The sequence below is a fragment of the Pseudidiomarina sp. genome (assembly GCF_033722695.1).
GTDB lineage: Bacteria > Pseudomonadota > Gammaproteobacteria > Enterobacterales > Alteromonadaceae > Pseudidiomarina.
The window spans coordinates 1-50,021 of record NZ_JAWVYM010000016.1; the positions used below are offsets into that span (position 1 = coordinate 1).

General features: G+C 52.3%; 59 protein-coding genes, 1 tRNA gene and 1 rRNA gene. 48 read left to right on the top strand and 13 right to left on the bottom strand.

What is annotated here, in order from left to right:
- Window positions 1-93: ribosomal RNA gene (gene rrf / locus R3196_RS07190) — 5S ribosomal RNA — on the top strand; the annotation flags it as partial.
- Window positions 94-153: 60 nt separating this feature from the next.
- Here rrf and R3196_RS07195 read toward each other — a convergent pair.
- Window positions 154-3,555 carry a translocation/assembly module TamB domain-containing protein gene (locus tag R3196_RS07195; RefSeq protein WP_318936097.1) on the bottom strand — a complete coding sequence of 1,134 codons (3,402 nt, stop codon included), beginning with the start codon at window positions 3,553-3,555 and terminating at the stop codon, window positions 154-156.
- The gene (locus R3196_RS07200) at window positions 3,552-5,345 is read right to left on the bottom strand and encodes an autotransporter assembly complex family protein (protein WP_318936098.1); all 1,794 of its coding nucleotides are present in this window, start codon (window positions 5,343-5,345) and stop codon (window positions 3,552-3,554) included. The genes R3196_RS07195 and R3196_RS07200 overlap by 4 nt, the downstream gene beginning before the upstream one ends.
- Window positions 5,346-5,491: 146 nt before the next feature.
- On the opposite strand from R3196_RS07200, the gene R3196_RS07205 reads away from it, so the two are divergent.
- The 3 genes from R3196_RS07205 (at window position 5,492) to rimI (ending at window position 6,429) form a co-directional block, all read left to right on the top strand.
- A tRNA-Trp gene (locus tag R3196_RS07205) sits at window positions 5,492-5,568 on the top strand.
- Between the two features lie 37 nt (window positions 5,569-5,605).
- Window positions 5,606-5,974 (top strand): hypothetical protein, encoded by a 369-nt coding sequence (locus R3196_RS07210; protein ID WP_318936099.1) that lies wholly within the window; start codon window positions 5,606-5,608, stop codon window positions 5,972-5,974.
- On the top strand, window positions 5,953-6,429 hold the full coding sequence (gene rimI, locus R3196_RS07215; RefSeq protein WP_318936100.1) for a ribosomal protein S18-alanine N-acetyltransferase: 477 nt from the start codon (window positions 5,953-5,955) through the stop codon (window positions 6,427-6,429). The genes R3196_RS07210 and rimI overlap by 22 nt, the downstream gene beginning before the upstream one ends.
- Here the strand turns inward: rimI and R3196_RS07220 are convergent.
- Window positions 6,380-6,712: a metalloregulator ArsR/SmtB family transcription factor gene (locus R3196_RS07220; RefSeq protein WP_318936101.1), complete on the bottom strand. Its 333-nt coding sequence runs from the start codon at window positions 6,710-6,712 to the stop codon at window positions 6,380-6,382. The genes rimI and R3196_RS07220 overlap by 50 nt on opposite strands.
- 181 nt (window positions 6,713-6,893) lie before the next feature.
- On the opposite strand from R3196_RS07220, the gene cdd reads away from it, so the two are divergent.
- The 7 genes from cdd to R3196_RS07255 all read left to right on the top strand — a co-directional run bounded on the left by cdd (window position 6,894) and on the right by R3196_RS07255 (window position 14,171).
- Window positions 6,894-7,322 carry a cytidine deaminase gene (cdd, locus tag R3196_RS07225; protein ID WP_318936102.1) on the top strand — a complete coding sequence of 143 codons (429 nt, stop codon included), beginning with the start codon at window positions 6,894-6,896 and terminating at the stop codon, window positions 7,320-7,322.
- A gap of 6 nt (window positions 7,323-7,328) precedes the next feature.
- Window positions 7,329-8,096, top strand: coding sequence for a deoxyribose-phosphate aldolase (gene deoC / locus R3196_RS07230; protein ID WP_318936103.1), 768 nt, complete (start codon window positions 7,329-7,331; stop codon window positions 8,094-8,096).
- Window positions 8,097-9,419: a thymidine phosphorylase gene (gene deoA / locus R3196_RS07235; RefSeq protein WP_318936104.1), complete on the top strand. Its 1,323-nt coding sequence runs from the start codon at window positions 8,097-8,099 to the stop codon at window positions 9,417-9,419.
- A 15-nt stretch (window positions 9,420-9,434) separates the two neighbouring features.
- Window positions 9,435-10,658 carry a phosphopentomutase gene (locus R3196_RS07240; RefSeq protein ID WP_318936105.1) on the top strand — a complete coding sequence of 408 codons (1,224 nt, stop codon included), beginning with the start codon at window positions 9,435-9,437 and terminating at the stop codon, window positions 10,656-10,658.
- Between the two features lie 312 nt (window positions 10,659-10,970).
- On the top strand, window positions 10,971-11,675 hold the full coding sequence (deoD, locus tag R3196_RS07245) for a purine-nucleoside phosphorylase (protein WP_318936106.1): 705 nt from the start codon (window positions 10,971-10,973) through the stop codon (window positions 11,673-11,675).
- 102 nt (window positions 11,676-11,777) lie between these two features.
- Window positions 11,778-13,367, top strand: a complete 1,590-nt coding sequence (prfC, locus tag R3196_RS07250; RefSeq protein ID WP_318936107.1) for a peptide chain release factor 3 — start codon at window positions 11,778-11,780, stop codon at window positions 13,365-13,367.
- 3 nt (window positions 13,368-13,370) lie between these two features.
- On the top strand, window positions 13,371-14,171 hold the full coding sequence (locus R3196_RS07255) for a TatD family hydrolase (protein WP_318936108.1): 801 nt from the start codon (window positions 13,371-13,373) through the stop codon (window positions 14,169-14,171).
- Here R3196_RS07255 and R3196_RS07260 read toward each other — a convergent pair.
- Window positions 14,117-14,602 (bottom strand): hypothetical protein, encoded by a 486-nt coding sequence (locus R3196_RS07260; RefSeq protein WP_318936109.1) that lies wholly within the window; start codon window positions 14,600-14,602, stop codon window positions 14,117-14,119. The two genes, R3196_RS07255 and R3196_RS07260, sit on opposite strands and share 55 nt — an antisense overlap.
- 193 nt (window positions 14,603-14,795) lie before the next feature.
- Here R3196_RS07260 and serB point away from each other — a divergent pair, with 193 nt between their 5' ends.
- The 6 genes from serB to R3196_RS07290 are packed head-to-tail and all read left to right on the top strand — an operon-like array spanning window position 14,796 to window position 21,066.
- Entirely contained in the window at window positions 14,796-15,464 is a 669-nt protein-coding gene (gene serB / locus R3196_RS07265; protein WP_318936110.1) for a phosphoserine phosphatase SerB, read from the top strand.
- Window positions 15,451-16,815 (top strand): DNA repair protein RadA, encoded by a 1,365-nt coding sequence (gene radA, locus R3196_RS07270; RefSeq protein WP_318936111.1) that lies wholly within the window; start codon window positions 15,451-15,453, stop codon window positions 16,813-16,815. Before serB ends, radA begins: the two co-directional genes overlap by 14 nt.
- Window positions 16,812-17,552, top strand: a complete 741-nt coding sequence (locus R3196_RS07275) for an ABC transporter substrate-binding protein (protein ID WP_318936112.1) — start codon at window positions 16,812-16,814, stop codon at window positions 17,550-17,552. The genes radA and R3196_RS07275 overlap by 4 nt, the downstream gene beginning before the upstream one ends.
- A complete protein-coding gene (locus R3196_RS07280; RefSeq protein ID WP_318936113.1) occupies window positions 17,552-18,508 on the top strand; it encodes an iron ABC transporter permease in 957 nt (318 codons plus the stop codon). Before R3196_RS07275 ends, R3196_RS07280 begins: the two co-directional genes overlap by 1 nt.
- A complete protein-coding gene (locus tag R3196_RS07285) occupies window positions 18,501-19,262 on the top strand; it encodes an ABC transporter ATP-binding protein (RefSeq protein WP_318936114.1) in 762 nt (253 codons plus the stop codon). Before R3196_RS07280 ends, R3196_RS07285 begins: the two co-directional genes overlap by 8 nt.
- The gene (locus tag R3196_RS07290; RefSeq protein WP_318936115.1) at window positions 19,249-21,066 is read left to right on the top strand and encodes a TonB-dependent receptor plug domain-containing protein; all 1,818 of its coding nucleotides are present in this window, start codon (window positions 19,249-19,251) and stop codon (window positions 21,064-21,066) included. The genes R3196_RS07285 and R3196_RS07290 overlap by 14 nt, the downstream gene beginning before the upstream one ends.
- Window positions 21,067-21,068: 2 nt before the next feature.
- Here R3196_RS07290 and R3196_RS07295 read toward each other — a convergent pair whose 3' ends face one another.
- A complete protein-coding gene (locus tag R3196_RS07295) occupies window positions 21,069-22,403 on the bottom strand; it encodes a S41 family peptidase (protein WP_318936116.1) in 1,335 nt (444 codons plus the stop codon).
- 144 nt (window positions 22,404-22,547) lie between these two features.
- On the opposite strand from R3196_RS07295, the gene nagZ reads away from it, so the two are divergent.
- The gene (nagZ, locus tag R3196_RS07300; RefSeq protein ID WP_318936117.1) at window positions 22,548-23,567 is read left to right on the top strand and encodes a beta-N-acetylhexosaminidase; all 1,020 of its coding nucleotides are present in this window, start codon (window positions 22,548-22,550) and stop codon (window positions 23,565-23,567) included.
- Between the two features lie 3 nt (window positions 23,568-23,570).
- Here nagZ and queC read toward each other — a convergent pair whose 3' ends face one another.
- Window positions 23,571-24,224: a 7-cyano-7-deazaguanine synthase QueC gene (gene queC, locus R3196_RS07305; protein ID WP_318936118.1), complete on the bottom strand. Its 654-nt coding sequence runs from the start codon at window positions 24,222-24,224 to the stop codon at window positions 23,571-23,573.
- Between the two features lie 65 nt (window positions 24,225-24,289).
- On the opposite strand from queC, the gene queE reads away from it, so the two are divergent.
- The 13 genes from queE to R3196_RS07370 all read left to right on the top strand — a co-directional run bounded on the left by queE (window position 24,290) and on the right by R3196_RS07370 (window position 34,112).
- Window positions 24,290-24,982 (top strand): 7-carboxy-7-deazaguanine synthase QueE, encoded by a 693-nt coding sequence (gene queE, locus R3196_RS07310; RefSeq protein WP_318936119.1) that lies wholly within the window; start codon window positions 24,290-24,292, stop codon window positions 24,980-24,982.
- A gap of 83 nt (window positions 24,983-25,065) precedes the next feature.
- Window positions 25,066-25,344 carry a pilus assembly protein gene (locus R3196_RS07315; protein ID WP_318936120.1) on the top strand — a complete coding sequence of 93 codons (279 nt, stop codon included), beginning with the start codon at window positions 25,066-25,068 and terminating at the stop codon, window positions 25,342-25,344.
- Window positions 25,344-26,531: a hypothetical protein gene (locus R3196_RS07320; RefSeq protein WP_318936121.1), complete on the top strand. Its 1,188-nt coding sequence runs from the start codon at window positions 25,344-25,346 to the stop codon at window positions 26,529-26,531. Before R3196_RS07315 ends, R3196_RS07320 begins: the two co-directional genes overlap by 1 nt.
- Entirely contained in the window at window positions 26,528-27,061 is a 534-nt protein-coding gene (locus R3196_RS07325; protein WP_318936122.1) for a hypothetical protein, read from the top strand. Before R3196_RS07320 ends, R3196_RS07325 begins: the two co-directional genes overlap by 4 nt.
- Window positions 27,062-27,577 carry a hypothetical protein gene (locus R3196_RS07330; protein ID WP_318936123.1) on the top strand — a complete coding sequence of 172 codons (516 nt, stop codon included), beginning with the start codon at window positions 27,062-27,064 and terminating at the stop codon, window positions 27,575-27,577.
- A 156-nt stretch (window positions 27,578-27,733) separates the two neighbouring features.
- Window positions 27,734-28,516, top strand: coding sequence for a Flp pilus assembly protein CpaB (gene cpaB / locus R3196_RS07335; protein WP_318936124.1), 783 nt, complete (start codon window positions 27,734-27,736; stop codon window positions 28,514-28,516).
- Window positions 28,513-29,730: a type II and III secretion system protein family protein gene (locus R3196_RS07340; protein WP_318936125.1), complete on the top strand. Its 1,218-nt coding sequence runs from the start codon at window positions 28,513-28,515 to the stop codon at window positions 29,728-29,730. The genes cpaB and R3196_RS07340 overlap by 4 nt, the downstream gene beginning before the upstream one ends.
- 1 nt (window position 29,731) lies before the next feature.
- On the top strand, window positions 29,732-30,913 hold the full coding sequence (locus R3196_RS07345) for a CpaF family protein (RefSeq protein WP_318936126.1): 1,182 nt from the start codon (window positions 29,732-29,734) through the stop codon (window positions 30,911-30,913).
- Window positions 30,895-31,767: a type II secretion system F family protein gene (locus tag R3196_RS07350; protein WP_318936127.1), complete on the top strand. Its 873-nt coding sequence runs from the start codon at window positions 30,895-30,897 to the stop codon at window positions 31,765-31,767. The genes R3196_RS07345 and R3196_RS07350 overlap by 19 nt, the downstream gene beginning before the upstream one ends.
- Window positions 31,760-32,551: a type II secretion system F family protein gene (locus tag R3196_RS07355; protein ID WP_318936128.1), complete on the top strand. Its 792-nt coding sequence runs from the start codon at window positions 31,760-31,762 to the stop codon at window positions 32,549-32,551. Before R3196_RS07350 ends, R3196_RS07355 begins: the two co-directional genes overlap by 8 nt.
- Before the next feature lie 2 nt (window positions 32,552-32,553).
- Window positions 32,554-32,922 carry a DUF192 domain-containing protein gene (locus R3196_RS07360; protein ID WP_318936129.1) on the top strand — a complete coding sequence of 123 codons (369 nt, stop codon included), beginning with the start codon at window positions 32,554-32,556 and terminating at the stop codon, window positions 32,920-32,922.
- Complete coding sequence (locus R3196_RS07365; RefSeq protein WP_318936130.1) at window positions 32,915-33,406, top strand: tetratricopeptide repeat protein; 492 nt, start codon at window positions 32,915-32,917, stop codon at window positions 33,404-33,406. Before R3196_RS07360 ends, R3196_RS07365 begins: the two co-directional genes overlap by 8 nt.
- Window positions 33,393-34,112 (top strand): hypothetical protein, encoded by a 720-nt coding sequence (locus R3196_RS07370; RefSeq protein ID WP_318936131.1) that lies wholly within the window; start codon window positions 33,393-33,395, stop codon window positions 34,110-34,112. The genes R3196_RS07365 and R3196_RS07370 overlap by 14 nt, the downstream gene beginning before the upstream one ends.
- On the opposite strand, the gene R3196_RS07375 is transcribed toward R3196_RS07370, so the two are convergent.
- Genes R3196_RS07375 through R3196_RS07400 form a run of 6 tightly spaced genes read right to left on the bottom strand, consistent with a single transcriptional unit; the run spans window position 34,109 to window position 39,882 of the window.
- Window positions 34,109-34,474: a Na+/H+ antiporter subunit G gene (locus R3196_RS07375; protein ID WP_318936132.1), complete on the bottom strand. Its 366-nt coding sequence runs from the start codon at window positions 34,472-34,474 to the stop codon at window positions 34,109-34,111. The two genes, R3196_RS07370 and R3196_RS07375, sit on opposite strands and share 4 nt — an antisense overlap.
- Before the next feature lie 10 nt (window positions 34,475-34,484).
- The gene (locus tag R3196_RS07380; RefSeq protein ID WP_318936133.1) at window positions 34,485-34,754 is read right to left on the bottom strand and encodes a K+/H+ antiporter subunit F; all 270 of its coding nucleotides are present in this window, start codon (window positions 34,752-34,754) and stop codon (window positions 34,485-34,487) included.
- On the bottom strand, window positions 34,748-35,236 hold the full coding sequence (locus R3196_RS07385) for a Na+/H+ antiporter subunit E (RefSeq protein WP_318936134.1): 489 nt from the start codon (window positions 35,234-35,236) through the stop codon (window positions 34,748-34,750). The genes R3196_RS07380 and R3196_RS07385 overlap by 7 nt, the downstream gene beginning before the upstream one ends.
- Window positions 35,229-36,749, bottom strand: a complete 1,521-nt coding sequence (locus R3196_RS07390; protein ID WP_318936135.1) for a monovalent cation/H+ antiporter subunit D — start codon at window positions 36,747-36,749, stop codon at window positions 35,229-35,231. Before R3196_RS07390 ends, R3196_RS07385 begins: the two co-directional genes overlap by 8 nt.
- Window positions 36,749-37,093, bottom strand: coding sequence for a Na+/H+ antiporter subunit C (locus R3196_RS07395; protein ID WP_318936136.1), 345 nt, complete (start codon window positions 37,091-37,093; stop codon window positions 36,749-36,751). Before R3196_RS07395 ends, R3196_RS07390 begins: the two co-directional genes overlap by 1 nt.
- Entirely contained in the window at window positions 37,093-39,882 is a 2,790-nt protein-coding gene (locus tag R3196_RS07400) for a monovalent cation/H+ antiporter subunit A (protein WP_318936137.1), read from the bottom strand. The genes R3196_RS07395 and R3196_RS07400 overlap by 1 nt, the downstream gene beginning before the upstream one ends.
- A gap of 386 nt (window positions 39,883-40,268) precedes the next feature.
- On the opposite strand from R3196_RS07400, the gene rplN reads away from it, so the two are divergent.
- From rplN to rplQ, 17 genes are all read left to right on the top strand, one after another.
- Window positions 40,269-40,637: a 50S ribosomal protein L14 gene (gene rplN, locus R3196_RS07405; RefSeq protein ID WP_034777048.1), complete on the top strand. Its 369-nt coding sequence runs from the start codon at window positions 40,269-40,271 to the stop codon at window positions 40,635-40,637.
- Window positions 40,638-40,647: 10 nt separating this feature from the next.
- The gene (gene rplX / locus R3196_RS07410) at window positions 40,648-40,962 is read left to right on the top strand and encodes a 50S ribosomal protein L24 (protein WP_318936138.1); all 315 of its coding nucleotides are present in this window, start codon (window positions 40,648-40,650) and stop codon (window positions 40,960-40,962) included.
- 20 nt (window positions 40,963-40,982) lie between these two features.
- On the top strand, window positions 40,983-41,522 hold the full coding sequence (gene rplE / locus R3196_RS07415) for a 50S ribosomal protein L5 (protein ID WP_034777036.1): 540 nt from the start codon (window positions 40,983-40,985) through the stop codon (window positions 41,520-41,522).
- 11 nt (window positions 41,523-41,533) lie between these two features.
- Complete coding sequence (gene rpsN / locus R3196_RS07420) at window positions 41,534-41,839, top strand: 30S ribosomal protein S14 (protein WP_318936139.1); 306 nt, start codon at window positions 41,534-41,536, stop codon at window positions 41,837-41,839.
- 19 nt (window positions 41,840-41,858) lie between these two features.
- The gene (rpsH, locus tag R3196_RS07425) at window positions 41,859-42,251 is read left to right on the top strand and encodes a 30S ribosomal protein S8 (RefSeq protein ID WP_318936140.1); all 393 of its coding nucleotides are present in this window, start codon (window positions 41,859-41,861) and stop codon (window positions 42,249-42,251) included.
- Window positions 42,252-42,265: 14 nt separating this feature from the next.
- Window positions 42,266-42,799 (top strand): 50S ribosomal protein L6, encoded by a 534-nt coding sequence (gene rplF, locus R3196_RS07430; RefSeq protein ID WP_318936141.1) that lies wholly within the window; start codon window positions 42,266-42,268, stop codon window positions 42,797-42,799.
- Window positions 42,800-42,808: 9 nt separating this feature from the next.
- Entirely contained in the window at window positions 42,809-43,162 is a 354-nt protein-coding gene (gene rplR, locus R3196_RS07435; protein WP_318936142.1) for a 50S ribosomal protein L18, read from the top strand.
- Window positions 43,163-43,171: 9 nt separating this feature from the next.
- Window positions 43,172-43,678, top strand: a complete 507-nt coding sequence (gene rpsE, locus R3196_RS07440) for a 30S ribosomal protein S5 (RefSeq protein WP_034777026.1) — start codon at window positions 43,172-43,174, stop codon at window positions 43,676-43,678.
- 6 nt (window positions 43,679-43,684) lie between these two features.
- Window positions 43,685-43,867 (top strand): 50S ribosomal protein L30, encoded by a 183-nt coding sequence (gene rpmD / locus R3196_RS07445; protein WP_034777024.1) that lies wholly within the window; start codon window positions 43,685-43,687, stop codon window positions 43,865-43,867.
- Between the two features lie 3 nt (window positions 43,868-43,870).
- The gene (gene rplO / locus R3196_RS07450) at window positions 43,871-44,305 is read left to right on the top strand and encodes a 50S ribosomal protein L15 (protein WP_318936143.1); all 435 of its coding nucleotides are present in this window, start codon (window positions 43,871-43,873) and stop codon (window positions 44,303-44,305) included.
- A gap of 5 nt (window positions 44,306-44,310) precedes the next feature.
- On the top strand, window positions 44,311-45,639 hold the full coding sequence (gene secY, locus R3196_RS07455; RefSeq protein WP_318936144.1) for a preprotein translocase subunit SecY: 1,329 nt from the start codon (window positions 44,311-44,313) through the stop codon (window positions 45,637-45,639).
- A 26-nt stretch (window positions 45,640-45,665) separates the two neighbouring features.
- Window positions 45,666-45,779 carry a 50S ribosomal protein L36 gene (gene rpmJ, locus R3196_RS07460; RefSeq protein ID WP_318936145.1) on the top strand — a complete coding sequence of 38 codons (114 nt, stop codon included), beginning with the start codon at window positions 45,666-45,668 and terminating at the stop codon, window positions 45,777-45,779.
- 130 nt (window positions 45,780-45,909) lie between these two features.
- The gene (gene rpsM / locus R3196_RS07465) at window positions 45,910-46,266 is read left to right on the top strand and encodes a 30S ribosomal protein S13 (RefSeq protein ID WP_318936146.1); all 357 of its coding nucleotides are present in this window, start codon (window positions 45,910-45,912) and stop codon (window positions 46,264-46,266) included.
- Between the two features lie 14 nt (window positions 46,267-46,280).
- A complete protein-coding gene (rpsK, locus tag R3196_RS07470) occupies window positions 46,281-46,670 on the top strand; it encodes a 30S ribosomal protein S11 (RefSeq protein WP_034777015.1) in 390 nt (129 codons plus the stop codon).
- A gap of 30 nt (window positions 46,671-46,700) precedes the next feature.
- Window positions 46,701-47,321: a 30S ribosomal protein S4 gene (rpsD, locus tag R3196_RS07475; protein WP_318936147.1), complete on the top strand. Its 621-nt coding sequence runs from the start codon at window positions 46,701-46,703 to the stop codon at window positions 47,319-47,321.
- Window positions 47,322-47,346: 25 nt separating this feature from the next.
- The gene (locus R3196_RS07480) at window positions 47,347-48,336 is read left to right on the top strand and encodes a DNA-directed RNA polymerase subunit alpha (protein ID WP_318936148.1); all 990 of its coding nucleotides are present in this window, start codon (window positions 47,347-47,349) and stop codon (window positions 48,334-48,336) included.
- A 39-nt stretch (window positions 48,337-48,375) separates the two neighbouring features.
- On the top strand, window positions 48,376-48,777 hold the full coding sequence (gene rplQ, locus R3196_RS07485) for a 50S ribosomal protein L17 (RefSeq protein ID WP_318936149.1): 402 nt from the start codon (window positions 48,376-48,378) through the stop codon (window positions 48,775-48,777).
- Window positions 48,778-48,867: 90 nt separating this feature from the next.
- Here rplQ and R3196_RS07490 read toward each other — a convergent pair whose 3' ends face one another.
- Window positions 48,868-49,656, bottom strand: a complete 789-nt coding sequence (locus R3196_RS07490) for a hypothetical protein (protein WP_318936150.1) — start codon at window positions 49,654-49,656, stop codon at window positions 48,868-48,870.
- Window positions 49,657-50,021 lie beyond the last annotated feature (365 nt).

Below are 50,021 nucleotides of genomic sequence, written 5' to 3' on the forward strand. Positions count from 1 at the left end.
AACCACCTGATCCATTCCGAACTCAGTAGTGAAACGCTTCAGCGCCGATGGTAGTGTGGGGTCTCCCCATGTGAGAGTAGGACACCGCCAGGCTTCAAATAACGAAAGCCCCTGTCAGATGACAGGGGCTTTTTTTATGTCTGAAAGCTTTATCTATCTCTCAATGGTATAGAAGATGTCACCACCCTGGCTTTCACTACTGGTGGCTGATTCAATAATCAGATGCTCAGTTAACTTATAACGAATGAAGAACGTATTGGTATCCTGAAATATCCCCATGCCATATTTCACATATAGTTTAGGCGACAGATACTTGCCAATATAAAAAGAAGTCTCCCGGGGATCGCTGGTGGAATCCAGACCAAACTCATCCAGGCCAAAGGCTTCCTGTACCGAACCGCCGATGGCATCAGTCCCGCGAGAACCCAACATTAACAGTGCTTGTAGCTGTAAATCCGGATCAGGAGCCCCGGAACCTGAACCGCGCCCCAAGATCAGGTAAGAAAGAATTTCAGATTCAGGTAGTGCCGGATTCGAAAAGAGTCGGAAGTCCGGAGCTAATAAGGTACCGCCTATCTGAGCACCTACGGTGACTTCATTAGCTGACCCGACGCCGGAAGAAGTTCGGGCTACCCGCAGGTCTAGGCCAGGATTATCAAGCGTGCCGCCATTATAAATAAGTACACCGCGGTCGATAGTCAGACTTTGCCCATAAATAGTGTATTCGCCGTCCACAACTTTAATACTGCCCGTTACTGTCATCGCTCTTTGCGGTTGTTCAGATACCCGAAGGCTGCCCGTGACCTTGCCGGTAAAGCCATAGGCCTCCACTAAGATATCGTCTCCGAGACTGATCCGTACCGTCGCATGAACCGGATAAATAGCGTCGTCAGTAAGTATTACAGGTTCACCATTGCTCACAACTTGCACATCATCTGAGCGGCTAACCAGCTGGTCACCAAGGTCCGGCTGGTCGATTCTCGCATAAGGAATATGAACCGAGCCCTCCACATTAATTTGTTGGTTCCTTACCTTAATACTAAGATCCGGATTTACGTCGACCCGCGCTGAGGGCAGCTGTACAGCACGGAAATCCTCGCCTTTCACCTGCAGCTCAAGCACCCGGTTTAATGGCTCAATAAAACCATCAATGGTTATCCAGCCATCGCCGGAGCGCGCCTGGCCGGTGATCTCCAGCTGCTCAGCGTTCTGGGCGCGATCAATAGCAGCTATCTTGACGTTAGTTAATAGCAGCCCACTTTGCGCGAAACCAATTTCATCCGCAGCAAGTTCCAGTGAGCCCTGTACTTGCGGCTGGTGTAATGTTCCACTTACCCGGACAGTCCCTATAGCCGTAGCGCCCTCATAACGTAGATCCGGAAGAACCCACTGCAGTAACGTCAGATCATTAAGCGAAAGATCTAAAGAGCCTTCAAGCTGCTGGGTCGTGGTCAGATTATGGAGGCTAAAGTCGCCATAGGCGCTGCCCAGATCGTCGTCCAGCTTCGCCAAAGCAGTAGCAGTCACCAGTTCGCTGCTGCCGTCCCATAGTAACTCCCAGAACGACAGACGGCTGCTGAGCTCCTCGTCTAAAGCAACAAATACCGTATTTTCGCTATATAAGCGTCCACTGGTGGAGTGAATCTGCATTGAATCCGGAACTATGCGGGTCGTACTTCTCAGCTGCAACGTACCCGTTACCCGCTCCGCGGCCGCTTCAGTCCGGAGCCGGTTAAGCAATTGCAATGGTAAGCGTTCGCCAGCGACTGCGACTTCCAGCAAGTCTTCTTGTGGCTGGGCGTTAATGCAAATTTCAGCGGGGTTCTGTTGGCCTTGATAGAGACACAAGTCCGCAACGGTAAGCTGGCTTAGCGGACTGCGTGTATCCAGCCGGATGGTCGCGGGTTGCTGGTTGCTCCAGCGTCCCAGCTCGGCTGTATTAAGATCAAGCGTATTTATTTCGATGGCCAGCTTTTCTTGGTAATGACCACTTATGCGTCCTTTTAATGTCGCGCTGGTTTCGATCATCGTATCGCCCAGCCATTGCGACAAATCAGGCACGGACAGTTCAATGTCGAGAGCGTCCTGACTGCTGATAACGCCATTAGCGATAAGCCGGGTCTCACCGGAGATCAGCCGCAACCCATCAGCGGTAATTTTGCCGTTGGCAATCGCTATCCGGCCTTCGGCTGAAATCGGATAACCTCCGTCAGCGGCAGGAATAGTGGTATTAGCTTCATCAATATCCAGGGTTAGTGCTAAGCCATTTTTCCAGTCAATTTCACTGCTGGCTTTTACGTTAAAGTCCTTATGGGTTGCCTCAAGGGCCGCGAGGTTAAGTGACGTGGTACTGCCGTTACCGGTCAGGCGCACGGCAATGGGATTATCGTCAAGCGCCAGTACACCACCCTGCAGCTGCAGCTGATAGCTGTCAATTCGGCCGCTCACGTTACCATCCACTGCTGTTAGCTGCAGTTGCCGCTCATTGGTCCGATAGGGCAGTTGCAGGTCATTCGCATTGGCGGACAATTCGAACCGAGTCTGCTCGGGAGCCTCCGCCAACATAAGGTAATTGCTAATGCGCCCACTGAGTTCAATGGAACCCCCGGCAGGGCTCACCGGAGCTAATCTGAACTGGCGTAGCTCTACCTGGTTCTGGTTAAGATCTAAAGTTGCGGTTATCAGACTGTCGCGCACCAGTTGGCGGATGTCTTCGGGTTGATCGGCAACCAGGGTTTCAGTAAAGAGCCGCGCCGGAAGTTCATTAACCACCAGTTTCGCCTGCCACTGCGGGTTTGACATCGGCTCGTTTACGCTGGCCTCCAAACTGTTGTTACCGGAGCCCTCATCCACCTTAAAGCGACTACTTAGTGTGAGTTGCTCTAAGTCTCCGCTAACATCGGCTGAGCCTGTCAATTGCTGCACCTTAGCAGGCGCTTCAAAATTACTCAGAGCCCAGTCGGCGCGCAGCGACAGCGCGTAACTATCGGCCATCTCCAGCTCGCCGTCAGCGGTTAACTGCAGTTGCCGGTGATCAAGTTCAAACGTCTGCACGGCAATGTTGGTCTGGTGCCAGCGAAGTTCGGCGTAAAGCCGGTTTATGTGCTGCTGTTGTTCATCATAACGGTACTCAATGTTTGTTACCTCAAGTTGCTTCACCTTGAGCAACCATGGCATGGATATCACCGGTAACGATACCATTTGATCAGGTTCTGAACCGGCTGGTTCAGCCGATTGAATAACATTTACCCCGCTGGCCTGCAGGCGCTCCACGCTAAGCCTCTGGTCAAACAGGTCGGTTGGCGTCCAGCGCAGTGTCAGTTCGTTAATCTGGACATCCAGTTGCCCCGGAGTATAGCGAATATCACCCAGCGTCAGCTCACCGAGCAGATTTCCTTCGATACCTTCATAGGTTAGCGGCAGCTCAGCATATGAAATACCCTGATTGATTAAAAAGCGTGAGCCGTTTGTTGTCATTAGCAGGATACCGGCTACTGTTGGTATCAGAATAAAGAGTCCGACGATGATCCAGGATAACCACTTTATATATCTCATAGATCTGGCCCCAGCGTCAGGTGAATTCGCCACGGGTTGCCCGGCTCGTCAACCGCTTGCGCTACGTCGAAACGCACCGGACCGATGGGGGAGATCCAGCGAACGCCGATGCCGTAGCTTTGCTTAATAGTCACCGGCCAATCCATAAAGCTGTTACCAAAATCACTGAATACCGCAAGCCGCCAGGATTCCGCAACCCTGTAGTCAAACTCGACGCTGCCGGTAGCCAGATAGCGGCCACCGATAACCACGCCCTCTTCATTTCTTGGACCCAACTGCTCGAATTCATAGCCCCGGACACTATAGTCACCGCCAGCGAAGAATCGAAGCGACGGCGATAGTACCGAGAAATCGCTCACTGCCATGCCGCCAAGTTCACCCCGTAGCAACATACGAAACTTGTCAGTGTAGCTATGTACCCATTTCGCCGAGAGCTGGGCTGATACAAAACTGGTTTCGGATAGGACAGATGAACTTGCACCTTGTACGTAAGCGCTTATGCGATAACCATCTTCGACGAGGTTACGGTTATCCCCGAGGCTGGTGCTTTCCACCAGGCTGACTTCCACCGATGGTATTAAGAAATTTGACGAGCGGGTGGGCTGATCGCCAAAGGCAAAATCTTCACGCTGCCAGCCAAGCTGGTAGGTTCGTTGCCAGTTATTAAAGTGGCGGGTGTCGCGGGCGGTAAAACGATAAAGTGTGGAACGCTGTTCCTGGTAGGAGCGGTCCGTTATTTCACCGGTGAGGCTATATTGATCGGTGACCGGATCATTACCGGGAATAATATAACTGACAAACCCCGTGTTCTGTACCTGGGATAGGCGCAGAATACTGTTTAATTTATGGCCTTTGGCGTTAACCCATCGGCGATCAAATCCGACGGTCGCGCGGGCGCCGGTATCTGTGCCGTAGCCGAGACCAAATTGATAGCGGTCACGCTCGTTGGGCTTTATATCGACGGTAATCGGAACTGTGCTGTCCCCCCGATTTTGCCAGTCCGGCGCAACCTCAATGGAACTGAAATACTGACTGCCTGACAGCGCCACCTGCAGGTCCAGTAGTTCGCGTGTCTGAAAAGCATCGCCTTCTTCATAATTGAGAAACCGATGCAGGAAATCATTATTCAGCTCTGAGCAGCAGAAGGTGGTTTCGCCAAACGAATATCGAACGCTGGTATCGTAGTACAGAGTGACGTCCGCAGAGAGATCGGTCAGCTCGACCTGAACCGTCTGTTCGGTAAAGCGAGCGTTATAATAGCCGCGCTCAGTGGCCAGATTGCGTAATCGGGTCTTCAAGGTTTCATAGGCTGAATGACGCAGTATATTCCCTGAGGTCAGACCGTAATCGGTCAATATTTTCTGGAATTTAGGATCGTCCTTACCATCGCCAAGGATGCGGATATCGATTTGATCCAGACGTACAGGTTCACCCGGGGCGATAGAATAGTAAACCTCCCAGTTTGAACCGGTCAGTTCAAGGGATGATTCTATCGTAGGTTTATAGTAACCAAATGGCGCCAGAGCCTCACGAATTTGCTCTTCACCGCGTTGCTGTAAAAAGCGCAAACGGAAGCGGGCCGGCGCAGCTTTGCCGTCAAGTTCCATAATACTAAGGTAGCCCCGGACATTATCCTCAAGTTCGCCATCGACACCTTCAATGGTTACCTTTACTTTCGCGTCCTCTGGAGCGCGTTGCCGCTCTTCAGATTCCTGTGCGAAGCTTGCAGGTATGTGAAGGATGAGTTGGCTTACCAGTAACCAGCCACCAACCGTACCGAGTCGAACCATTAAGTCTCCCGACCAACCTATTGATTTATTAATGAGTATACCAGTTTGCCTTAGAAAATCCGGTGAAAAAAACGGCAATCAGCTGAACTAGCGGTAAAATCGCTTGCCTGGCAAGTATCTGCCAGTATAATTCGGAGTCTGTTTGCAGGGGTGTAGTTCCAATTGGTAGAACAGCGGTCTCCAAAACCGACGGTTGGGGGTTCGAATCCCTCCACCCCTGCCACTTTTCTGGCAGCCGCGAATACGCTAAGCTGGCATCTATGAAAGAATCTAGTCCAACATCTCTTTTTTCACCAGCACAACAGCGCGCCATGGCAGCGTTGGGGTTGCGCCTTTGGGTCCCGCGGCAAACCAATTCAACAAACCTGACAGTTCCTCCCAGATATTACTATCGTTTGCATGACTGGCTGATCATCATGCCATCAGCAATACCTGTTACCGGCTTTTCCTGGTTAAACGACCTATGTGTCACCCTCGCCGACGGTGACGGTGTAATAAAGCCCACTGAAGTTACTGCTGCAGTTCATCAGCAATGGGATGCTAAGCGCGTTATTGATTTGGCTGAATGGCAGGGCGAGCAACTAAACGCGCTGCAAAAGCGTGAAATATGGCAGCTAATCAGTCAGTAATCGGGCCACTTAGCTGGTCTGCAGCTGTTAACGAGCTGGAGCAATTAGCAAGCCCTTATCCGTGGTCCGAAGCAGCCTTAGAATCCTGTTTCGGTGATAGTTATCAGAACTGGGAGCTGAGAACCTCCGGCAGCGTATTGGTGGGGTATGCCATCACCCAAAAGGTTGCTGATGAACTGACCATCATGAATATAGCGGTACACCCTGACTTCCGTCGGCGCGGTTATGCCCGTCAGTTAGTTGAGTGGGTAAAGGAGCAGGCATGGCGAGCGGGCTGCACGTTATGGCTGGAAGTTCGCGCCTCAAACGGGGCGGCGATTGCACTCTATAAGGCCGCTGGTTTTAGCGAAGCTGGCGTCCGTAAAGCTTATTATCCCACCAGGACGGGTACCGAGGATGCTTTAGTTATGCGCTGGTCAAATAATTGTGATGATCCGCGCAAAACTTGTCTTTAATCAACTCCAGAAATTTCCTCATATCGGGGTCAGCGATAGAATAGTAAATAGTCTGGCCTTCTTTGCGGAAAATCAGTAGCCCCTGCTGGCGGAGCACGGCCAGGTGCTGAGAAAAAGCTGAGGCACTGTGGGGAAAAAACTGATTTAACTGACTTACACTTTTTTCGCCGCTGGTTAAGTAACAGAGGATTTGTAAGCGATGCTCATTAGCCAGCGAACGTAAGAATCGAGCAGCAAATTTGGCTTCATCTTGCTGCATTTGACCAAGCGGCAGTGTATCCATAATTATTCGTACTCATATTTATTAAATTTAAGAGGTCGAACTGTATAGTTTAAATAATATACAGCGAGATTAGCACTAACTGATTGTTGGCTCCATATGATCTTTGGCCATTCGGCCAAAACTTGGTTTGATATCAAGAAAAGAGTAAGCTGATGGCCGACTAACAACATGAACTCACCCAATGACTAAACAAATTCAAAATGATGCGTCTGCGCATTTGAAACAGCAGGCAAAATTAGCAAGTGAGCGTGCCTACGCGCCGTTCAGTAACTTTCCTGTCGGTGCCGCATTAGAGCTGAATAACGGTGAAATTATCACCGGTTGCAATGTTGAAAACTCCTCCTACGGACTGTCCAACTGTGCCGAGCGGACTGCTATTTTTACGGCTATTGCCCAGGGTTATAAAGGCGCTGACATTCGGTCAGTGACCATTTATATTCCAGGCGCTGAGGCAGTTGCACCCTGTGGCGCCTGCCGGCAGGTGCTGGCTGAGTTTTTGGCCAGTGATACGCCGATATTTTCTACCAGCGACGGCCAGGAACGGCAATGGCAAATGAAAGAACTGCTGCCAGATGCTTTCAGTTTTAATGTAGCAACCCACCGGAAGTAGACCGCGATGGAATTAAAACAAGCTGCCCGCAGCGCGCTGGCGATGATGGACCTGACCAGCCTGTCAACTACTGACAACCGGCAAACGATTAGCGATTTATGTAACCAGGCACACAGCGAATTTGGCGCTCCGGCGGCACTCTGTGTTTACCCGGAATGGGTGATCTGGGCCAGGCAGGAGCTCGACCGACTGGGTTTGGCTGAGGTCCGTATTGCGACAGTCACAAACTTTCCCGATGGTAGTTCGCAAATCCAGCGCGCCGTCGCTGAAACTGAGCGGGCGGTGGCTGCCGGTGCTGATGAAGTGGATGTGGTCTTTCCCTGGCAGGCGCTGCTGGCCGGAGACCGCAACGCAGGCGCAGAACTGGTGCGGCTATGTAAGAGAGCTTGTGGCGAACAGGCACAGTTAAAAGTCATTATTGAAAGTGGAGAACTCCAGAGCCCTGCTCATATCCGTGCTGCGAGCGAAATTGCAATTGGTGCTGGAGCCGACTTTATCAAGACCTCCACCGGCAAAGTTTCCGTTAACGCGACGCCAGAAGCTGCTGCCGTAATGCTTAACGCAATTAAAGAATCCGGGCGCCAATGCGGCTTTAAAGCCGCTGGCGGCGTGAAAACTGCCGCTGACGCCCGTATTTATTTGCAACTGGCTAGCGACATTATGGGCAGTGACTGGGTTACTCCAGAGCATTTCCGCTTTGGCGCCAGTAGTCTGTTAACTAATCTGATTGCCTTGCTGAGCGGCCGCGAAGACAGTATACAAAAAGGATATTAGATGTTTTTACCGCAGGAAATTATTCGTTGTAAGCGTGATGGTGGTGAGCTGAGCCGGGCACAAATCGAATTCTTCGTAACAGGACTGACAGCGGGTTCTATCTCTGAGAGCCAGATTTCAGCCCTGGCCATGGCGATTTTTTTTCAGGGCATGAGCCCCGCGGAAAAAGTGGCGCTGACCCTTGGCATGCGTGATTCAGGAACTGTGCTTAACTGGCAGTCGCTGCACCTTGATGGGCCAGTACTGGATAAACATTCAACCGGCGGTGTTGGTGATGTCGTGAGCCTGATGCTGGGGCCAATTATTGCCGCTTGTGGCGGTTATGTGCCCATGATCTCCGGACGTGGGCTGGGTCATACCGGCGGTACGCTGGATAAGATGGAATCGATTCCGGGCTATCAGGCTAAGCCGGATCTGGAACGTTTTAAGCAAGTCGTAAAAGAAGTGGGTGTGGCTATTATTGGCCAGACCGGGCAGTTAGCGCCGGCCGATCAGAAGTTCTATGCTACCCGCGATATTACCGCCACGGTTGAGTCGATACCCCTGATTACCGCCTCTATTTTATCCAAGAAACTGGCCGCTGGACTCGATGGGCTGGTGCTGGATGTTAAAACCGGTAACGGTGCGGTTATGAACGAACATGAGCGTGCCCGCGAGTTGGCTCACAGCCTGGTTACTGTTGCGCAAGGCGCCGGCTTGAACACCAGTGCGGTATTAACAGATATGAATCAGGTGCTGGCTGCCTCAGCTGGCAATCGTATTGAAGTTCATGAAGCCATTCGCTATCTGCGGGGCGACTTCCGCGCACCACGACTTCATCAGGTTACCATAGAGTTGGCAGCAGAGATGCTGGTACTTGGTGGGCTCGCGGATAATCTTGCCACCGGCCGCAAGAAGGCACAGGTAGCACTGGATTCTGGTGCTGCGGCTGAATCCTTCGCGAAAATGATTACAGCGCTGGGAGGTCCGGCAGACTTACTGGATAACTACCGGCAGCATCTGCCACTGGCGCCGGTTGGAAAGCCTGTGTTTGCAGCCGAAGCGGGCATTATTCAGCAGATCGATACCCGAGCTGTCGGCATGACTGTGGTAGCGCTGGGCGGTGGTCGCCAGCGTACGAGTGACACCCTTGATTTTGACGTCGGCCTGGAGCAGATTCTGGGGATTGGAGCAACTGCAGATAATCAAACGCCGCTGGCGATGCTTTATGCCCGCGACGAAGCGCAATGGCAGCGGGCTGCCCGGCAGTTGCAGGAGGCCTTTACCACCGGCAATGCCACGCCGGAACAACAGCCGGTTATTTACCAGCGTATTACTGAATAGCCAGGAGTCAGCACTATGGCCAGAGCGATTATTGTCGTACTCGATTCATTCGGTATTGGTGCTGCAGCTGATGCTGCGCGCTTCGGCGATGAAGGCGCCGATACCTTTGGTCATATTGCTGAACGTTGTGCGGCCGGAAAAGCTAATGAACAGCGCTCGGGTCCGCTTTATATCCCTAATCTAACCGCGCTTGGTCTTGCTGAAGCCAGCATCGGAGCAACCGGACAGGAGCCTGCAGGTATTGTTAAACCCGACGCCATACTGGGCTGTTACGGCTGGGCGCAGGAGTTGTCCTCGGGTAAGGATACGCCTTCCGGTCACTGGGAAATGGCAGGTGTGCCGGTGTTGTTTGACTGGGGATATTTCCGCCGCAGCACGGATTCATTTCCGCAGGAGCTGCTGGAATCCATAGTGGCGCAGGCGAACCTGCCGGGTTTTCTGGGCAATTGTCAGGCTTCAGGAACTGAGATCATTCAGCGACTCGGGCAGGAGCATGAACGAACCGGGAAGCCCATCTTTTATACCTCGGCTGACTCGGTGTTTCAGATTGCCGCACATGAGCAAAGTTTTGGTCTGAAACGCCTGTACCAGCTTTGTGAGCAGGTGCGCGAATTACTCGAACCTTATAATATAGGACGCGTTATTGCCCGGCCTTTTGTGGGCTCTGGCCCTGCTGATTATAAGCGCACCGGGAATCGGCGTGATTATGCGCTGCCGCCCCCCGCACCAACGATTCTGGACAAGCTGACCGCCAGCGGCGGCGAAGTGATTAGTATCGGGAAAATTGCGGATATTTTTGCCCATCAGGGGATCACCTCAAAGCATAAGGCTACTGGTATCCCGGCGCTGGTCGAAACAACCTTGTCGGTCATGCAGAATGCACCGGAGCAAAGTATTATTTTTACCAACCTGGTCGACTTTGATACGGATTACGGGCACCGCCGCGACGTATCCGGCTACGCCCGGGCCCTTGAACAGTTTGACCTACTTCTGCCGGATCTCATGAACGCCCTGCGGCCGGACGATGTATTGATTTTGACTGCGGACCACGGCTGCGATCCCACCTGGCCGGGCACCGATCATACCCGTGAGTATGTGCCGGTTCTGGTGTTTGGTCAAAAGGTTGCTCCCGGTTCAATGGGGCGCCGTGAAACTTTTGCCGATATTGGCCAGAGCATTGCCACCTGGCTCGCTCTTGAGCCGTTGGATTACGGCAAATCCTTTCTTAATAAGGCATAACCACGCCCGCTTAGCGGCGTCATTGAAAACTACTCCGCTACCGCAGTTGCTGCACGCCGCTAAGTGCTGCGGCAGCCTGGACTGACACCATTTATGCCCAAGCTGACAAGAGATTAAGTGGGCTGGCGTTGGGTACGCCGGCTGGATCAAAAGTTATAATGACCTGGTGCAAGGTTTCGCTGTCGCTGGTTGCGATAAGATACCCTAGGTTGGGAAGCAAAAATCTTTGCCTATACAGAAGCCGCTGGCAGCGCCAGAGCGAGCTATAGGGGATTGCCTAAGTGATCATTAGAAATTTTGAGGAATGGAGTTATGGGTACGCCACATATCAGCGCCCGGGCGGGCGATTTCGCCGAGCTTTGTTTGTTTCCGGGAGATCCGTTGCGGGCGAAATATATTGCTGAGTACTTTTTTACCCATCCCAGAGAAGTAAATACCACCCGCAATATGCTGGCTTTCACGGGTAGCTATCGGGGCCAGACCGTGTCGGTAATGGGCAGTGGCATGGGCATTCCATCCTGCACACTCTATGCTACCGAGTTGATCCGCGATTTCGGGGTGCGTAAGCTGGTGCGCGTGGGAACCTGCGGGGCGGTGGCTGCGCAGGTGCAACTGCGGGACATCATTATTGCTCAGGCGGCCTCAACCGACTCAGCATTTAACCGCAACCGCTTTGGTGGTTTCGATCTGGCAGCTATCAGCGACTTTGGTTTGCTACAACAGGTCGTGGCGGCGGCAGAAAAGTCGGCGCAACCGGTACACGTTGGCAACGTGTTCTCTACTGACCGATTCTACAGTGAGCCGGAACTGACAGTGTTACTGCAGCGGTTTGGGATTCTCGGTATTGAAATGGAAGCGGCCGGACTATTCTCAGTCGCCGCTGAGTATGGTGCGAAGGCGCTGGCGGTTTTGAGTGTGTCAGATCATCTGTTGCAGGATACGCACCTGGACGCGGTCACCCGGCAAACTGGCTTTACCGACATGATTGAGCTGACATTAAACGGGCTCGTTACCTGAGTAAACTCTGGTGGGGCCCCATCGGCTATTCTTTATTTGTTTATCCCGGCAGGATCGGCGAAAATACGCCTATCAGTTAAAAGACCAGGAAGACAAAGAGTAATGCCCAATAGTGCCCTGCAGAAAGAAGTAGCAAAACGCCGTACCTTCGCCATTATTTCGCACCCGGATGCTGGTAAAACCACCATCACCGAGAAGGTGTTGCTGCATGGTCAGAAGCTGCTGAAAGCGGGAACGGTAAAGGGCAAAAAATCTGGTCAGCATGCCAAGTCAGACTGGATGGAAATGGAAAAAGAGCGGGGCATCTCGGTCACCACTTCGGTTATGCAGTTTCCCTACCGCAACGCTCTGGTCAACCTGCTGGATACCCCCGGTCACGAAGATTTCTCGGAAGATACTTACCGCACCCTGACGGCGGTGGACTCCTGCCTGATGGTTATAGATGGCGCTAAGGGTGTTGAGGATCGCACCATCAAGCTGATGGAAGTCACGCGGTTACGTGACACGCCGATTATTACCTTCATGAACAAACTGGATCGGGATATCCGCGATCCGCTCGAGTTGCTTGATGAAGTTGAGCGCATCCTCAACATTATGTGCGCTCCGATTACCTGGCCGATTGGCTCAGGGAAAAATTTCAAAGGTGTTTATCATCTCATCAAGGATCAGGTGATCTTCTATAAAACCGGCCAGGGACACCGGATTCAGGAAGTCGATGTGGTTGACGGACTGGATAATCCCGAGCTGGATCGGCGCCTGGGTGACTACGCAAAAGATCTGCGTGAACAGATTGAACTGGTCCAGGGAGCCTCTAATGAATTCGATAGCGAACTCTTTCTGGCTGGCGAGCTGACCCCGGTCTATTTTGGCACTGCCTTAGGTAATTTCGGCGTTGATCACATGCTCGACGGTCTGGTGGAGTGGGCTCCGCGGCCGTTGTCACGGGAAACCGATGACGGCCGCAAAGTATCAGCGGCGACGCCGGGCTTCTCAGGTTTTATTTTTAAAATTCAGGCTAATATGGATCCCCGCCATCGTGATCGGGTGGCCTTTATGCGCATTGTGTCTGGTCAGTACCAACAGGGTATGAAGATGTACCAGACCCGGCTGGGCAAAGAGGTTCGGATCGCCGATGCGCTGACGTTCCTGGCCGGTGATCGTGAACATGTAGACGAAGCGTATCCGGGCGACATCATCGGGCTGCATAATCATGGCACCATACAGATCGGCGATACCTTTACCGCGGGTGAACAGTTTAAATTCAGTGGGATTCCGAATTTTGCGCCGGAGCTGTTCCGCCGGATCCGTCTCAAAGATCCGCTAAAGCAGAAGCAGCTACTAAAAGGCCTGGTGCAGCTATCCGAAGAAGGCGCGGTGCAGGTATTCCGCCCCTTGGCGAACAACGATCTGATTGTCGGCGCTGTGGGTGTGCTGCAGTTCGATGTGGTGGTTCACCGGCTGCGCTCAGAATATAACGTTGATGCAGTGTACGAAAACATTAACGTCGCGACCGCCCGCTGGGTTACCGCTGACGATGAGCGCAAGCTGGACGAGTTTCAGCGCAAGGCAAATGCCAACCTCGCACTTGATGGCGGGGACAATCTAACCTATATAGCACCAACTATGGTCAATCTGAATCTGGCCATGGAACGTTATCCGGATATCACCTTTAGCCATACCCGGGAGCATTAACGCATGAGTTATCTGTTCGATACGCACTGTCATCTGGATTTTGAGGATTTCGATGCGGATCGGGCAGAGGTGCTCGAACGCGCCGCGCAAGCGGGGATCCGCACTATTATGATCCCGGGCGTAAGCCGGAAGCAAAGCCAACGTGAACAGGTCCATCATCATGAGGTTTTATTGCTCTATGGTTTCGGTTTGCATCCTTACTTTATCGACCAGCATTGTGCGGGTGATCTGGACTGGATAGGTGAGCAATTAGACGCTCATCCCGGCGCGCCGGTCGGTGAGATTGGTCTGGATGCGACCTGTGCGGACTATAAGCTGCAACAAAAACTATTTCGGGATCAGGTGCAATTTGCAGCAGATTTTCAGCGGCCCCTCATTTTACATCACCGTAATAGTCAGGCTGATTTGCTGGAGATAATTCGTTCCATGCGCGATCAATTGCCGGCTCTTGCCGGTGTGTTACACGCATTCAGCGGTAGTGCGGAACAAGCGCAGCAATGGCAGGAACTCGGCTTTAAGTTGGGTGTTGGTGGCACTATCACATACGAGCGGGCCAGCAAAACCCGCGATGCTATTGCCCGCAGTAAACTTAATGGGCTGGTACTGGAAACCGATGCGCCGGATATGCCGGTGTGTGGCCATCAAGGGCAGCGCAATGAACCACTGCGCTTGCTGGAGGTACGAAAATCCTTGCTCGGATTGCGGAGTGAATCTGAAAATGAAGTCGATGCGGCGCTATGGGAAGGTAGTCAGGAAGTCTTTGCTGGCGCCTTTGCCAGCGCTGAACGATCCGGTCGGCGATAACGCCAGCGATTGAAAGTCACCGCAATAAAGACCCCAGCCAGCAGCGCAAAGCCCAATAAAAACTGGCCGTAGTAACTCAGGTAGGCATGGGTTTTAATCGGTGCGGCCAGTAGCTGACGCTCATCGACCGTCAGTTGCAGATAGCCGGAAATCTGCGAACCATCGCGAATTTCCTCGACCATGACAAAAGGCCGGCTGCCTCTAACTGCCGGACTCGTTGCCGCCCGGCTGGTAAGGCTCTGTCCGTAGCGATTCTTAACAGCAGCGGCGAGAAACATCGGGCGCTGACTGATATCATCAACCAGTTTCTGTAGTCGATCAGTATCATCTTGCGTCAGCCAGTACTGCGCCTCATGCGCGGCCTGTTGCGCGGTCAGCCGCAATAACTGCTGACTGTGCTGCTGCAGTTCCTGCATACTGGTGGTTTGCATAGTGCTCCACAAGTGTTCAATAACAAGAATTAGCAGCACAGCCAGTGCAAATCGACGCAGGCGCCGATAGACAAGCTGTGTGATATTGATAACATGGCGTGAGGTACTGTTCATGCAGCAAATATACGCTGTCGCCTGCTATACGGGCAACCCATTTAGCAGCAAATAACCGGAAATAAGGAATCTGCCCGCAATGATCGACTTATCCAGGCCTGGTCTAATCGTGTTTGATATGGACTCCACCCTGATCACCATCGAGTGTATTGACGAAATAGCGGGCCTGGCAGGGCGTAAAGCTGAAGTTAGTGCGATTACCGAAGCGGCAATGCGCGGGCAGCTCGATTTTGCAGCTAGTTTGCAGCAACGGGTCCAGGTGCTGGCCGGGGTCGCTGAGACAGAGCTGACTACCTTGTTCGATCCTATTCCTGTCAGCCCCGGCGCGGCCGAACTGATCGCGTGGTTTAAGCAACTGGGCTGGAAGACCGCTGTGGTTTCCGGAGGCTTTACCTGGTTTACCCAAAAACTGCGGGCTGCGCTAAAACTGGATGCAGATATTGCCAATCAGCTGGAATGGTATCAGCAGCAATTAACCGGTCGTGTCAGCCTGCCGATTGTAGATGCGCAGGTTAAGGCAGACAGTCTGCGACAACTGGCGCAACGTTGGCAGATTGATATCACCAATACCATAGCGGTCGGCGATGGTGCCAACGATATACCCATGCTTCAGGCCGCAGGTTTGGGCGTAGCCTTTTGTGCTAAGCCGAAGCTTAAGGAAATCGCTGACATCGTAATAGAATCACCAGATTTGATGCTGCTGAAAACACAACTGGAACAACGAGTGAATCATCATGGCAAAAGCTAAAACAGCTTATGTGTGTAACGATTGTGGCGCCGACTTCGTGCGCTGGCTGGGGCAGTGCACCGAATGTAAAGCCTGGAACACCATTACCGAAGTAAGATTATCGCCGCAGAAAAGTAGCATAAGCACCGACCGCCGCGGCTTCGCGGGGGCTACCTCCGCCCAGGTACAAACTTTGAGTGATGTGAATCTGGATGACGTGCCGCGCTTTAGCAGCGCCTATCAGGAATTGGATCGGGTGCTTGGCGGCGGCATTGTGCCTGGCTCGGCGATACTCATTGGCGGTTCACCCGGTGCCGGTAAAAGTACGTTGCTATTGCAGGTTATGTGTAAACTTGCCGAGCAAGTTACCGCGCTTTATGTAACCGGTGAAGAGTCGCTGCAGCAAGTGGCGTTGCGGGCGCGTCGGCTGGGGTTGCCGGTAGATAAGCTGAGGATGCTGGCCGAGACTTCGGTGGAGACAATATGCAACCTGGCGGATCGGGAAAAGCCCAGGGTGATGGTAATTGATTCGATTCAGGTGATGCATCTGGCCGATATTCAGTCGGCTCCAGGCAGCGTTGCACAGGTACGCGAATCCGCGGCTTTTTTGACCCGTTATGCCAAGCAAAACGGCGTAGCGATTTTCATGGTCGGCCATGTGACCAAAGAAGGCTCGCTGGCTGGGCCCAAGGTGCTGGAACACTGTATTGACTGTTCGGTGATGCTCGAAGGCTCGGCAGATTCGCGTTTTCGTACCTTACGGGGTAGTAAGAACCGCTTTGGCCCAGCCAATGAGCTTGGTGTATTTGCGATGACCGGGCAAGGGTTGCGGGAAGTCAGTAACCCGTCAGCGATCTTTCTGCAGCGTGGTGAAGAGCATGGCAGCGGTTCAGTTGTTATGGTGATTTGGGAAGGAACCCGGCCGCTGTTAGTTGAACTACAAGCCCTGGTTGATGCTTCGCAGCTGGCTAACCCGCGCCGGGTAGCCGTGGGAACCGAAACCACGCGGCTGGCGATGTTACTGGCGGTACTGCACCGGCATGGCGGTTTGCATATGTCGGATCAGGATGTCTTTGTTAATGTGGTTGGCGGCGTTCGGGTAACTGAAACCGGAGCAGATCTGGCCTTACTGCTGGCTATTGTTTCCAGCTTCCGTGAAGTCGCTTTGCCGCGCGACTTGATTGTTTTTGGCGAAGTCGGTTTGTCCGGCGAAATCAGACCCGTGCAAAACGGTCTGGCACGGCTCAATGAAGCGGCTAAGCATGGTTTCACGCGCGCGATCGTTCCTTCTGCTAACCGCCCGAAAGAAGCCGTTCCAGGCATGACAGTAACCGCAGTAAAAAGCTTGCAGGAAGCACTGGACGCATTATGAGGTGGTATGCGCGCGCTCTGATGCTGCTGCTTATTTTTGCTGCCATGCCGGTGTTGGCTCAGCGCATAGTCGTGCTGAATCCCTGTTACGATGAGTGGTTGCCCCAGTGGCTGCCAGCCAGTTGGCAGATCATCCCATCCGACGCACATAAAAACCGACTGGAGACCATTACCGGGTTGCGGCCGACAGTGGTGGTAGCGGGCAGCTTTACCGATCACCGGTTACTTACAGCGCTGCGAGAGTTCAGCAAAATAATAGTGATTCAACAGCCGTCAGACTTGGCGCAGTGGCACGATGAAGTGCTGCGCGCGGCGCAGTTGCTTGATCAGCAGCAGGCTGCGCAGCAGTGGCTCGGTCGGCAGCAGCAACAATTGAATGAGGCCGCCGCGAATCACCCCCAATCGGTACTTATTATCATGCCTAACCAGTTTACCTGGGGCCCGGACAGCTGGACGGGGAATTTGCTCAGAGCCTATCAGATTCCTCTGGTAACACCGCTTGAACGGGGGCAATTGGGGCAGTTAAATCTGGAACAACTGTTGGGCCTGACGCCAGAGCGGGTGGTGGTTGAGGGATTTTCAGAAGACTACGCCCGGGCCCAGGACTGGCTGTGGCACAGTGCAGTCAGCCATTGGCTGAAGGGGCGCGAGCTGAGTTTTGTGGCTCCTGAAGTGGCTGGCTGCCCAGCCGTAAAAGCCGTGGATTACCTGCAGCAGATAGTCGGAAGTACCAGCTGATGAAATTTTTCATAACGAGTATTCTGCTATTACTGGTTGCGGTTATTTATTTAGGAACCGGACATTCGGGTTGGCAAGGCTGGCCAACCTCAGCATTACAACAAGATATTGTTTTCCAAATCCGCTTACCGCGATTGCTGTTGGCAATGGCTAACGGCGTAGCGCTGGGCCTGGCCGGAGCCACTTTGCAGATCATCCTGCGTAACCCGCTGGCTGAGCCGGGTATTACCGGCGTCGCCGGCGGCGCCGCGCTTGCTACGGTATTGGCGATGTATACCGGCTGGCTATTACCGGTAAGCTGGTGGCTACCACTGGTCGGCATGTCTGGCGGTGCAGTCAGCCTGGCGCTGCTGTGGTTAATTGCCGGCGCCAACCCATCAGGTACCCGGCTTATTCTCGGTGGCGTTGCCATTGCCTCGTTCAGCGGCGCACTTATTGCACTGGTGCTAAACCTTGCGCCTAACCCTTTCGCATTTCAGGAGTGGAGCCTGTGGCTCATGGGATCCGTCGCAAACCGGGGCTGGTCGCATTTAGCACTTATGGCTCCATGTGTGCTGGTCGGTGCTTTATTGCTGTTCAGCCAGCGCCAATTTATTACCGCGCACATTTTCGATCCGGCCACGCTGCGATCCCTCGGCTTTAATGCCCGCAGGGCATCGTTACTGGTACTCTTTGCGGTGACCTTGCTGGTTTCAGCTTCCGTAATTACCGCTGGTGTGGTCAGTTTTATTGGCTTACTGGCGCCGCACGCTGTGCGCCTGATCGGTATTCAGCGGCCATACCCGTTACTGGTGTGGAGTGCTGTAGCTGGCGCGTTATTGATGGCTGTTATCGATCTGGTTATCAGGCTAATCCCCACTGCTGTTGAGTTGCAGCTCGGTGTGGTCGCGGCATTTCTGGGCGCGCCTTTACTGGTGATTTTGCTCCGTCGTCCTTATGGAGATAGCGATGCTTGAAGTCAGTGCGCTTAGTGTCAGCGGCCGGTTGGAAAATGTCTCCTGGGCTGCCAACGGCGGTGGGCTGATCGGTATTCTCGGTGCCAACGGTGCGGGAAAATCAACCTTGCTGCAGTGCATGACAGGTCAGTTACAGGCCGATAGCGGTAATTGCTGGTGGCAGCAGCAGCCTATCGCTGATATGCCTGTGCAGGCCCGACGACAGCTTATTTCGTACCTGCCTCAGCATCCTTCAGTCAGTGCCCCGGTATCGGTTAACCATGTGCTGACCACCGGACTTGTTAACCTGCAATTGCCGGTATCGCTGGATGAACGGGTACGACAGGTAGCCCGGGAATTTAACCTGACCGGACTGCTGAGCAGGCCAATCACGCAGCTTTCTGGTGGCGAACAGCGCCGTGTGCATCTGGCCCGATCACTATCGTCAGAAAGCCCGTTGGCGCTATGCGATGAGCCTGTTGCCGGGCTGGATCTCTATTATCAGTTGCGGGTAATGGAGTTACTGAAACAGCGAAGCGATAACGGGCAACTGATATGTATAGCATTGCATGATCTGGCACTGGCGGCCCGCTACTGTGATCAACTGGTGCTGTTACATCAGGGCCGGTTGCTTGCGAGCGGTCAGCCAATGCAGGTGCTGACACCCGAAAATCTGCGGCGCGCTTACGGTATTAAAGCACAATGGTGGTGCGAAGATGGCGGCGTAGCTATGTTGCCGACCTTATGTAAGGAAAACCCTGATGACGAATGTTAAGGCCGGGCTGCTCATGCTACTGGGTATGCCGCTGCTGACTGCTGCTGCGACGGAAGTGATCGAAGTGCGGGGTATTCAGCCGGCGGCCTGGGACAGGCTTTACAGCGACGCGCTTACCAGCGAGGAAATCGACTCAATTAATAGTGTGACTCTGGCCGACTTGCTGTTACAACTGCCGGGTGTCGATGGTAGTCCAACCGCGGCCGGGACGCCGCCGCAGTTATTTATTCAGGGACTTCCTGCCAGTCGCTGGCTGATCATGCTCGACGGCGTACCGCTGCATAGCGCGACCCTGGGTAGTGCGGATCTTAGCTTTATTGAAACCGCGAGCCTGGCACGGGTTGAGATCCTGGCTGGTAGTCTCAGTTCACTTTATGGCAGCCACGGGATGGCGGGCGTAATTCTGCTGACGACTCATAAGGATTCTTCGCGGCTGGCGCTGCAGACCGGTACTCATGGACTGGCGGCAATTAGCGCGAATGTTGCTGGCACCATCGCGGCGCAAACCCGGGGACGCATTGGTTTTAGCCTGCGCTCATGGGACGGCGTCGATCAGCGTGCGCTGCCGGGCACCGAGGATAACGACGGCTTATTCCAGTATACCCTGAGTGCCGGCGCAGAGCATGAGCTCGACAACGACTGGCGGTTACAGTGGCAGGGCCGGGCAGAGCGGCAGCGCCGCGATTATGACAATCGCTGCTACGATAGCCAGAGTTTTGCCCTGGTGGACTGTCAGCCCGAACTGGATCAACGCAGCGAACAGCAACAACTTTCAGCTAGTCGCCGGGCAGATAACGGCCGTGATCAATTGCAACTGAGTTACTGGTCAAACCGCGTAGCCGATCGCGACACTGTGCTACCGGCCGGCAGTTGGTACGGGCAAAATGATAGCTTCGCAACGCGCCGCTGGCACCTCAGTGCTCAACAGCAACGGCTCTGGCAGCGCGATTCTGCTCGGGAGTTTGATGTGGGTTGGGGGTTGTCTGTGGTCGATGAGTCCGCCAGCGGTTCAGCCGTTAGTTACCAGCAAGATGAGCGCACGGTCACTGGTATTTTTGGCCATGCCGGCGTGCAGCATAAAGCGCTTGGAACCCAACTGAGCTGGCGTGTGGAAGACGCGGCCGGACAGGCACTACGGCATGCAGTCAGCTGGCGCACGGCCTGGAGCCCGGCCGGTGCCGGGCTCTGGTCAGTTGAGCTGGGCAGTGGTTTTCAGCGGCCGGGCTTTAATGACCTCTACTGGCCCCAGGGCGGCAATCCCAATCTGGAGGATGAAACCAGTTATGGACTTCAACTGCAGTGGCAGCATGAGATAAAAGGCACTGCCATCAAGTTTTCCGGCTATCTGCGTCAGTTAGATAATCTAATTCAGTGGGTGCCGGATAGCTCCGGCTGGTACTCCGCACAGAATACGGAGGAGGCTGAACTGCGCGGGCTGCGGCTGGAATTGCGGCGTCGTATCGGCCGCATTGGCGTCAGCTCCAGTATCAATTTTGCTGACAGCAGCGACGGTCAGGGCGATCAGTTACCTTTCCGGGCGCGAGAATTCGGCCAATTGCAGTTGGATTACCAGATAGGAGCCTGGAATTGGCTCTGGGATATGCAGTATCGTGGTAGCCGTATCGGTAATCAGCAGCAACTGTCGGGCTACCTGCATCACGACCTGAGGGCGGAAGGTCCGGTAGCCCGCTCTGGCAGACTCACTGTCAGTATTCAAAACCTGTTTAATACCGACGTAGAGTGGCAGTCTGGTTGGCGGGTTCCAGAGCGACAACTGCGTCTGCAGTGGCTCTGGAACTGGTAAAGTTAGTGCTCACTGCGCCACTGTTCGACCAGAGTATGAGCAGGGCCTGGTTCCTGCTGGCTTAGGGTGATTTCCTGGTTTTGCATCGTCGGGCTGCAACTGCCATTTGCAATATGGTATCCGGCTTCGGCTAACAGCGGATCGTCCGGGTCACCCCAATCGCCAACTAAAGTATCAGGCGCGGTGCACTGGGCGGGTAGACCATCAAAATAACGGCCTTGGTTATTGGCATTTACCGTTTCGAAATTGACCACAAAGGTGCGCTTATCACAGATAGCACGGGGAACCTGGCCAACGGGCTTGCCACAGGTACGGCCACCGATGACCACCACGTCTACAAATGGCTTCAGTGAGTTGATTATAAGTTCAGATGAGGAACAACTGGCTGCGGTAGTAAGTACATACACGCGGTTGAGATTAAACTGTCGGACCCCCTCATAAAGCTGAAATAGCTCAGTATTATTATTCTGCGTATTTTTATCGTTATAAAGATACCGGGTAAAGACTTCGCCCAGCACATTGTTACCAGCTGCCTGCGTTGCGGCCTGATTCGCGAAACGGGTAAGTCCGCCGCCGTTGTAGCGTACGTCGATAACCAGTTCGTCAATATCAGTAAACTGGTTGTAGGCGTTATTAAGATCCTGACCAGTACGCTGAATAAAGCTATTAAGTACATAATAGCCAACCCGCTGATTCCCGAAATTAAGGGTATCAGTGGCCAGCACCGTGTTGGTATCCACTACGGTTTTAGTCAGCACATCGGTAAACTCGGTGCCATCCTGGCGGCGCCAGGTGAGCTCTACTGCGATACCTTCTTCTGAGGGCCCCAGAGCATCACTATATTCTCCTTGCTGCAGCAAGGTTGAGACAGGCACCCCGTCGATGGCCAGTAGCTCATCTGAGCGGCGCAGGCCCGCGTTATCCGCTGGCGACCCGTCAAAGACATAATTGATGAATACAGTAGTATCAATAACCCGTGCCGAGAAACCGAAGCCGATAAATTCAGCTTGCACGAAACGGCTTTGATATTCTTCTTCGGTAAGGATGAAGCTAAAGCGATCAACTTCGCTGCGGATACCTTCAAGCAGGTCATACACGGTTGAGTAATTATCCAGATTTACCGTAGTCGGTATATCCTCGTACCAGAAATAATCATCGCGCATATAAGTGAGAAACTGCTCTTTCTCATTCGCGGCTGAGCAGAAACCTCCGATGCCGCCGTCGCCACCACCTGCCGGGTCACTACCACCGCCACCGCAGCCAGCAAGGACTACACTGGCACTTAACGCGATAACCAGGCGCGAGAGTTTGCATTTCGTGTTGGCTTGTTTGTGCATGGTGACCATCCGGAGGAAGATTAATAAACGAAGTCCTTTCATTTTATAGGACGCTGGCGGCCCGAAGTCCAGACTAATTTTGCCTAGTGACGGCTGCTATTAATTTTGGCACACTGCTGCCAGTGCAATAACCGAGTGGTATCTATGACAGCTGTAATGATTGATCTGGAAGGGCCCGAATTAACTGCTGAGGAACGCGAGCTGCTGGCTCATCCGGCGGTCGGTGGGGTGATTTATTTTACCCGCAACTACGAGGATCCAGCGCAAATCCAGGAACTGGTGCGGCAGACTCGCGCCGCCGCGCGCAATCCTCTGATCCTTGCCGTGGACCATGAAGGCGGCAGGGTACAGCGTTTCCGTCAGGGTTTTTCAGAGATCCCGGCGATGGCGCGTATCGGCCGCCAGGCGCAAAATGCCAGTGAGGCTCAGCAATGGGCGCAGGAACTTGGCTGGCTGATGGCCAGCGAAGTATTGGCTGTTGATATTGATATCAGTTTTGCGCCGGTGCTTGATGTAAACGGTATCAGTGAAGTGATCGGAGATCGGGCCTTTGCCGAACAGCCTGACGGCATTATCCCGATTGCCCGCGCCTTTATCAAAGGCATGCATCAGGCGGGTATGAAAGCCACCGGTAAACATTTTCCCGGCCATGGTTCGGTTGCCGCCGATTCGCATATAGCGATTCCCGTAGATAATCGTTTATGGGATGAAATTGTAGCGACCGACCTGCCGCCGTTTATCGAACTGGCATCATGTCTCGATGCGATTATGCCGGCCCATGTGATCTATCCCGATGTCTGCAAACACCCAGCTGGCTTCTCTGAGCACTGGCTGCAGGATGTGTTGCGGGCACAACTGGAATTCCACGGCGTTATTTTTAGTGACGATCTGGCGATGGCTGGTGCTACAGTTGCCGGAACTATGGCGGAGCGGGCCAAGGCTGCGCTGCGGGCCGGCTGCGATATGGTGCTGGCCTGCAATGACCGGGCTGGTGCGATAACAGTGATTGAAACCGTGGCTCCGATTGTCAGCAAAGACCCACGCCGTTATGCCCGTAGCTATGAACTACTGGCAAAATCAGCGTCGATGAATCTGAATACCCTGCACAACCATCCGCGCTGGCACAGCGCCCAACAGGTACTGCAGAAAGTTGCAGCCGGCTAGCTGCTATTCGTAGGGAAGGGGGTCGGTCTGGTTATTAGCGGCAAATGCTTCTAAGCGCTCGATACAGGCCCCACACTTACCACAGGCAAGCTCACGACCGTTATAACAGGTCCAGGTGTGCGCGTAATCCAGGCCCATGGCAAGTCCCGCGGCCAGAATTTCAGCCTTATTGTTATCTAAAAACGGCACATCGATAGTCACCGGCTGATAGTTTGCGATCTGACTAACCTCGTTCATTTTCAGCACAAACTCAGGACGGCAATCAGGATAAATGGCGTGATCTCCTGAATGAGCTCCGTAGCAGACCGACTCAGCTTCGATTGATACTGCATAGCCGATAGCCAGTGACAACAGAATCATGTTGCGGTTGGGCACCACGGTAGATTGCATCGAGACCGACTCATAATGGCCTTCGGGAATATCGATGTCGTCGGTCAGCGAGCTGCCGGCCAGCAACTGATTAATAGCAGTGATGTCGACAACTTTATGTGGAATACCTGCTTGTTTACAGACCTCGGCGGCCGCATCGAGCTCGCGTACATGGCGCTGACCATAATTAAATGATAATGCATAGACGTCGTGGCCTTGTTGCAACGCGTAGTGCAGAACGGTAAACGAATCCATACCGCCAGAATAAATCACCACAACTTTTGCCATATCAGGCGTCCCTTTTGTTTGGTTGATCAGTTACAATTCACAAAGACGAACGTATTTTACCGGAATTGGCGGAGAATCCTATCAGCACAGCTTACCCAATTAATGAAATCTTCGAAACCATCCAGGGTGAAGGGCAGTTCACTGGGGTTCCGTCGATTTTTGTGCGTCTGCAGGGCTGCCCGGTTGGCTGCCCCTGGTGTGATACGAAACATACCTGGGAACTGAAAGAAGCAGCCCGGGTTGAGGCCGCGGGAGTGGTCAATAAAACCGGCCCGAGTGAGCACTGGGCGGAACTGAGCGCGGCCGATATCGTCGCCCTGTTTCGTGATCAGGGGTATCGGGCAAAGCATGTGGTAATAACCGGTGGTGAGCCGGCTATGTATGATTTGCGCCCGCTGGCAGCAGAACTTGAGCTCCTGGGCTATCGGCTGCAAATTGAAACCAGCGGTACTTTTACGCTGCTGGTTAGTGCTGACACCTGGGTCACAGTTTCGCCAAAACTGGATATGCCCGGCGGCTATCTGGTCCGCCCCGACTGTATGCAACGAGCCGACGAAATCAAATACCCGGTCGCCATGCAAAAGCATATTGATGCGCTGGATAATCTCTTATCCCGCTGTCCGCCGCGCCCTGAAGTAAGCATCTCGCTGCAGCCTATCAGCCAGCGCCCACGGGCAACTGAGCTTGCTATCAAAACCTGTATCGCGCGCAACTGGCGGCTGTCGGTGCAGCTGCATAAGTACCTTAATATCGAGTAAGCCGCAGGCGCCATCTGCTCCCGCACAAATAAAAGCCTCTTATACTTCAGTGGTCACCTTACTGGAGCTATCGGAGGCTTTCTATGTATTTGCTATCTCGTTACAAAAACCAATTCGGTCAGGGGATGACCGAATACATCATTATTGTGGCGCTCATTGCGGTTGCCGCTATCGGGGTTTATTCACTGCTGGGTAAGACAGTGCGCAATCAGGTAGCAGGTATCGCTCAGGAGGTCAGCGGGCAAAGCGCAGCCCAGCAAATTAATACGGCCCGATCAGCAGCGCGTCGTTCATCGACTGTTGCCCGGCAGGATGTAAATCTTGGTAACTACGATGAAAGTACTGAGTCAGGAGGCAACTGATGCTCCGTCAGCGCGGATATCTGTCGGTATTGCTGTTGCCATTTCTTAGCGCCCTGTTATTACTGACGCTGGGAGTGATTAGCCAGACTTCTGACAACCGAACCCGGTGGCTACGGCAAACGGTGGCAGATAATATGGCCGGTTCGGCCGCCACCCTGCTGGCCCGGGAGCTTAATCTGCTGGCTATCCTAAACCGCGCGCTGTTAGCCAATCAGTTGGCGCTGGCGCAAATGGTGGGTATCGCGAGCTGGTACGCCATGATGCAGGATACTACCGAACGCTCGGCCAGGATCACCGCCTGGGTGCCTTACCTGAACGCTGTGACACGCCAGATTCAGGTAGTCACAAATACCATTGGTCAGCCGCTTAATTACATTTTGCGATTAGGGATTGCGTTGCAACAAGGGTTAACCCACGCGATTCAGCTTGCGCAGGGCCTCATCCGTTTGTCTTTTGCGACCATGATTCCATCCACGCTTACTGCCATAGCGGCGCGGCATGGTTATGAGGATCAGGCTTTTGACCTGCTGCATGCGCCCGGCTTGTTGCCAATGCCCTGGCGTTGGTGGGCGTACCTGCCGCTGCAAACGACTGCCCGCGACCAGGGGCGGCTTGAGCAACTCATGGACCATAGCCTGGATCCCTTCAGCCAGGCGCGCAGTTACAACTGGTTTAACTTGTCGTTTATTAAGGTACGTAAAGCCGGCGGCACGCGGCTGCAGGTCGACAATGGCGGAGCCTGGAGCTGGCAGGCAATGGATACGGTATCTGTGCACATGCGGATCCTCTTTAGTCGCACAGAGGTGCCTTGGGGAGACGGTGCCAGCTTTCTCGGTCAGCGTATCACCAATATAGATGCCGGGGATTTTGGACGTAGCGCGCGGATCAATTCGCGAGCTACCCGCTGGGCACTGACAGCGCAGCGTTCTATGGGAGGCTATGCGCAGCAACTTAAATACTTTAGTCGGGAGCGTTTCGATCCGGCGAACCTGCCGGCAGTAATTGTTCGCTTTGACGATGTAGTGGCGCGGGCGGGAGTGCGTTTCAGCCGGCCCCGGGCATTATTTCCCCGAAGTGATAACCGAACTGAGCAGCCTAACTTATTTAATGCGCTCTGGGAGGGGGAACTGCAATCGCTCGACATCCAGGACAAACTAGTGCTGGCCGCGACCGGAGCATCAACATGAAGCCCATGCAAGGCGGCCAGGCTATGCTGGAGGCAATGGGATTTGCAGGCATAATCAGTATATTGCTCAGTCATGCGCTGCTTGAGCTGCATAAAGCCAGTGTTGAGGCGCAACGTCGTGTTGACCACAGCCGTGCAATAATCTTGCAACCCGCGCCAGACCAGAGTATCCGTCGCCAATCCGACTATCCTTTCGCCCAGGCCACACAGCGGGTGCTCGAGCCGCTGAGCCGGCTTAGCCGGTTCAGTCTTCCCCAGGATAACCTCTGGCTACTTGAGCGCACTGAAGACACTGTTGCGATGGCACGATTGACTGACGGCTGGGGTCCTCAGCAGCAGCGTGACCTCAGTGAACGCCCGGCGCAGTTAACCCCGGCGTATTATGTTTCTGAACTTGGCCTTAACTCGCTATTAGAAGTACTAAGCTGGCTGCCGGTGACCCGCGAGTTTGATCCGGACAGCCTGCGGCTGGGCTACATCAATACCGAAGCGACACCCCTCGAAACCTTCTGTGAAGAGGAGCCGTGTTAGATGATAGCCGCGGATTTATCGATACCAGGCTGGCAGTTCAGCTTGATAGCCGAAATGCAGAACCGTACGGTTTGGCAGATTCTGGCACCCGTTATACCTGAGGTTAAGGTCTTAAATAAGTACCTACGCTGCGACTTGCAGCAGCAACTGAATGCCATCTGGATGTGTGCCGTTGGAAATGATCTCTGGTTGTTTCAGCATGACGACACCGGCTACTGGCTGACTCATCTGCATGCTTCGGCTGGTACCGGAGGGATGAATCGATATCCGGACTGGCTGGGCGAACTACTGTACGAAAACCAGAATGCTGAGGGCGGGTTGGCCATTTTTATAAATTCGCGAAGTGCCGCTCAGCTGTGGCAGTTTTTAAAGCTCCGTTTTGCTAACCGGGAGCCAAGTTTACGAGAGATACAACATGGACAGTTTCATCTACTACTTCAGGATCCACGGCAGGACATTATGGTACTCAGCCAGGGTACTGAATACCTTGTGCTGTTGCTCGGCAACACACTGTAAGCAACGATGTTTACGTGGCCAGGCAACCCTTGAGGCTTTATTACTGGCGGTAGTGCTGGCGCTGATTCTGACTGTTCCGGTAACTAGCCAGCATGAAAACCTGCCAGAGTTAATGAGCCGACTTCTGGTTGGGTGGCAGTTATTTAACAGCTGGCTATGGCAGCATATTCTGTTGCATCCGGCGGTGCACTAATGAGTGGCGGGATGATAACTATGGCGTTGCGCTGGAAGTTGGTGGTGCTGTTGATACTCACCATAGGAGCGGTGCTCACCAGCTATCAGGCGATTCAACATTATATCGCCGAGCAGGCGCTGACGCAGCAGCAGGAACAACAACGTTTTATGCAGGATATCCTGGTTCTCAGTAAGGATCTTGATGCCGGTGTCCGCATCGAGATTGATCACCTGCAGCAACGTAAATTTCCGCCCAAATATGTTCAGGATAATTGGCTACAGCCTCAGGATGCGGTCAGTTTGATCGGGCTTAAAACCAGTCGCTTCCTGGCGCGAGGAGAGCCGCTTACGCTGGATAGTTTTAGTCACGACTATAGCCGTTTCTTTAGCCAGCGGCTGGGGCCGGGAGAGTATGCGGTAACGACCAGTATTTCAGTGGAAAACTTGCATCACGGCATGCTGGCAGTAGGCGACAAGGTGGCCATAGTGGCCTCCCATAGCGGTAACTTCGCAGAGCAACTGCTGTCTGTAAGCGATGTGCCTGTACTGGCACTCGATAATGATCAGCATAGCCAGCCTGGCCAGACGGCATTAGCCAGTACCGTAACCTTCGGTATGACTGCCGAACAGGCGATTCGGTTCGCAAGTATTCGCCGTGGCGGTTTTCAAATCTGGCTGCAGCATCCGCAACAGTCGTATAGCAGCCTGTCGATGCCGGTGCCGGCAAGGATCCACCAGATGCAAGTAATGAGGAATCAGGGATGAGGTTTATATCAGGTTTTTTGCTGCTGCTAGGCGGGTTAACCGCTGACGCAGCAGAAACCGGCGCGCTAACTTTGGCCACTGGTGATACTCAGGTGATTCGGATTGAATCCGTAGCGGACGTTGTGGTTGGCAATCCACAAGTAATTGACGTGCAATTGATTCAGGCCAACCATCTGGCTATTTCGGCACTCCGGGAGGGGCACAGTAAACTAATACTGATCACCGCTGAGGGAGAACAGATAAATCGAAAAGTAACTGTTCTTGATCAGCCTGACATCGAGCTTGAACTGACCATCGCAGCTCTGCAGCAGCGGCTGCCCGAATTGAAAGTGATAGCTGAACAAGGATTTTATCTGTTGCAGGGCGAGGTCAGTGCCAGCTACCGGACCGAGTTAGAGGGCCTTGATCAACGTTTCCCTAACGTACTCATGCAGGTCACTTTTAGTGAATCCTATGACAGCCCGATGATTGAGCTCGAAGTTCGTATCGCCGAGATAAAACGCCAGCAGACCAGACATCTTGGTGTGCGCTGGCCACAACAAATCGGCGGACCATTATTTTCCAGCGAAGCAACCAGAGCGGTGCGTTTTCCGGTAGACATCGCGACCACTATTGAGTTACTGGAACGCGATGGCCACGCCCGGCTGCTGGCGCAACCGACTTTGGCCGCACATAGTGGCGGCAGCGCTGAGTTTCTGGTAGGCGGCGAGTTTCCGGTTCCACAGGTTCTCGCCCAGGGGCTGCAGGACGTCAGTTTTCGTGACTACGGTATTGCCCTGACTATGGCACCGCACCTGCTGCCGGATAACCAGATAAAGACTGAGTTGACTGCTGAAATCAGTTCGATCGATCCGGCGACCTCAGTAAATGGTATCCCCGGCATACTTACCCGACGGGTAGCCTCAATGATCTCGGTAGCGGCTGGCGAGTCTATTGTACTTTCGGGGCTGATCAACCACGAGCAGTCCTGGCAGGCCGATCAATTTCCCGTCCTTCACCAGTTACCAATATTAGGCCAGCTATTTTCGTCCTCGCAGTTTCGGGAAGCTGAAACTGAACTGGTGGTGATTGTCACCCCGACTTTAGCGAGTATCAGCGAGCAAAAACGTGACCGTCAGCGCCAGGCCAGTGAATGGCGTGACGAGTTTCGTTACGCCGCAGGTTGCACCGGTCTGATCGATAGCGCACCGTTATTGATGACGGAGAGCCAGTGAAATGAACACCATCGACAAGGATGAACTCAAGCACTATCTGCGGACCCAGTTGCAACGTGCTGCCCATCACCAGCAAATGGGGGGCGCGGAGCTGACTACCTACGCGAATAAGCTGCTGGTGAACTACGTGTCAGCGGAGGGGGAAACGCTGACCGCTCAGCAACAGCGGGATATTCAGGAAGTCATTGATGACTGTCTCGGTCTGGGACCGCTGGCGAAACTGTTGGGCGATCCATCGATAACTGAAATTATGGTGAATGATTTTTCAACGGTCTTTGTGGAGCGTGATGGTTGTCTGCAGCGCAGCAGCGTGAGCTTCAGCGACGAGGCAAGTTTGTTGCGCGTTATTGATCGTATCGTATTACCTTTAGGGCGGCGTCTGGATAGCGCCCAACCAATGGTTGATGCCCGCTTGCCAGATGGCTCCAGGGTCAATGCGGTACTGGGACCACTGGCGACGCGTGGAACCTGCATGACCATCCGCAAGTTCAGTGTGAAAAATTTCAGGATCAGTGATTTGGTCGCGGTTAGTTCGCTGAGCCGGGAGGCAGCGGACTACCTGATAAAGGCCGTCGCAACGCGCCGGAATATTCTGATTTCCGGTGGTACGGGAACCGGTAAGACAACCCTACTAAACGTATTAGCTGCAGAGGTACCAGAAGGACAGCGAATCGTAACTATAGAGGATGCCGCTGAACTGCGGTTACAGCATGAAAACCTGATTACTCTGGAAGCCCGGCCGGCCAATGCTGAGGGGAAGGGCCAGATATCCATCCGGGAGCTGTTAGTGAATGCACTACGTATGCGGCCTGACCGGATCATCATTGGTGAGTGCCGGGGCGCAGAAGCCATCGACATGTTGCAGGCGATGAACACCGGGCATGATGGTTCGCTGACGACGCTGCACGCTAATAGTCCCAGAGAAGCTCTGCAACGCCTCGAAGTGATGGTTATGATGGCCGGAATGGACATGCCATTACTGGCAATCCGACAGCAAGTCGTAGCAGCAATCCAGGTTATTGTACAAATTGTAAGACGGTCTGACGGTAGTCGGGGAGTGGCGGAGATATCGGAAGTAACCGGCATTGACGGCGGGAGTTATCAACTATCCTCTTTGTTCAGGAGTTCTGGCAGCGGCCTCAGCGCAACCGGAATACCATCGGAATGGATGTCGCAGCAATGAACGCCAGCTTGCTGGTTATCTGCGGTCTGGTTGCGCTAACAACGCTACTGGCCGGTATGCTGATATTATTACTAAACAGACGACAAGTCAGACAGTTGCGTAATGAACTCCGGGATGAAACTGAGCAGAGCCTCGCGGAATTTTTAATCTACATGTCGGCGGGCAGGTTGTGGCTGATTTCAGCGCTAATCTTAATACCACCGGCGCTCTTTATTGGCCTGTGGTGGGATTTATCAGCAGCCCTGGCCGGACTCGTGGTATTTATGGTGGCTATACCCTGGCTGCGGCGTTGGTTACTGATAAAGCGTTATAAGCGTATTGGCGTACAACTGCCCGATTGTCTGCAGATGGTTAGCAATGCTATGGCGTCAGGGCTGAGCCTGCTGCCGGCGCTGGAGCTGACCGCCAGCCAGTTACAGCGCCCCCTGCGGTCAGAATTTATTTTGCTGGTTCACCGGCTGAAGCTTGGTGATGCGCTGTCGCAGGCATTGGCGGACTTTTACCGGCGGGTACCAACCGAAGCCGTCCAGTTTTTTAGTTTAACTCTGACGCTGGGAATGCAGCACGGTGGTCAGCAGGTTGCAGTGCTGCAGCGTATGGCTACGGCTTTGCAGCAACAACTTTATGCCCGTCAACGGCTACAAAGTTTGTCAGCGCAGGCACGGATGCAGGGCAAAGTGATGTTTCTTTTGCCGGTTGGTTTATTCTTCATTCTGCAGCGACTGCACCCGGGTAATACCGAACTGCTGACCGGTACCCAGCGGGGCCAGGTCATCCTGGGCATTTGTCTGGTGTTAATGCTGATTGGTCACTTGCTGATTCGACGGATCATGGGGACAGGTCGTTATGACTGAAGCTGTTATCCTGATCTGTACCGCGCTGGCCGGCGCCATGTTGGTCTGGCTAGCGATAGAGCTATACGAGTGGTTGACGGCAAACCCGCGGTTGCTGTCGGTAAGTGCGAGCTTATACCAGCGCCTGCCGGAGTCGTTAAAAAAAGCTATACGTTATCAGTTAAACCGGCAGATGGAAGAAATGACAGCAGCCCAGTGGTTGCTGCACAAAGCGGTCCAGCTTCTCATGTTGATAGTGCTGCTGCTGGTGCCTTTTCACTGGTGGTTTCGTTTGTTGTTGCTCGGGAGCTTGCTGTTCTACTTACTTTACCAGTACCAGCGTCGCCGCGACTACCGTGACACCTTACTGAAACAGTGGCCCGCCACCCTGGATATGATGGCCATGTTGATTCATTCGGGGTTATCTTTTCGCGCTGTGCTTCATACCATATCCTCACTATCAGGGAACTCGGTGGCATTGGCTGAAATTGCTCGTATTAATCGTCAGCAACAGGCTGGCTTTAGTATTGAGGAAACGCTGGCTGATCTATATAGCCGTATTCCGCACCCCTGGATACACCTTTTTACAGCGGCAGTAACCCAAGCCCGGGCTGCCGGTGGTTCGTTGGCGCAAACCCTTGAGCAACAAGCGCGGCAAGCCCGCGATGCACAGCTGTTGGCAGCAGAAAAAAAAGCGCAGGAAGCAGCGGTGAAGTTATTGCTGCCCCTGTTGCTCTGCTTTTTTCCGGTTACCTTTTTGCTGATTCTGGGGCCGGTCTTTTTAGGATTTCTACAAGGAGGTTAATCATGAAACAGGGACGTTTCATTCTTTATCATAATAACCACTGTTTATGGAACGACGTGCTGGTTATGGAGTCGTTTCCCCAGCGCCTGCTTGGCATGCTACATCAGTCAGGAATCCCGCGGCAACGAGCCTACTGGTTTCCGCGCTGCTCAGCCATCCATAGCTGGGGTATGCGGTTTGCGATTGATGTGGTCGGGCTGAATAAAAAGCAGCAAATTGTGGCCGTGCATCGGAATATTCAACCGGGCCGGGTGTTACATATTCCTACGGCAGCTTCAGTTATCGAGTGTGAAGCGGGCTATCCGTTGCCGCTGGAAAGTTGGCAGGGCTGTAACCTGCAGTTTATCCAGAAGGAAGTCAGTTATGGTTAAAGCTATATGGTTACTATTGGCGCTGGCTGTCGCGGGCTGCACTGCTACCGGGAAATCTGTGTATAAGCCCGCTACCGAACGTTCAATGAAGGCGGCTGAAACAGCGTACCGGCAGGGCGATCTACACCTGGCCGAAGGGTTGCTGCTCGAGCTTGTGAAAGACGGTGATAATAGTGCGCCGGGTTGGTGTTACCTCGGCCACATCAGTTTTCGCCAGCATCGATATGAGGAGGCCCTTGCCGCTTACCAGCGGTGTCTTGAGTTTCGCCAGCAGCAACCGGACATCTGGCGAAATATGGCGGCGTTGCGACTGCGACAGGCTACTGAGCTTCTGCTTAGTGGTACAGCTTATTTAGCTGCAGGCGAAGTGAGTACCGAGCAGCAGCGTTTTAATCGGGAGTACCATAAATTATTGCAGCAGCTGATGGTCCTTCAACAAGTGGATACAACCTTATTGAAAAGGCCGGGTCATGGGGCAGAATAATGGCTTCGCGCTGCCACTCGTTACTGCGTTGCTGACCTTATTTGCCGGTGCCTGGCTGAGCTACCAGGCCCCCAATCAGGAGCTGAATGACCTACGGCGGGCCCAGCAACTTCATCAGGAATTCCTGTTCTGGCACCAGGGCGTCTTGTTATATCGAAAAAACCATGGCTACTGGCCCGCGACCCTTGCCAACCTGGCCAACAGCTATAGTTTGCCGCCCGTGCCAGACTGGCTGCGGGGACAAGATAATCTGGGAAACTTCAGGTTCGTTATCAGTGGCATCACCGACAGTCAGCTGGCGCACTTTTATGAACCACTGGAGACGCTCGCTCAATATAATGGTGATGAGTTGGATATTAGTTTGCCGGAGCCGGGTGGCGCCGCCAGCTCGTCTGTTAAGGTACTCCGGCTCAGTGCGCAGCCTCCGCTGATGGAGACCCCGTTGTCGCTAAATAGCCATGAGATATTTAATGTTGCTGCATTGAGCGCGAGTTTGCTCGCCACGCAGACGGTGAAAGCTGCTGATTTGATCATCACAGATATTACTATTAACGAACTGACGGTTCGTGACCTGTACGGTGATGATGTAATCGCTGACGGGGCATCATTAAATCAGCTTTATAGCAGCGCGGTGGCCCTTTACCAGGCGTTATGGGATTGCATGTATGTTTCGGGCTATTGTCTTGATAACTCCAGTGCCTATTAGTCTGATTCTTTGTCGGCAAACTGCTCTGGCTTTTTCCGTAAATCCTGGGTATTGGCAATCATTTTCAGATGTAAGTGTAAGCCGGCTTTGGCCAGCAGATGAGCGCTGATAGGCGCAGTCAGAAACAGAAAGATAGCGATCAGTAGTTCGTGCGCACTGAAGTGTGTGGTTACTGAAAAATAGATGCTGGAGCCGATAATGATACCGCCAACGCCCAGCGTCGTGCTTTTGGTCGGCGCATGCAGGCGCGACATGAAATCGGGTAGCCGCACCAGGCCAATCGAGCCGACAAAGGCGAAGCTGGCGCCCAGTAATATGAAAAATGAAATTAACCAGTCTGCCCATACAGGAAGGGTAGCCATCAGAATATCCTCACTCGATTATATCGCCGCGCAGCAGGAATTTAGCCGCTGCCACAGTGCCGATAAAGCCCAACATGGCAATCAGTACGGCAGCTTCAAAGTAGAAGGTCGTATGATGCCAGATGCCAAATAAAATCAGCAGGGCCAGCGAATTAATGTAAATAGTATCCAGCGCGAGAATCCGGTCCGGTAAATCCGGCCCGCGGAATAAGCGCCAGATATTCAGCATCAGCGATAATGCCATTAATAAAAATGCGATCTGTAGCGCGTAAATTAACATTGGAAAATCTCCTGCAGCCGACGCTCATAACGCGTTTTTATCTGCTTGATCATAGCCTCGGGATCGCGCACGTTGAGCCCGTGAATAAGCAGGCTTCTGCCATCCCGGCTAACTTCAGCAGTAATAGTGCCCGGGGTAAGGCTAATAGTACTTGCCAGGATGGTAATAGGGATTTCACCGCGAATATCCAGCGGATACTCAATTAACGCTGGGCTTATTCGCCGTTGTGGTACCAGAATTATTGCGGCGATATTAAAGTTAGACAGAATAATATCCACGATCAGTAACAGCAGGTACTGTAGCGCTTTCAGGGGCCGGTGAAGCGTTAACGTGAAGTCCCTCGCGCGATTGGTATACAGCGGAATCAGCAGCGCAAAAACTGCGCCTAATATCACCAGGCCCGGTGTTATCGAATTTTGTAAAAGCAACCAGAAAAACAATAAAAACAGGCTCAACCAGGGTGCTGGAATAAACTTACTCATGAGCCCCTCCGGATTGGTTTAACACAGTCGAAATATAGGTCTGCGGATGCATCAGATCAGCAGCGATAGCATCAGTGTAAGAACTTATTGGCCGGGCGAACAGTGTCATTACAACAGCGCCGGTAAGCAATAAAGCTATCGCGGCAATCTGCCCGGCAGGGCTTTTCTCTTCGGCAGCCTTGCCTTCGAAGGTATGCCAGAACATCCGGCTGCCAGCGCGAGCCAGTGCAACCATGACCAGGAAGCTGCTAACCAGCACTAAAGGCCATAGCAAAGCGAGCTGGGCGCCAGTGCGAGCGGCTTCCAGAATGAATAACTTGCCAATAAAACCGGATAACGGCGGCATCCCGATTACGGTAATCGCCGATACCAGAAATAACATACCTAATACTGCGTGTTGGGCCAGCTTACGTCCTTTGACGATGCGAGAGGCCGTTTTGCCCCGCTGCCTAGCAATGATGTCCACCAACAAAAATAAAGCGCCGGTAACCAGGGTAGAGTGAACCAGATAGTAAATCACCGCACTGGTAGCGCGTTCGTTGCCCATACTAAAAGTGGTCAGCATAGTGCCTACTGAAATGACCACCAGGTATGAAACCACCAGTCGCATATCGCGGCTACCGATCGCCCCGATACTACCTAACGCCAGGGTTGCCAGACCCAGCCACCACAGCCAGTCATAGCCAAGCATGGCGGCCTCAGCGCCACCGGCACCAAAAATAAGAGTAAATACCCGCAAAATGGCGTAGATACCGACCTTGGTCATGATGGCAAATAGCGCGGCCACTGTGCCCGTCGTCATGGCATAAGCCTGGGGAAGCCAGAAATAGAGCGGTAATAATGCGGCTTTAAGACCGAACACAACCAATAATAATACACCGCCAGCGCGGGCGATAATCGCATCGTCACCGGTAAGGGCCGCCACTTTTACCGCCATGTCCGCCATATTAAGGGTGCCCGTTATACCGTAAAGCACACCCAGACTGATCAGAAAGACAGCCGAGCCAGTCAGGTTTAACAGCACGTAATGCAGGCAGGCTCTTAACTTTAATTTGCCACCACCATGCATTAGCAGGGCATAACTGGAAATAAGTAGGATTTCGAAGAATACGAACAGGTTAAACAAATCACCGGTTAAGAAGGCGCCGATAATACCAACCAACTGAAACTGAAAAAGCGCCTGAAAATGCGATCCCAGGTTATCTTCGCCATAGCAGGCATAGATAAGCACGGGTAATGCCAGTATTGCGGTCAGTAAAACCATCAACGCGGATAAGCGGTCAGCAACCAGTACGATGCCATAGGGCGCCTGCCAGCTGCCCAGCGCATACACCTGTGGGCCTTCGGTGCTGGCGATCAGGACCCCGGCGCTGATCGCAACCAATATCACGCATGAAACCAAACCGATAATACGACGATAGTACTGCGGATTCTCACCCCACGGCAGTAGCTGTAACAGCGCCGCAAACAATGGGACCAGTATGGGTAAAATAACCAGATGTTGACTCAGCATTAACGGCTACCTTCTGAATCGCTATGGTCAGGTTCATTAACTTCGTCAGAGCCTATCTCGCCACGGACCCGGACGGCCAGAATGATCGAGTAGGCAGTCATCGCGAAGCCAATAACAATAGCGGTAAGCACCAGTGCCTGGGGCAGCGGGTCGGTATAAGTTTCGCTGTGCCCGATCAGGGGCAACTGGTCGATAGCCAGGCGGCCGCTGGAGAACAGAAACAGGTTAACCGCATAGGACAGCATGGTGATGCCGATCACAATCGGAAACGACCGGCCCCGGAGTATCAGAAACACGCTACAAGCGGTTAGTACGCCAACGGTGACTGCGTATAAGGTTTCCATTAATGTCCCTCCTGACGGGGTCTGTGGCGGGTGGTCATCTGGCCGAAATTAGCCAGGATCATCAAGGTTGCCCCGATAACTGTCAGATAAACGCCCAAATCAAACAAAATCGCCGTTGCCAGCTCGAACTTGCCAACAATAGGCCACTCAACGTAGGTAAAGGCTGAGGTCAGATAATTATGATTAAACACCCAGCTGCCGATGCCGGTGAAGAACGCAATCATTACGCCTACCGAGGTCAGGGTCTGGTAGTTATAATCGAACCGGTTTTTGACCCAGTCCACGCCGTTAGCCATATACTGCAGAATCATAGCGGCGGCTGTGACCAGGCCAGCAATGAAGCCGCCCCCTGGCAGGTTGTGGCCGCGCAGGAAGATATAAACAGATACCATCAGTGCCAGCGACAATATCGTTTGCGCAACCACCTGCACTAATAACGGATGGGTGGTGCTGTGCCAGGGACGTCCGTCGACGTCGCTGGAGGGCATGAAGGGCCGCAAATTATTAAGTAACTTATGAATTCCTGCGGCGGCAATCGCCAACACTGTAATTTCGCCAAGCGTATCGAAACCGCGGAAGTCGACCAGAATTACGTTAACCACGTTAGTGCCACCACCACCGGGTACTGAGTTTGCCAGGAAGAAGTCAGAAATGGTGTTGGCCGGGCGGGTGAGTAACGCATAGTTGAGCGTGCCGACTATACCACCAACAAAACCGGCCAGCAGCACGTCACGAGCAACCCGGCGGCCGCTGGATGCGCGCGGAATTCGCTGCGGCATAAAAAACAGCGCCAGGATCATCAGCAGAATACTAACCACTTCAACCACGAGTTGGGTCATTGCCAGATCAGCTGCGGAGAAACGGATGAATACCAGACTGACCAGCAGGCCGACCACCGATAACATCATCAGTGAAGTCAGTCGCTGACGGTGGAATATCGCTGTGCCAAAAGCCGCCAGTATTAGCGCGACTGCGCCAATCATGCTGATAAAGTCTACAGGCAGCTGCGGGCGATCGCCGGTAAGAGCCTTAATCTTAACTAGTTCCGGGATAACGAAAACCAGGCTGATAACCAGCAGTGCGGCGATATAACGCTGCAGTGAACCCGTTTCGATACGCAGCATCAGCGCATCGCTTAAGGTGGTAGTGCGCTTTACCACGCTGGCAAAGATTTCTTTGGCATCATGATGATCAAACTGCCGGTTAAACGTAAAGAGTTCGTCGCGGCCAATATAGATGGCAATACCACCTGCGATGGCAAAAGCACTCATCAACAGGGGGATGTTGAAGCCGTGCCAAATCGCGATATCAATCTGGCCGGCAGCGCCCGACACGGCTGCCAGCGCAGGCTCCAGCAAGCCCGACACCATTAGCATGGGCGCGACGCCAACCAATATACACAGCGACGCCAGTACAATAACAGGGGCACGCATCATCAGCGGCGGTTCATGGGGTTCTTTGGGTAAGTCTTTGGCGGGCTCCTGGAAGAACACATCGTGTACAAAGCGGATCGAGTAGGCGACGGATAACATGCCGCCCAATGTTGCCAGTACAGGTACCAGCCAGGATAAACCACCGAACAGATCCTGCTGGTAGCTTTCAGTAAAGAACATTTCCTTGGACAAAAATCCGTTGAAAAGAGGCAGTCCAGCCATGGCGGCAGAGGTGATGACGGCCAGCACCATGGTGAATGGCATGGCTTTACGCAGGCCGCTGAGCTTGCGCATATCGCGACTACCGGTTTCATGATCAATAATGCCGGCAATCATAAACAGACCGGCTTTAAAGGTCGCGTGATTAAGAATATGGAAAATTGCCGCCAGTAATGCGCCCCGGCTACCGAGGCCCAGCAGCATAGTAATAAGGCCCAGATGGCTGATGGTCGAAAACGCCAGTAAACCCTTAAGGTCAGTTTTAAGAAGTGCGAAGTAAGCACCGAAAAGCAGTGTTGCCAGGCCGGTAAGGGTCACTATGATAAACCATTCGGGGGTTCCGCCAAGTACCGGGAACAGCCGCGCCATCAGGAAAATGCCGGCTTTAACCATAGTCGCAGAATGCAAATAAGCACTAACCGGGGTTGGCGCCGCCATGGCATGCGGTAACCAGAACTGGAACGGGAACTGCGCCGACTTTGTGAAGGCACCCAATAAAACCAGCAGCAAAGCCGGAAGATAAAATTCGTGTTCGCGGATTTGATCAGCGGCCGCAAATACTGCATCCAACTGGTAGCTGCCGGCGATATTACCAATTAACAAAATACCGGCAAGCAACGCAAGACCACCGCCGCCGGTTACCGCCAGCGCCATGCGGGCGCCACGCCGGGCGTTACTTTGCTGAAACCAGTAACCAATAAGCAAGAATGATGAGATGCTGGTCAGCTCCCAGAATAACCACATCAGGATCAGGTTATCAGCGGTGACAATACCCAGCATTGACCCCATGAACAGCAACAGATAGGCAAAAAAGCGGGGGCTGTCGTCACGGCTGCTTAAATAGTAATGAGCATAAATGACGATCAGTATCCCGATGCCGAGGATGAGCCCGGCGAACAGCAATGATAAGCCATCCAGGCGCATCGCAAAGTGCAAGCCAAGATCGGGCAGCCACGGTACCATGAGGGTAGGGATGCCGCCGCCCAGCGTTTCTGGTGCTGACAGTAGCAGTAGAGTCAGGCTGGCTAAAGTCACTAACGCCGCACTGCTGGTAATCCATATTCTCGTTTTATGCCGCAACATTAGCGGTAACAGAGCACCGAAAAACGGTAGCAAAACAATAGCTGCTAAATTCATGCGAGCCCTTATGTCGGTATCTGATACGAATCATTTAGAAAATGTCTGAAACTGAATTTACCATTTAGCTCAGCCGCTTGCCAATTGAATCGGTCGCAGCCCGCATGGCATCTGACGTATCGACTGCGGTATTGGTGACTTCATAAATAAGTATAGGGATGGGGCTTCAGACCGCGGCAAAATGATGTATAATTACTCACCTGCGGTTAACCCCTGCACGGTGAATCCGGATGAATCCGGTGTCTCCGCAATTATTTCCTTCGCGCACTACCATCGCTAAAATTTATCTGTTACAATTCGCCGCCCTTTTATATGGGGAAAGTCTTGTAAAAAAGACACATCGACTCGAGAGAGTCTTGTTTTTATTAATTAAGCGGAGCACTGCAATGATCCAAATGCAAACTACACTGGAAGTGGCCGATAACTCGGGCGCCCGCAGCGTACAATGTATTAAGGTTCTGGGTGGGTCGCACCGCCGTTACGCGAATATCGGCGACATCATCAAAGTTTCTGTTAAAGAAGCGATTCCTCGCGGAAAAGTGAAGAAAGGTGACGTCGTTAACGCGGTGGTCGTTCGCACCAGGAAAGGTGTCCGTCGTCAAGACGGGTCAGTCATTCGTTTTGACCGCAACGCGGCTGTTTTGTTGAACAATAACAAACAACCCATTGGCACTCGTATCTTTGGACCGGTGACTCGTGAATTGCGCTCTGAGCAATTTATGAAGATTGTTTCGCTGGCACCAGAAGTACTGTAAGGAGTCAGTTATGGCGGCAAAAATAAAACGTGATGACGAAGTAGTAGTCCTGGCAGGTAAAGACAAAGGTAAGCGCGGTAAAGTGCTGAAAGTCGATACCACCTCAAACCGTGCTTTCGTTGAAGGCGTTAATATCGTGAAGAAGCATCAAAAGCCTAATCCGGCCCTTGGTGTAGCTGGCGGTATTATTGAACAGGAAGCTCCTGTTCACGTTTCCAACCTGGCGGTTTATAACCCAGAGACTGGTAAAGCAGATCGTGTTGGTTTCCGAATTGAAGATGGCAAGAAAGTTCGCGTCTTCAAATCTAACAACGCAATCATTTAATTTTAATTTGGAGTTTTACGATGGCGAAACTGCATGATTTTTACAAAGAATCAGTAGTTCCTGAACTGGTTAAACAGTTCGGCTACAACAGCGTCATGCAAGTCCCTCGGATTGAAAAAATCACCCTGAATATGGGTGTTGGTGAAGCACTGGCTGACAAAAAGATTCTCGACAACGCGGCAGCAGACCTGGAAGCAATTGCAGGTCAGCGTCCAGTTAAAACCGTTGCTCGTAAATCTGTCGCTGGCTTCAAGATCCGTGAAGGCTACCCGATTGGCTGTAAAGTGACTCTGCGTGGCGAGCGCATGTGGGACTTCCTGCAACGTCTCGTTTCGATCGCAATTCCACGGGTTCGTGATTTCCGTGGATTGAATCCGAAATCTTTCGATGGTCGTGGAAACTACAGTATGGGCGTACGTGAGCAGATTATCTTTCCCGAAATCGACTATGACAAAGTCGACAAGATTCGTGGTCTGGACATCACTATCACCACTACTGCTGGCACTGATGACGAAGCTCGCGCTTTGCTCGCTGCCTTTAGCTTCCCGTTCAAGAAGTAAGGTGTAGAGTTATGGCAAAAGAGTCAATGAAAATGCGTGAGCGCAAGCGTGCAAAGCTTGTTGCTAAATACGCAGATAAACGCATCGCACTGAAAAAAGTGATCAGCGATCCGACTACATCGGATGAAGATCGTTGGGACGCTGTGCTCAAATTACAGAGCCTGCCCCGCGATTCGAGCCCTGCCCGTCAGCGTAACCGCTGTCGTGTAACTGGCCGCCCTCACGGTTTTCTCCGTAAATTCGGCATGAGCCGGATAAAAGTACGTGAGAAAGCGATGCGCGGTGAAATTCCTGGCTTGAAAAAAGCTAGCTGGTAAGCCACGGGAGAAAGCTAATATGAGCATGCAAGATCCAATTGCGGATATGTTTACTCGCATCCGCAACGCTCAGGGTGCAAACAAAGTTACCGTGCGCATGCCTGCTTCAAAACAAAAACTGGCTATTGCTCAGGTTTTGAAAGAAGAAGGTTACATCGCGGATTTCAGTGTTTCTGGTGAAGTGAAAGCTGAGCTGGAAGTTGTACTGAAGTACTTTGAAGGTAGTCCTGTTATTGAATCAATTGAGCGCGTTAGTCGCCCGGGTTTGCGTATCTATAAGAAACGCAACGAACTGCCTACAGTAATGGGTGGTTTAGGTGTGGCTGTTGTCTCAACTTCCAAAGGGCTGATGACCGACCGTGCCGCTCGCAAAGCGGGTCTTGGCGGTGAAGTCATTGGCTATGTCGCGTAACCAGGAGGTAGGAAATGTCACGTGTTGCTAAAGCACCCATTACCATTCCTGCTGGCGTTGAAGTTACGCTGAACGGTCAGGAAGTTACAATTAAAGGTGCCAAAGGCTCATTGAGCCGTGTAGTTAACGATGCAGTTGAACTCGTAAAAGAAGACAACGAACTGCGTACTGTTGCCCGTGAAGGAGTTGCTAACTCTTCCGCTCAGGCAGGTACCGCTCGCGCGTTACTACAAAATATGGTGGTTGGTGTTGCTCAGGGTTTTGAGCGTAAGTTACAGCTGGTTGGTGTTGGTTACCGTGCAAATACTGCGGGCCAGAAACTAAACCTGACGCTGGGCTTCTCTCATCCTGTTGAATTCGATATCCCACAGGGAATCACTATCGAAGTTCCAACACAAACTGAAGTTGTCGTTAAAGGTGTAGACAAGCAATTAGTCGGTCAAGTTGCCGCTAATATTCGCGCATACCGTAAGCCAGAGCCTTATAAAGGCAAAGGCGTTCGTTATGCCGATGAGCAAGTGCGCCGTAAAGAAGCCAAGAAAAAGTAAGGTAGGACGATGGACAAGAAAACAGCTCGCTTACGTCGCGCAACTCGCAGTCGTAAGAAAATGCAAGAGTTGGGTGCAAACCGCCTGGTCGTTCACCGTACACCACGGCATATTTACGCCCAGCTGATTGCACCGAACGGTTCTGAAGTACTGGCAGCTGCCTCAACTGCAGAAAAAGCTATTCGTGACCAGGTTAAAGGTACTGGTAACGTTGATGCTGCAAAAGTGGTTGGTAAGCTGATTGCTGAACGGGCGATTGAAAAAGGCGTTAACAGCGTCGCTTTCGATCGGAGTGGTTTTAGATACCACGGTCGCGTAGCCGCTTTAGCTGACGCAGCTCGTGAAGCTGGACTTCAGTTCTAGGAGACGAACATGGCAAATGCAAATGTAGAAGCTCAAAACAGTGACCTGCAAGAAAAGCTGATCACAGTGAACCGTGTAGCAAAAGTAGTTAAAGGTGGTCGTATCTTTAGCTTCACTGCACTCACTGTAGTTGGTGATGGTCAGGGTAAAGTAGGGTTTGGTTACGGTAAAGCACGCGAAGTTCCAGCTGCGATTCAAAAAGCAATGGAAAAAGCGCGTCGCAACATGGTAACCGTTGAGCTGAAAGGCGACACCCTGCAGCATCCTGTAAAAGGCCGTCATTCAGGTTCACAGGTTTTTATGCAGCCAGCTTCTGAAGGTACAGGTATCATCGCCGGTGGCGCGATGCGTGCAGTACTTGAAGTAGCCGGTGTACACAACGTGCTTTCAAAAGCATATGGTTCAACCAACCCAATCAACGTTGTCCGGGCGACCATTAAGGCGCTTAACAACATGAAGTCGCCTGAGCAAGTGGCGGCGAAGCGTGGATTGCGCGTTGAAGAAATTTTGGGGTAGTGAACAATGGCGAAAAAGACAATCAAAGTAACACAGACGCGTAGCTCAATCGGTCGTTTACCGAAGCATAAAGCTACTCTACGTGGTTTGGGTCTGCGCCGTATTGGTCACATGGTCGAGCTGGAAGATACCCCAGCCGTCCGTGGCATGGTGAACCAAGTCACATACATGGTAAAGGTGGAGGATTAAGCAATGTTTTTAAACACTATCTCCCCTGCGCCTGGTGCTAAGACCAGCAAAAAGCGTCTCGGACGTGGTATTGGTTCAGGCCTGGGTAAAACTGGTGGTCGCGGTCATAAAGGTCAGACATCACGTTCTGGCGGTACTGTGAAGCCAGGTTTCGAAGGCGGCCAAATGCCAATCCAACGGCGTCTGCCGAAGTTTGGTTTTACTTCTCGTAAGTCACTTGTGACTGGCGAAGTAAACCTGGCTGAGATTGCAAAAGTTGCTGGTGATACCGTAACTTTGGCTGCTTTGAAAGAAGCAGGTTTGGTTCGTAACGACATTCTGAACGTAAAAGTCATTAAGTCGGGCGAAATCAACCGAGCCGTTACAGTTCAAGGCATCAAGGTCACCAAAGGCGCCCGCGAAGCTATTGAAGCTGCTGGCGGCAAAATCGAAGGATAGAGCAAATGGCTAAACCAGGATTGGAATCTAATAGAGCTCAAGGTGGCACGTCGGAACTTAAGCGTCGACTGCTGTTTGTACTCGGCGCGTTAATCGTGTTCCGCGCGGGCTCCTTTGTGCCGATTCCTGGTATAGATGCCGCTGTACTGGCGCAATTGTTCGATCAGCAAAGAGATACCATCGTTGCCATGTTTAACATGTTCAGCGGTGGTGCTCTTGAGCGTGCATCGGTCTTTGCGTTAGGTATTATGCCGTACATTTCGGCCTCGATTATCATGCAGCTGGCGTCGGTGGTTCACCCACGCTTAGCAGAACTGAAAAAAGAGGGCGAATCAGGCCGGCGTAAAATCGCACAGTATACGCGTTGGGGTACGTTGATACTCGCAACGTTCCAATCTATTGGTATAGCTACAGGCTTGCCAAATCTGATGCCAGGTCTGGTTATCGATCCCGGTTTTGGATTTTACTTCACTGCGATAGTGAGCTTGGTTACCGGCACCATGTTTTTGATGTGGTTAGGTGAGCAAATTACTGAGCGTGGGATTGGTAACGGTATCTCTATTCTCATATTCACCGGTATTGTTGCGGGCTTACCGTCGGCCATTGGCCAGACGGCGGAGCAAGCGCGGCAAGGTGATTTACATTTATTACTGTTATTGCTGATTGGTGTGATTGTGTTAGCGGTGACCTACTTTGTCGTGTTTGTCGAACGTGGCCAACGTCGCATTGTAGTTAACTACGCAAAACGCCAGCAGGGCCGTAAAGTCTTTGCTGCACAGAGTACTCACCTGCCATTGAAAGTGAATATGGCTGGTGTTATTCCCCCAATCTTTGCATCGAGCATTATTTTGTTCCCGGGCACTATGGCTACCTGGTTCGGCCAGGGCGAAGGTGCGGTAGCAAACTTCCTGCAAGAGCTGGCTCTGACGTTATCGCCAGGCCAACCTTTGTATGTGATGCTTTATGCAGCGGCAATTATATTCTTCTGTTTCTTCTATACCGCGTTGGTATTTAACCCACGCGAGACAGCAGATAACCTGAAGAAGTCAGGTGCGTTCATTCCGGGTATTCGCCCAGGTGAACAAACCTCACGATACATTGATAAAGTAATGACCCGGCTGACGCTCGCAGGCGCGCTATACATTACCTTTGTCTGTTTAATTCCTGAGTTCATGATGATTGCCTGGAACGTACAATTCTATTTTGGTGGTACGTCCCTGTTGATTATTGTTGTAGTTATTATGGACTTTATGGCGCAGGTCCAGACGCATCTGATGTCCCATCAGTATGATTCGGTCCTGAAAAAAGCTAACCTGAAAGGCTACGGCCGGTAAGGTTAGATTAATTACGGAGTGTAGCAATGAAAGTTCGTGCTTCCGTGAAGAAAATCTGCCGTAACTGTAAGATTATCAAGCGCAACGGTGTTGTGCGTGTTATCTGCAGTGACCCTAAGCACAAACAGCGGCAAGGTTAATTCGATGAAGAAGTCCGCGGCCAAAAAAATATTTTTGGCTGCGGCTTTGATATGTTTGCAATCAGGCGACCGGTTGAGTATCCTAACGGGCTTTTCAGCTGGTGACCCATAAACTAAAGGAGACGTGTTAGTGGCCCGTATCGCTGGCATTAACGTTCCTGACAATAAGCATGCAGTCATTGCCCTGACTGCGATTTACGGTATCGGCCGTACTCGTTCACAGCATATTTTAGCTGCGACTGGTATTGCAGAAGATACTAAAATCGGCTCTTTGTCAGAAGAGAAATTAGACGAGCTTCGTGAAGCAGTAGGTAAATTTGCTGTGGAAGGCGATCTTCGCCGCGAAGTTTCAATGAACATCAAACGCTTGATGGACCTCGGATGTTACCGTGGCCTTCGTCATCGTCGTGGCTTGCCTCTACGTGGACAGCGCACTAAAACTAATGCGCGCACCCGTAAAGGTCCGCGTAAACCTATTCGTAAATAAGGGGGGAGTGAGAAATGGCTAAAACACCAACTCGTTCTCGTAAGCGCGTTAAAAAGCAAGTCGCAGATGGCATGGCTCATATCCATGCGTCTTTTAATAACACCATTGTGACTATCACCGATCGGCAGGGTAATGCTCTGTCATGGGCGACAGCTGGTGGTTCTGGTTTCCGTGGTTCACGTAAATCGACCCCGTTTGCAGCCCAGGTTGCAGCTGAGCGTGCAGGTGAAATGGCAAAGGAATACGGTTTGAAAAACCTTGAAGTGTTCGTCAAGGGCCCAGGCCCTGGCCGCGAATCATCAATTCGTGCGTTGAACGCGGTAGGTTATCGCATCACTAATATTACTGATGTGACACCGATTCCTCACAACGGATGTCGTCCGCCTAAGAAACGTCGCGTTTAATAGGCGTCCTACGATAGTTGGAGAAAGATCATGGCAAGATATTTGGGTCCTAAACTCAAACTGAGTCGTCGCGAAGGAACAGATTTGTTCCTGAAAAGCGGCGTCCGTGCAATCGAGACAAAATGTAAGCTCGAGAGCGCACCGGGTCAGCATGGCGCACGTCGTGGCCGTCTGTCTGATTACGGTTTACAGCTACGTGAAAAGCAAAAAGTTCGTCGTATGTACGGCGTGCTGGAAAAGCAATTCCGTAACTATTACAAAGAAGCTGCCCGTATTAAAGGCAACACTGGTGAGAATTTGCTGCAACTGCTGGAGCAACGCCTGGATAACGTCGTATACCGTATGGGATTCGCGTCTACCCGTGCTGAAGCTCGTCAGATGGTCAGCCACAAAGCAGTGGTAGTGAACGGCCAGGTAGTCAACATTCCGTCGTTCAAAGTTCGTCCTGAAGATGTTGTGTCTGTTCGTGAAAAAGCGAAAAAGCAGGCGCGTATCGCAGCAGCACTGGAACTCGCTGAACAGCGTGAAAAACCAGTGTGGATAGAAGTAGACGGTAGCAAATTGGAAGGCCAGTTCAAACGCCTGCCAGAGCGCACAGACTTGTCTGCTGAAATTAACGAACAGTTGATCGTAGAGCTTTACTCTAAGTAAAGCTTAAGCATAAAGAGAGGACACAATGCAGGGTTCTGTTACCGAATTCCTAAAGCCAAGGCTAGTCGATATTGAACAAATCAGCCCGACTCACGCAAAGGTGACGTTGGAGCCTCTTGAGCGTGGCTTTGGTCACACGCTGGGCAATGCTCTGCGCCGTATCTTACTTTCGTCAATGCCAGGTTGTGCAGTGACCGAAGTGGAAATCAATGGTGTACAGCACGAGTACAGCAGTAAAGAGGGCGTTCAGGAAGATATCATCGAAATACTGTTAAACCTGAAAGGGTTAGCAGTGCGCATGGAAGGCAAAGATGAAGCTAAACTGACCTTGAAAAAATCCGGAGCAGGCCCTGTCTTGGCTGGTGATATCACCCACGATGGTGATGTTGAAATCGTCAACCCGGACCACCTCATTTGCACCTTAACGGGTGATACTGAAATCGAAATGACGATTTTAGTAGAGCGTGGTCGTGGTTACGTTCCAGCTGCGGCACGTCAGTCTGCTGACGATGAAGAACGTCCAATCGGTCGTTTGCTTGTTGACGCTTCTTTCAGTCCGGTCGAGCGTATTGCTTACAACGTAGATTCTGCGCGTGTTGAGCAACGTACCGACTTGGATAAACTGGTTATCGACATGGAAACCAATGGCACTTTAGATCCTGAAGAAGCCATTCGCCGTGCAGCAACTATTCTGGCTGAACAGCTGGAAGCTTTTGTTGAACTGCGTGATATGAGCGAACCGGAAGAGAAAGAAGAAAAACCAGAATTCGATCCGATTCTGTTACGTCCGGTAGACGATTTGGAATTAACTGTGCGTTCTGCGAACTGTTTAAAAGCAGAAGCTATTCAGTACATTGGTGACTTAGTGCAGCGTACTGAGGTTGAGTTGTTGAAGACTCCTAACCTTGGTAAAAAATCGCTGACCGAAATCAAGGATGTGCTTGCATCACGTGGTTTATCTCTGGGCATGCGCCTCGAGAACTGGCCACCAGCAAGCCTTGCTGATCGCGACTAAGTTCATCTTTTACAGAGAATTACTGAGAAGGGTATAGGTATGCGCCATCGTAAGAGTGGTCGTCAACTCAACCGCAACAGCAGTCATCGCAAAGCGATGTTCAGCAATATGGCAAGCTCACTGGTTCGTCACGAAGTGATTAAAACCACGCTGCCGAAAGCGAAAGAACTGCGTCGCGTTGTCGAGCCGCTAATCACATTAGCGAAGCAAGATAGTGTAGCTAACCGCCGTCTGGCGTTCGCTCGCACTCGCGATAAAGAAGTTGTCGGTAAACTGTTCACCGAGCTTGGCCCGCGTTATCAAGAACGCCCAGGTGGTTACACTCGAATTATGAAGTGTGGCTTCCGGAGCGGAGACAACGCACCAATGGCTTATGTTGAATTGGTTGATCGTCCAGATGTAGATGCTACTGAAACTGAAGAAGTGGCAGTAGAGGAATAAGTTAAAGCGCAGCTCAGGCTGCACTGAGACAAACTAAAAAGCCGGCCTGTGTAAACAAGGCCGGCTTTTTTAATGGGTGTCGGTTCCACTCTAATTGATCAGGCGGTTTAGTTCCTGGTCAGAGATACCGTAGTTTTGCGCTACTGCCTGTAGACGCTCGTAACTGATACCAGCGCGGTGGGCTCCTCTGAGGGTCTGTTCAATGCGTTCGCGTCGGCTGGTCGTCTCAGCCAGGTTGCTTGCACTATCTTCTTCGCCGACTAAATCGCCGACCAGGGTAGCAATATAGTTGCCAAGGGCTGGTGCAGCTTCAAGGATAGTCTGAACGATAAGCTCTAACTGACCGGGCTGTTCGTTGCTTACTTTAGTCAGAATGCTCTGAGCCATCTCGGGTTCAGCCCGCACCGCTACCCGGATAAGATGTTCCAGGTGAGTGTTGTTCTGTTCGCTTACGGTAGCAACGATGTCATCGGCGTAACTCGGTTCGGCTTCAACGGCTACCCGCACGATGTCAGCAGGATCAGCGACCCCCATATTCAACGCCATCGTTATGATGTCGCGGGTGAACGCGGGTTCAGCATCGATAGCGGCGCGGATTAAATGCTTGTAACTACTTGGATAGCGATCGAAGGCGGTATACATAATAGCTTCGACATGTTGTGGATAGTTACTTAACAAGACGCGGACTGTGCGGGTATGAGAGAAGTTGCGCTTAGCATAATAGCGAAACATTCGTTCGTATGTTTGTGCCAGGCGCTGATTAGACTCATCGAGCTGGTAATTCTCTGGCGACATAGGGCGTACTAACGGCGGTTCGTTCGCATTTACAGACGTCGTTACTAGTAATGCTGTTGCCAGCATTCCTGCAATAATCTTCATTGGCGCACCATTTTTTATAGTTAGTCTTTATCAAGTTTGGTAAGGACCGGTTAAAGACCTTAACAGTGTTTATAGACCATAGATAGTTAAAGATCGTTCAATTTGGATAAAAAATAAGCAAACGATCGGGGAAGCCTGAAAAAGATCTTGCAGGTGCGGTGGAGATCTCTATAATTCGCCGCCGTTGTCACCGATAAGGTGGCGCGGGTTGAGGGATTGTCAGTCACTGTCCGGGCAATAAAAAGATCCGAAAGGATCTTGACCTTAACCGGGGAAAGCGTAAAATACGCATCCCGCTTCAGAAAGAAGCGAACGCTCTTTAACAATATACCAAGCCAAGCAAACTGTGTGGGCACTTACCGGAT

What these genes read in the sequence shown, in the direction of transcription:
- rplX (WP_318936138.1), top strand. Translation starts at nt 40,648, where the DNA reads ATGGCGGCAAAAATAAAACGTGATGACGAAGTAGTAGTCCTGGCAGGT.
- R3196_RS07340 (WP_318936125.1), top strand. Translation starts at nt 28,513, where the DNA reads ATGAGGTTTATATCAGGTTTTTTGCTGCTGCTAGGCGGGTTAACCGCT.
- R3196_RS07195 (WP_318936097.1), bottom strand. Translation starts at nt 3,555, where the DNA reads ATGAGATATATAAAGTGGTTATCCTGGATCATCGTCGGACTCTTTATT.
- R3196_RS07255 (WP_318936108.1), top strand. Translation starts at nt 13,371, where the DNA reads ATGAGTTATCTGTTCGATACGCACTGTCATCTGGATTTTGAGGATTTC.
- R3196_RS07480 (WP_318936148.1), top strand. Translation starts at nt 47,347, where the DNA reads ATGCAGGGTTCTGTTACCGAATTCCTAAAGCCAAGGCTAGTCGATATT.
- cdd (WP_318936102.1), top strand. Translation starts at nt 6,894, where the DNA reads ATGACTAAACAAATTCAAAATGATGCGTCTGCGCATTTGAAACAGCAG.
- prfC (WP_318936107.1), top strand. Translation starts at nt 11,778, where the DNA reads ATGCCCAATAGTGCCCTGCAGAAAGAAGTAGCAAAACGCCGTACCTTC.
- deoA (WP_318936104.1), top strand. Translation starts at nt 8,097, where the DNA reads ATGTTTTTACCGCAGGAAATTATTCGTTGTAAGCGTGATGGTGGTGAG.
- R3196_RS07385 (WP_318936134.1), bottom strand. Translation starts at nt 35,236, where the DNA reads ATGAGTAAGTTTATTCCAGCACCCTGGTTGAGCCTGTTTTTATTGTTT.
- rpmD (WP_034777024.1), top strand. Translation starts at nt 43,685, where the DNA reads ATGGCGAAAAAGACAATCAAAGTAACACAGACGCGTAGCTCAATCGGT.
- R3196_RS07350 (WP_318936127.1), top strand. Translation starts at nt 30,895, where the DNA reads ATGGATGTCGCAGCAATGAACGCCAGCTTGCTGGTTATCTGCGGTCTG.
- rplF (WP_318936141.1), top strand. Translation starts at nt 42,266, where the DNA reads ATGTCACGTGTTGCTAAAGCACCCATTACCATTCCTGCTGGCGTTGAA.
- R3196_RS07315 (WP_318936120.1), top strand. Translation starts at nt 25,066, where the DNA reads ATGTATTTGCTATCTCGTTACAAAAACCAATTCGGTCAGGGGATGACC.
- R3196_RS07370 (WP_318936131.1), top strand. Translation starts at nt 33,393, where the DNA reads ATGGGGCAGAATAATGGCTTCGCGCTGCCACTCGTTACTGCGTTGCTG.
- R3196_RS07320 (WP_318936121.1), top strand. Translation starts at nt 25,344, where the DNA reads ATGCTCCGTCAGCGCGGATATCTGTCGGTATTGCTGTTGCCATTTCTT.
- R3196_RS07295 (WP_318936116.1), bottom strand. Translation starts at nt 22,403, where the DNA reads ATGCACAAACAAGCCAACACGAAATGCAAACTCTCGCGCCTGGTTATC.
- rplE (WP_034777036.1), top strand. Translation starts at nt 40,983, where the DNA reads ATGGCGAAACTGCATGATTTTTACAAAGAATCAGTAGTTCCTGAACTG.
- rpsE (WP_034777026.1), top strand. Translation starts at nt 43,172, where the DNA reads ATGGCAAATGCAAATGTAGAAGCTCAAAACAGTGACCTGCAAGAAAAG.
- R3196_RS07395 (WP_318936136.1), bottom strand. Translation starts at nt 37,093, where the DNA reads ATGGAAACCTTATACGCAGTCACCGTTGGCGTACTAACCGCTTGTAGC.
- rimI (WP_318936100.1), top strand. Translation starts at nt 5,953, where the DNA reads ATGGCAGCTAATCAGTCAGTAATCGGGCCACTTAGCTGGTCTGCAGCT.
- R3196_RS07210 (WP_318936099.1), top strand. Translation starts at nt 5,606, where the DNA reads ATGAAAGAATCTAGTCCAACATCTCTTTTTTCACCAGCACAACAGCGC.
- rpsN (WP_318936139.1), top strand. Translation starts at nt 41,534, where the DNA reads ATGGCAAAAGAGTCAATGAAAATGCGTGAGCGCAAGCGTGCAAAGCTT.
- nagZ (WP_318936117.1), top strand. Translation starts at nt 22,548, where the DNA reads ATGACAGCTGTAATGATTGATCTGGAAGGGCCCGAATTAACTGCTGAG.
- cpaB (WP_318936124.1), top strand. Translation starts at nt 27,734, where the DNA reads ATGGCAGCATATTCTGTTGCATCCGGCGGTGCACTAATGAGTGGCGGG.
- R3196_RS07200 (WP_318936098.1), bottom strand. Translation starts at nt 5,345, where the DNA reads ATGGTTCGACTCGGTACGGTTGGTGGCTGGTTACTGGTAAGCCAACTC.
- rpsD (WP_318936147.1), top strand. Translation starts at nt 46,701, where the DNA reads ATGGCAAGATATTTGGGTCCTAAACTCAAACTGAGTCGTCGCGAAGGA.
- R3196_RS07330 (WP_318936123.1), top strand. Translation starts at nt 27,062, where the DNA reads ATGATAGCCGCGGATTTATCGATACCAGGCTGGCAGTTCAGCTTGATA.
- deoD (WP_318936106.1), top strand. Translation starts at nt 10,971, where the DNA reads ATGGGTACGCCACATATCAGCGCCCGGGCGGGCGATTTCGCCGAGCTT.
- rplN (WP_034777048.1), top strand. Translation starts at nt 40,269, where the DNA reads ATGATCCAAATGCAAACTACACTGGAAGTGGCCGATAACTCGGGCGCC.
- R3196_RS07390 (WP_318936135.1), bottom strand. Translation starts at nt 36,749, where the DNA reads ATGCTGAGTCAACATCTGGTTATTTTACCCATACTGGTCCCATTGTTT.
- R3196_RS07285 (WP_318936114.1), top strand. Translation starts at nt 18,501, where the DNA reads ATGCTTGAAGTCAGTGCGCTTAGTGTCAGCGGCCGGTTGGAAAATGTC.
- R3196_RS07325 (WP_318936122.1), top strand. Translation starts at nt 26,528, where the DNA reads ATGAAGCCCATGCAAGGCGGCCAGGCTATGCTGGAGGCAATGGGATTT.
- R3196_RS07345 (WP_318936126.1), top strand. Translation starts at nt 29,732, where the DNA reads ATGAACACCATCGACAAGGATGAACTCAAGCACTATCTGCGGACCCAG.
- R3196_RS07280 (WP_318936113.1), top strand. Translation starts at nt 17,552, where the DNA reads ATGAAATTTTTCATAACGAGTATTCTGCTATTACTGGTTGCGGTTATT.
- R3196_RS07240 (WP_318936105.1), top strand. Translation starts at nt 9,435, where the DNA reads ATGGCCAGAGCGATTATTGTCGTACTCGATTCATTCGGTATTGGTGCT.
- radA (WP_318936111.1), top strand. Translation starts at nt 15,451, where the DNA reads ATGGCAAAAGCTAAAACAGCTTATGTGTGTAACGATTGTGGCGCCGAC.
- R3196_RS07290 (WP_318936115.1), top strand. Translation starts at nt 19,249, where the DNA reads ATGACGAATGTTAAGGCCGGGCTGCTCATGCTACTGGGTATGCCGCTG.
- R3196_RS07380 (WP_318936133.1), bottom strand. Translation starts at nt 34,754, where the DNA reads ATGTTAATTTACGCGCTACAGATCGCATTTTTATTAATGGCATTATCG.
- serB (WP_318936110.1), top strand. Translation starts at nt 14,796, where the DNA reads ATGATCGACTTATCCAGGCCTGGTCTAATCGTGTTTGATATGGACTCC.
- rplQ (WP_318936149.1), top strand. Translation starts at nt 48,376, where the DNA reads ATGCGCCATCGTAAGAGTGGTCGTCAACTCAACCGCAACAGCAGTCAT.
- R3196_RS07220 (WP_318936101.1), bottom strand. Translation starts at nt 6,712, where the DNA reads ATGGATACACTGCCGCTTGGTCAAATGCAGCAAGATGAAGCCAAATTT.
- R3196_RS07275 (WP_318936112.1), top strand. Translation starts at nt 16,812, where the DNA reads ATGAGGTGGTATGCGCGCGCTCTGATGCTGCTGCTTATTTTTGCTGCC.
- rplR (WP_318936142.1), top strand. Translation starts at nt 42,809, where the DNA reads ATGGACAAGAAAACAGCTCGCTTACGTCGCGCAACTCGCAGTCGTAAG.
- R3196_RS07400 (WP_318936137.1), bottom strand. Translation starts at nt 39,882, where the DNA reads ATGAATTTAGCAGCTATTGTTTTGCTACCGTTTTTCGGTGCTCTGTTA.
- deoC (WP_318936103.1), top strand. Translation starts at nt 7,329, where the DNA reads ATGGAATTAAAACAAGCTGCCCGCAGCGCGCTGGCGATGATGGACCTG.
- queC (WP_318936118.1), bottom strand. Translation starts at nt 24,224, where the DNA reads ATGGCAAAAGTTGTGGTGATTTATTCTGGCGGTATGGATTCGTTTACC.
- R3196_RS07375 (WP_318936132.1), bottom strand. Translation starts at nt 34,474, where the DNA reads ATGGCTACCCTTCCTGTATGGGCAGACTGGTTAATTTCATTTTTCATA.
- secY (WP_318936144.1), top strand. Translation starts at nt 44,311, where the DNA reads ATGGCTAAACCAGGATTGGAATCTAATAGAGCTCAAGGTGGCACGTCG.
- rpsK (WP_034777015.1), top strand. Translation starts at nt 46,281, where the DNA reads ATGGCTAAAACACCAACTCGTTCTCGTAAGCGCGTTAAAAAGCAAGTC.
- rpmJ (WP_318936145.1), top strand. Translation starts at nt 45,666, where the DNA reads ATGAAAGTTCGTGCTTCCGTGAAGAAAATCTGCCGTAACTGTAAGATT.
- R3196_RS07490 (WP_318936150.1), bottom strand. Translation starts at nt 49,656, where the DNA reads ATGAAGATTATTGCAGGAATGCTGGCAACAGCATTACTAGTAACGACG.
- R3196_RS07355 (WP_318936128.1), top strand. Translation starts at nt 31,760, where the DNA reads ATGACTGAAGCTGTTATCCTGATCTGTACCGCGCTGGCCGGCGCCATG.
- R3196_RS07365 (WP_318936130.1), top strand. Translation starts at nt 32,915, where the DNA reads ATGGTTAAAGCTATATGGTTACTATTGGCGCTGGCTGTCGCGGGCTGC.
- rplO (WP_318936143.1), top strand. Translation starts at nt 43,871, where the DNA reads ATGTTTTTAAACACTATCTCCCCTGCGCCTGGTGCTAAGACCAGCAAA.
- R3196_RS07260 (WP_318936109.1), bottom strand. Translation starts at nt 14,602, where the DNA reads ATGCAAACCACCAGTATGCAGGAACTGCAGCAGCACAGTCAGCAGTTA.
- rpsH (WP_318936140.1), top strand. Translation starts at nt 41,859, where the DNA reads ATGAGCATGCAAGATCCAATTGCGGATATGTTTACTCGCATCCGCAAC.
- R3196_RS07360 (WP_318936129.1), top strand. Translation starts at nt 32,554, where the DNA reads ATGAAACAGGGACGTTTCATTCTTTATCATAATAACCACTGTTTATGG.